The 55,770-nt window shown below is 42.5% G+C and carries 60 protein-coding genes (2 of these 60 running past the window's edge); 27 read left to right on the top strand and 33 right to left on the bottom strand.

All coding sequences use genetic code 11. The features are described 5' to 3' along the window. On the top strand, positions 1 to 942 hold the 3' portion of the coding sequence (tsaD, locus tag ACILP5_RS02515) for a tRNA (adenosine(37)-N6)-threonylcarbamoyltransferase complex transferase subunit TsaD (RefSeq protein WP_395617078.1). The gene continues 57 nt to the left of window position 1, outside the view; 942 of the gene's 999 nt are visible here — the last part of the coding sequence; the start codon falls outside the window, past its left edge; the stop codon is at positions 940 to 942. 99 nt (positions 943 to 1,041) lie between these two features. Here the strand turns inward: tsaD and ACILP5_RS02510 are convergent, their stop codons facing one another. The 6 genes from ACILP5_RS02510 to ACILP5_RS02485 are packed head-to-tail and all read right to left on the bottom strand — an operon-like array spanning position 1,042 to position 7,331. Beyond that, positions 1,042 to 1,530, bottom strand: coding sequence for a hypothetical protein (locus ACILP5_RS02510; RefSeq protein ID WP_395617077.1), 489 nt, complete (start codon positions 1,528 to 1,530; stop codon positions 1,042 to 1,044). Between the two features lie 3 nt (positions 1,531 to 1,533). Continuing rightward, the gene (locus tag ACILP5_RS02505; protein WP_395617076.1) at positions 1,534 to 2,814 is read right to left on the bottom strand and encodes an adenylosuccinate synthase; all 1,281 of its coding nucleotides are present in this window, start codon (positions 2,812 to 2,814) and stop codon (positions 1,534 to 1,536) included. A gap of 9 nt (positions 2,815 to 2,823) precedes the next feature. Continuing rightward, positions 2,824 to 3,309, bottom strand: coding sequence for a Fur family transcriptional regulator (locus ACILP5_RS02500; protein ID WP_395617075.1), 486 nt, complete (start codon positions 3,307 to 3,309; stop codon positions 2,824 to 2,826). A gap of 47 nt (positions 3,310 to 3,356) precedes the next feature. Further along, positions 3,357 to 5,609, bottom strand: coding sequence for a RelA/SpoT family protein (locus ACILP5_RS02495; RefSeq protein WP_395617074.1), 2,253 nt, complete (start codon positions 5,607 to 5,609; stop codon positions 3,357 to 3,359). Between the two features lie 4 nt (positions 5,610 to 5,613). Next, the gene (ispF, locus tag ACILP5_RS02490) at positions 5,614 to 6,093 is read right to left on the bottom strand and encodes a 2-C-methyl-D-erythritol 2,4-cyclodiphosphate synthase (RefSeq protein WP_395617073.1); all 480 of its coding nucleotides are present in this window, start codon (positions 6,091 to 6,093) and stop codon (positions 5,614 to 5,616) included. Then, on the bottom strand, positions 6,090 to 7,331 hold the full coding sequence (locus ACILP5_RS02485) for a M16 family metallopeptidase (RefSeq protein ID WP_395617072.1): 1,242 nt from the start codon (positions 7,329 to 7,331) through the stop codon (positions 6,090 to 6,092). Before ACILP5_RS02485 ends, ispF begins: the two co-directional genes overlap by 4 nt. Positions 7,332 to 7,413: 82 nt before the next feature. On the opposite strand from ACILP5_RS02485, the gene ACILP5_RS02480 reads away from it, so the two are divergent. Beyond that, complete coding sequence (locus ACILP5_RS02480) at positions 7,414 to 8,523, top strand: hypothetical protein (protein ID WP_395617071.1); 1,110 nt, start codon at positions 7,414 to 7,416, stop codon at positions 8,521 to 8,523. Next, positions 8,513 to 9,214 (top strand): class I SAM-dependent methyltransferase, encoded by a 702-nt coding sequence (locus ACILP5_RS02475; protein ID WP_395617070.1) that lies wholly within the window; start codon positions 8,513 to 8,515, stop codon positions 9,212 to 9,214. Before ACILP5_RS02480 ends, ACILP5_RS02475 begins: the two co-directional genes overlap by 11 nt. Here the strand turns inward: ACILP5_RS02475 and ACILP5_RS02470 are convergent. After that, entirely contained in the window at positions 9,201 to 10,127 is a 927-nt protein-coding gene (locus ACILP5_RS02470; protein ID WP_395617069.1) for an NAD-dependent epimerase/dehydratase family protein, read from the bottom strand. The two genes, ACILP5_RS02475 and ACILP5_RS02470, sit on opposite strands and share 14 nt — an antisense overlap. 71 nt (positions 10,128 to 10,198) lie before the next feature. On the opposite strand from ACILP5_RS02470, the gene ACILP5_RS02465 reads away from it, so the two are divergent. The 8 genes from ACILP5_RS02465 (at position 10,199) to ACILP5_RS02430 (ending at position 19,928) form a co-directional block, all read left to right on the top strand. Continuing rightward, positions 10,199 to 11,293 carry a glycosyltransferase gene (locus ACILP5_RS02465; RefSeq protein WP_395617068.1) on the top strand — a complete coding sequence of 365 codons (1,095 nt, stop codon included), beginning with the start codon at positions 10,199 to 10,201 and terminating at the stop codon, positions 11,291 to 11,293. A 49-nt stretch (positions 11,294 to 11,342) separates the two neighbouring features. Continuing rightward, positions 11,343 to 12,839, top strand: coding sequence for a lipopolysaccharide biosynthesis protein (locus ACILP5_RS02460; protein ID WP_395617067.1), 1,497 nt, complete (start codon positions 11,343 to 11,345; stop codon positions 12,837 to 12,839). Then, positions 12,836 to 14,068: a glycosyltransferase family 4 protein gene (locus ACILP5_RS02455; protein WP_395617066.1), complete on the top strand. Its 1,233-nt coding sequence runs from the start codon at positions 12,836 to 12,838 to the stop codon at positions 14,066 to 14,068. The genes ACILP5_RS02460 and ACILP5_RS02455 overlap by 4 nt, the downstream gene beginning before the upstream one ends. Positions 14,069 to 14,186: 118 nt before the next feature. Continuing rightward, complete coding sequence (gene wecB, locus ACILP5_RS02450; RefSeq protein WP_395617065.1) at positions 14,187 to 15,284, top strand: non-hydrolyzing UDP-N-acetylglucosamine 2-epimerase; 1,098 nt, start codon at positions 14,187 to 14,189, stop codon at positions 15,282 to 15,284. Further along, on the top strand, positions 15,284 to 16,489 hold the full coding sequence (locus ACILP5_RS02445) for a glycosyltransferase (protein WP_395617064.1): 1,206 nt from the start codon (positions 15,284 to 15,286) through the stop codon (positions 16,487 to 16,489). The genes wecB and ACILP5_RS02445 overlap by 1 nt, the downstream gene beginning before the upstream one ends. Continuing rightward, positions 16,476 to 17,240: a glycosyltransferase family 2 protein gene (locus tag ACILP5_RS02440; RefSeq protein ID WP_395617063.1), complete on the top strand. Its 765-nt coding sequence runs from the start codon at positions 16,476 to 16,478 to the stop codon at positions 17,238 to 17,240. Before ACILP5_RS02445 ends, ACILP5_RS02440 begins: the two co-directional genes overlap by 14 nt. Positions 17,241 to 17,260: 20 nt before the next feature. Further along, positions 17,261 to 18,028, top strand: a complete 768-nt coding sequence (locus ACILP5_RS02435) for a hypothetical protein (RefSeq protein ID WP_395617062.1) — start codon at positions 17,261 to 17,263, stop codon at positions 18,026 to 18,028. A gap of 1 nt (position 18,029) precedes the next feature. Beyond that, positions 18,030 to 19,928 carry a TonB-dependent receptor gene (locus ACILP5_RS02430; RefSeq protein ID WP_395617061.1) on the top strand — a complete coding sequence of 633 codons (1,899 nt, stop codon included), beginning with the start codon at positions 18,030 to 18,032 and terminating at the stop codon, positions 19,926 to 19,928. On the opposite strand, the gene ACILP5_RS02425 is transcribed toward ACILP5_RS02430, so the two are convergent. Next, complete coding sequence (locus ACILP5_RS02425) at positions 19,912 to 20,619, bottom strand: LytR/AlgR family response regulator transcription factor (protein WP_395617060.1); 708 nt, start codon at positions 20,617 to 20,619, stop codon at positions 19,912 to 19,914. The genes ACILP5_RS02430 and ACILP5_RS02425 overlap by 17 nt on opposite strands. A gap of 10 nt (positions 20,620 to 20,629) precedes the next feature. Further along, a complete protein-coding gene (locus ACILP5_RS02420) occupies positions 20,630 to 21,685 on the bottom strand; it encodes a sensor histidine kinase (RefSeq protein ID WP_395617059.1) in 1,056 nt (351 codons plus the stop codon). Between the two features lie 241 nt (positions 21,686 to 21,926). Between ACILP5_RS02420 and ACILP5_RS02415 the strand changes: the two genes are divergently transcribed. Continuing rightward, positions 21,927 to 22,490 carry a hypothetical protein gene (locus ACILP5_RS02415; protein WP_395617058.1) on the top strand — a complete coding sequence of 188 codons (564 nt, stop codon included), beginning with the start codon at positions 21,927 to 21,929 and terminating at the stop codon, positions 22,488 to 22,490. Positions 22,491 to 22,680: 190 nt separating this feature from the next. Here the strand turns inward: ACILP5_RS02415 and ACILP5_RS02410 are convergent, their stop codons facing one another. The 10 genes from ACILP5_RS02410 to ACILP5_RS02365 are packed head-to-tail and all read right to left on the bottom strand — an operon-like array spanning position 22,681 to position 30,448. Continuing rightward, positions 22,681 to 23,196 (bottom strand): NADH-quinone oxidoreductase subunit J, encoded by a 516-nt coding sequence (locus ACILP5_RS02410; RefSeq protein WP_395617057.1) that lies wholly within the window; start codon positions 23,194 to 23,196, stop codon positions 22,681 to 22,683. A gap of 6 nt (positions 23,197 to 23,202) precedes the next feature. Further along, positions 23,203 to 23,721, bottom strand: coding sequence for a NuoI/complex I 23 kDa subunit family protein (locus tag ACILP5_RS02405; RefSeq protein ID WP_395617056.1), 519 nt, complete (start codon positions 23,719 to 23,721; stop codon positions 23,203 to 23,205). A 4-nt stretch (positions 23,722 to 23,725) separates the two neighbouring features. Beyond that, positions 23,726 to 24,850 carry an NADH-quinone oxidoreductase subunit NuoH gene (gene nuoH / locus ACILP5_RS02400; protein ID WP_395617055.1) on the bottom strand — a complete coding sequence of 375 codons (1,125 nt, stop codon included), beginning with the start codon at positions 24,848 to 24,850 and terminating at the stop codon, positions 23,726 to 23,728. Continuing rightward, positions 24,851 to 25,882 carry a 2Fe-2S iron-sulfur cluster-binding protein gene (locus ACILP5_RS02395; RefSeq protein ID WP_395617054.1) on the bottom strand — a complete coding sequence of 344 codons (1,032 nt, stop codon included), beginning with the start codon at positions 25,880 to 25,882 and terminating at the stop codon, positions 24,851 to 24,853. Positions 25,883 to 25,902: 20 nt separating this feature from the next. Next, the gene (nuoF, locus tag ACILP5_RS02390) at positions 25,903 to 27,243 is read right to left on the bottom strand and encodes an NADH-quinone oxidoreductase subunit NuoF (protein WP_395617053.1); all 1,341 of its coding nucleotides are present in this window, start codon (positions 27,241 to 27,243) and stop codon (positions 25,903 to 25,905) included. An 8-nt stretch (positions 27,244 to 27,251) separates the two neighbouring features. Beyond that, complete coding sequence (nuoE, locus tag ACILP5_RS02385; RefSeq protein ID WP_395617052.1) at positions 27,252 to 27,737, bottom strand: NADH-quinone oxidoreductase subunit NuoE; 486 nt, start codon at positions 27,735 to 27,737, stop codon at positions 27,252 to 27,254. 3 nt (positions 27,738 to 27,740) lie between these two features. Then, entirely contained in the window at positions 27,741 to 28,976 is a 1,236-nt protein-coding gene (locus ACILP5_RS02380; RefSeq protein ID WP_395617051.1) for an NADH-quinone oxidoreductase subunit D, read from the bottom strand. Positions 28,977 to 28,985: 9 nt separating this feature from the next. Next, on the bottom strand, positions 28,986 to 29,489 hold the full coding sequence (locus tag ACILP5_RS02375; protein ID WP_395617087.1) for an NADH-quinone oxidoreductase subunit C: 504 nt from the start codon (positions 29,487 to 29,489) through the stop codon (positions 28,986 to 28,988). After that, positions 29,486 to 30,034: an NADH-quinone oxidoreductase subunit B gene (locus ACILP5_RS02370; RefSeq protein ID WP_395617050.1), complete on the bottom strand. Its 549-nt coding sequence runs from the start codon at positions 30,032 to 30,034 to the stop codon at positions 29,486 to 29,488. Before ACILP5_RS02370 ends, ACILP5_RS02375 begins: the two co-directional genes overlap by 4 nt. Positions 30,035 to 30,079: 45 nt before the next feature. Further along, the gene (locus ACILP5_RS02365; protein WP_395617049.1) at positions 30,080 to 30,448 is read right to left on the bottom strand and encodes an NADH-quinone oxidoreductase subunit A; all 369 of its coding nucleotides are present in this window, start codon (positions 30,446 to 30,448) and stop codon (positions 30,080 to 30,082) included. 151 nt (positions 30,449 to 30,599) lie between these two features. Here ACILP5_RS02365 and guaB point away from each other — a divergent pair, with 151 nt between their 5' ends. Beyond that, on the top strand, positions 30,600 to 32,069 hold the full coding sequence (gene guaB, locus ACILP5_RS02360; protein ID WP_395617048.1) for an IMP dehydrogenase: 1,470 nt from the start codon (positions 30,600 to 30,602) through the stop codon (positions 32,067 to 32,069). 49 nt (positions 32,070 to 32,118) lie between these two features. Here the strand turns inward: guaB and hemE are convergent, their stop codons facing one another. After that, positions 32,119 to 33,147, bottom strand: coding sequence for a uroporphyrinogen decarboxylase (hemE, locus tag ACILP5_RS02355; RefSeq protein WP_395617047.1), 1,029 nt, complete (start codon positions 33,145 to 33,147; stop codon positions 32,119 to 32,121). A 158-nt stretch (positions 33,148 to 33,305) separates the two neighbouring features. Here hemE and ACILP5_RS02350 point away from each other — a divergent pair, with 158 nt between their 5' ends. The 4 genes from ACILP5_RS02350 (at position 33,306) to ACILP5_RS02335 (ending at position 35,439) form a co-directional block, all read left to right on the top strand. Next, positions 33,306 to 33,674, top strand: a complete 369-nt coding sequence (locus ACILP5_RS02350; RefSeq protein WP_395617046.1) for a four helix bundle protein — start codon at positions 33,306 to 33,308, stop codon at positions 33,672 to 33,674. Positions 33,675 to 33,821: 147 nt separating this feature from the next. Continuing rightward, positions 33,822 to 34,436: a ribosome biogenesis GTP-binding protein YihA/YsxC gene (yihA, locus tag ACILP5_RS02345; protein WP_395617045.1), complete on the top strand. Its 615-nt coding sequence runs from the start codon at positions 33,822 to 33,824 to the stop codon at positions 34,434 to 34,436. 32 nt (positions 34,437 to 34,468) lie between these two features. Continuing rightward, a complete protein-coding gene (locus ACILP5_RS02340) occupies positions 34,469 to 34,957 on the top strand; it encodes a DUF5606 domain-containing protein (protein ID WP_395617044.1) in 489 nt (162 codons plus the stop codon). Positions 34,958 to 34,962: 5 nt separating this feature from the next. Continuing rightward, positions 34,963 to 35,439, top strand: coding sequence for a GNAT family N-acetyltransferase (locus ACILP5_RS02335; protein WP_395617043.1), 477 nt, complete (start codon positions 34,963 to 34,965; stop codon positions 35,437 to 35,439). Between the two features lie 50 nt (positions 35,440 to 35,489). On the opposite strand, the gene ACILP5_RS02330 is transcribed toward ACILP5_RS02335, so the two are convergent. The 10 genes from ACILP5_RS02330 to ACILP5_RS02285 form a co-directional block, all read right to left on the bottom strand. Continuing rightward, positions 35,490 to 35,813, bottom strand: a complete 324-nt coding sequence (locus ACILP5_RS02330) for a c-type cytochrome (RefSeq protein ID WP_395617042.1) — start codon at positions 35,811 to 35,813, stop codon at positions 35,490 to 35,492. 58 nt (positions 35,814 to 35,871) lie between these two features. Further along, the gene (gene murQ, locus ACILP5_RS02325) at positions 35,872 to 36,696 is read right to left on the bottom strand and encodes an N-acetylmuramic acid 6-phosphate etherase (RefSeq protein WP_395617041.1); all 825 of its coding nucleotides are present in this window, start codon (positions 36,694 to 36,696) and stop codon (positions 35,872 to 35,874) included. 1 nt (position 36,697) lies between these two features. After that, on the bottom strand, positions 36,698 to 38,068 hold the full coding sequence (locus ACILP5_RS02320) for a dipeptidase (RefSeq protein ID WP_395617040.1): 1,371 nt from the start codon (positions 38,066 to 38,068) through the stop codon (positions 36,698 to 36,700). Positions 38,069 to 38,088: 20 nt separating this feature from the next. Continuing rightward, complete coding sequence (plsY, locus tag ACILP5_RS02315) at positions 38,089 to 38,733, bottom strand: glycerol-3-phosphate 1-O-acyltransferase PlsY (protein WP_395617039.1); 645 nt, start codon at positions 38,731 to 38,733, stop codon at positions 38,089 to 38,091. Between the two features lie 102 nt (positions 38,734 to 38,835). After that, the gene (locus ACILP5_RS02310) at positions 38,836 to 41,355 is read right to left on the bottom strand and encodes a DUF5686 family protein (RefSeq protein ID WP_395617038.1); all 2,520 of its coding nucleotides are present in this window, start codon (positions 41,353 to 41,355) and stop codon (positions 38,836 to 38,838) included. A 55-nt stretch (positions 41,356 to 41,410) separates the two neighbouring features. Then, positions 41,411 to 42,010 (bottom strand): RdgB/HAM1 family non-canonical purine NTP pyrophosphatase, encoded by a 600-nt coding sequence (gene rdgB / locus ACILP5_RS02305; protein WP_395617037.1) that lies wholly within the window; start codon positions 42,008 to 42,010, stop codon positions 41,411 to 41,413. Further along, positions 42,010 to 42,900 carry an FKBP-type peptidyl-prolyl cis-trans isomerase gene (locus ACILP5_RS02300; RefSeq protein WP_395617036.1) on the bottom strand — a complete coding sequence of 297 codons (891 nt, stop codon included), beginning with the start codon at positions 42,898 to 42,900 and terminating at the stop codon, positions 42,010 to 42,012. Before ACILP5_RS02300 ends, rdgB begins: the two co-directional genes overlap by 1 nt. Positions 42,901 to 42,902: 2 nt before the next feature. After that, positions 42,903 to 43,748, bottom strand: a complete 846-nt coding sequence (locus tag ACILP5_RS02295; RefSeq protein WP_395617035.1) for an FKBP-type peptidyl-prolyl cis-trans isomerase — start codon at positions 43,746 to 43,748, stop codon at positions 42,903 to 42,905. Between the two features lie 4 nt (positions 43,749 to 43,752). Further along, positions 43,753 to 44,592 (bottom strand): FKBP-type peptidyl-prolyl cis-trans isomerase, encoded by an 840-nt coding sequence (locus ACILP5_RS02290; RefSeq protein ID WP_395617034.1) that lies wholly within the window; start codon positions 44,590 to 44,592, stop codon positions 43,753 to 43,755. 10 nt (positions 44,593 to 44,602) lie between these two features. Further along, positions 44,603 to 45,631: a bifunctional oligoribonuclease/PAP phosphatase NrnA gene (locus ACILP5_RS02285; protein ID WP_395617033.1), complete on the bottom strand. Its 1,029-nt coding sequence runs from the start codon at positions 45,629 to 45,631 to the stop codon at positions 44,603 to 44,605. A 70-nt stretch (positions 45,632 to 45,701) separates the two neighbouring features. Between ACILP5_RS02285 and ACILP5_RS02280 the strand changes: the two genes are divergently transcribed. Next, positions 45,702 to 46,112: a nucleoside-diphosphate kinase gene (locus tag ACILP5_RS02280; protein WP_395617032.1), complete on the top strand. Its 411-nt coding sequence runs from the start codon at positions 45,702 to 45,704 to the stop codon at positions 46,110 to 46,112. A gap of 3 nt (positions 46,113 to 46,115) precedes the next feature. Here the strand turns inward: ACILP5_RS02280 and ACILP5_RS02275 are convergent, their stop codons facing one another. Then, complete coding sequence (locus ACILP5_RS02275; protein WP_395617031.1) at positions 46,116 to 47,729, bottom strand: ArnT family glycosyltransferase; 1,614 nt, start codon at positions 47,727 to 47,729, stop codon at positions 46,116 to 46,118. After that, positions 47,707 to 48,324 (bottom strand): phosphatase PAP2 family protein, encoded by a 618-nt coding sequence (locus ACILP5_RS02270; RefSeq protein ID WP_395617030.1) that lies wholly within the window; start codon positions 48,322 to 48,324, stop codon positions 47,707 to 47,709. Before ACILP5_RS02270 ends, ACILP5_RS02275 begins: the two co-directional genes overlap by 23 nt. A gap of 88 nt (positions 48,325 to 48,412) precedes the next feature. Here ACILP5_RS02270 and ACILP5_RS02265 point away from each other — a divergent pair, with 88 nt between their 5' ends. From ACILP5_RS02265 to accC, 7 genes are all read left to right on the top strand, one after another. After that, a complete protein-coding gene (locus ACILP5_RS02265; RefSeq protein WP_395617029.1) occupies positions 48,413 to 48,952 on the top strand; it encodes a YceD family protein in 540 nt (179 codons plus the stop codon). A 14-nt stretch (positions 48,953 to 48,966) separates the two neighbouring features. Continuing rightward, a complete protein-coding gene (rpmF, locus tag ACILP5_RS02260) occupies positions 48,967 to 49,158 on the top strand; it encodes a 50S ribosomal protein L32 (protein ID WP_395617028.1) in 192 nt (63 codons plus the stop codon). Between the two features lie 126 nt (positions 49,159 to 49,284). Next, positions 49,285 to 50,229 carry a phosphate acyltransferase PlsX gene (plsX, locus tag ACILP5_RS02255; protein WP_395617027.1) on the top strand — a complete coding sequence of 315 codons (945 nt, stop codon included), beginning with the start codon at positions 49,285 to 49,287 and terminating at the stop codon, positions 50,227 to 50,229. 5 nt (positions 50,230 to 50,234) lie between these two features. After that, positions 50,235 to 51,236 carry a beta-ketoacyl-ACP synthase III gene (locus ACILP5_RS02250; RefSeq protein ID WP_395617026.1) on the top strand — a complete coding sequence of 334 codons (1,002 nt, stop codon included), beginning with the start codon at positions 50,235 to 50,237 and terminating at the stop codon, positions 51,234 to 51,236. A 6-nt stretch (positions 51,237 to 51,242) separates the two neighbouring features. Then, entirely contained in the window at positions 51,243 to 51,806 is a 564-nt protein-coding gene (gene efp, locus ACILP5_RS02245; RefSeq protein WP_395617025.1) for an elongation factor P, read from the top strand. Between the two features lie 35 nt (positions 51,807 to 51,841). Next, positions 51,842 to 52,303 carry an acetyl-CoA carboxylase biotin carboxyl carrier protein gene (gene accB, locus ACILP5_RS02240; RefSeq protein WP_395617024.1) on the top strand — a complete coding sequence of 154 codons (462 nt, stop codon included), beginning with the start codon at positions 51,842 to 51,844 and terminating at the stop codon, positions 52,301 to 52,303. 3 nt (positions 52,304 to 52,306) lie between these two features. Beyond that, a complete protein-coding gene (accC, locus tag ACILP5_RS02235) occupies positions 52,307 to 53,650 on the top strand; it encodes an acetyl-CoA carboxylase biotin carboxylase subunit (protein ID WP_395617023.1) in 1,344 nt (447 codons plus the stop codon). 39 nt (positions 53,651 to 53,689) lie between these two features. Here the strand turns inward: accC and ACILP5_RS02230 are convergent, their stop codons facing one another. Beyond that, complete coding sequence (locus ACILP5_RS02230) at positions 53,690 to 55,051, bottom strand: hypothetical protein (RefSeq protein WP_395617022.1); 1,362 nt, start codon at positions 55,049 to 55,051, stop codon at positions 53,690 to 53,692. Positions 55,052 to 55,278: 227 nt separating this feature from the next. On the opposite strand from ACILP5_RS02230, the gene rplM reads away from it, so the two are divergent. Both rplM and rpsI read left to right on the top strand, forming a co-directional pair. Next, positions 55,279 to 55,722, top strand: coding sequence for a 50S ribosomal protein L13 (gene rplM, locus ACILP5_RS02225; protein ID WP_395617021.1), 444 nt, complete (start codon positions 55,279 to 55,281; stop codon positions 55,720 to 55,722). Positions 55,723 to 55,736: 14 nt separating this feature from the next. Next, positions 55,737 to 55,770: the beginning of a 30S ribosomal protein S9 gene (rpsI, locus tag ACILP5_RS02220; protein ID WP_130895016.1), read on the top strand. It continues 356 nt past the right edge of the window; only the first 34 of its 390 coding nucleotides appear in the window; the start codon lies at positions 55,737 to 55,739; its stop codon lies off the right edge, out of view.

The following is a 55,770-nucleotide window of genomic DNA, read 5'->3' as shown; positions in this document are numbered from 1 at the left end:
GACGGCGTTTTAAAGTCTAACATCATCTCGACACAACTCATTCACACGGAATGGGGTGGCGTCGTTCCCGAATTAGCCAGCAGAGCTCATCAAAAATCGATCATCCCTGTCGTGACAGAGGCCCTTCAAAAAGCAAATATAAACAAAAATGAACTGAATGCCATTGCCTTCACAAGGGGCCCTGGGCTTTTAGGAGCTTTATTAATCGGCACCTCGTTTGCAAAATCGTTAGCTCTCAGCCTGAACATCCCGCTAATCGAGGTGAATCACATGCAGGCGCACGTTTTGGCGCATTTTATTGAGGACCCAAAGCCTTCTTTTCCCTTCCTATGCCTGACAGTTAGTGGCGGACACACCCAGTTGGTTTGGGTGAAATCTGCCCTTGATATGGAAGTCATCGGTGAAACGCAAGATGACGCCGTAGGCGAGGCTTTTGACAAAACAGCAAAACTGATTGGACTTCCCTACCCAGGTGGTCCATTAATTGATAAGTTGGCCAAAGAAGGTAACCCCGATCGCTTCCCCTTTTCACTTGGCGAAATGCCCGGCCTAAACTTTAGCTTCTCCGGCATTAAAACCGCCATCCTTTACTTCCTCCAAAAAGAAGTCAAAAACAACCCGAACTTCATCGAAGAAAACAAAGCAGACATCTGCGCCTCGGTTCAAAAATCCCTTATTGACATGCTCCTTCGCAAAACGAAGAAAGCCATGAAAGAGATGAACTGTACCCAAATCGCCATAGCCGGTGGCGTGTCCGCAAACTCCGGCTTGCGTGCTCACTTAACCGAAATGGGCGCTGAAATGGGCTGGGAGGTTTTCATCCCTGCCTTCAGTTACTGCACTGATAACGCGGGCATGATCGCCATGGCGGGACATTTCAAGGCAGAAGCAGGGGAATTTTGTGGGCAGGATGTGAGTCCGTTGGCGAGGTATTCGCTGTAAAAGAGTATAGATTAGAGAGTGTAGAGTAAAGAGTATAGAGTAGAGATAAAACCATCTTTACTCTTTACTCTCTTATCTCTAATCTCCTCTCTTTGTGCTCTATCCTTTCATCTCCTTCAGCGCATTCCAAAACGCCATCTTCAACGTCTTCTCCGTATCCGTCAAGGATGAAATATAGCGAGGAAAGAAATAGACTAATTTGGATTCGATCTTATCGATCTCCGTAGTAGGTAGTTCGCCTTGCCATGAGGCAGGTTGTTGACCGATGAAAATATAACGCTGCGCGCTGGTCTCTTTCAAGAATTCTGTAAGACTTGGCTCTTCCTCTGATGGGGTGTAAACGGACCATTCGGTGGGTCCTAAAACTAAGGGAGGAGCGGAAAAAATGAGTTTTAATCGAGCAGATTCTGCCTCCGCTATAGTACCTACAACTACCCAAGGAGTGGAAACTTTAGGCTTAACGGCCGCAATAGTTTCCTTTTCAATATTAGCAATAGGGGTTTCTGCTAGCTGCGATTCCGTCTTATCCTGAGGGACCCAGTAGATCTCGTCGAATTTGTACAAATCAGCTAAAGAAACCCCTTCCATTTGTTATGCTAGAGAACCTCTTAACACACATGCCTCGCGGTCTGGACCGGTCGAAATGAAGTTAATTGGTAAGTTCAAGTGCTTTTCTAAGAATTTAATGTAATCTGCAAGCTCAACTGGCAACTCGTTAAAGTCACGCATTCCCTCTAAGCTGCAAGCCCAGCCTTTCAAGGTTTCGTATACCGGCTTGACTTTGATATCCGTGATTTCGAAAGGGATTTGGTCGGTTATTGTACCATCTGGCATTTCATAAGCCGTACACACGAGGATTTCGTCAAAGATATTCAAGACGTCCGCCTTCATCATAATCAATTGAGTCACCCCATTGATCATCATGGCGTATTTTAACGCTGGTAAATCAATCCAACCACAACGGCGCGGACGACCGGTGGTAGATCCGAATTCACGGCCTTCCACACGCATACGTTCGCCTACTTCGTCTTCTAATTCTGTTGGGAATGGACCAGAGCCCACGCGTGTAGCGTATGCTTTGAAGATACCGAAAACTTCGCCGATATTTTTAGGCGCAACGCCTAAACCTGTACAAGCACCTGCGGTGATTGTATTGGATGAAGTAACGAAAGGATAAGAACCGAAGTCCACGTCTAAAAGGGAACCCTGAGCACCTTCTGCTAAAATAGTTTTTCCGGCGTTGATGGCGTGGTTCACGGAGTATTCCGAATCCACTAGGTGAAACTCTTTCATGAAAGCAACCGCCTCGAAAAATTCCTTCTCGGCTGCTGCTAAATCGTATTCGAATTTATATACGTCCAAAATCGCTTTGTGGCGATCGACTAATGCTTTGTATTTGGTAGGGAAATCAGGTGAAATCATATCCCCTACACGTAATCCCTGACGAGAGATTTTGTCCGTATAGGTAGGTCCGATTCCTTTCAAAGTAGAGCCGATCTTCGCGTCGCCTTTTGCCTTTTCGTAGGCCGCGTCTAATAGACGGTGTGTAGGCAAAATGATTGAAGCCTTCTTCGAGATTTCTAAGTTCTTGCGTAGGTCTAAGTTGAAATGCGCTAAACCGTCGATCTCTTTTTTGAAGATGATGGGGTCCAAAACTACGCCGTTACCGATGATGTTTTGAACTTCTTGGCGGAAAATTCCGGATGGAATTTGATGCAAAACGTGCTTGAATCCGTCAAATTCTAAGGTGTGACCTGCGTTAGGTCCGCCTTGAAAACGCGCCACTACTTGATACTTAGGTGCTAGAACGTCCACGATCTTTCCTTTCCCCTCGTCACCCCATTGTAAACCTAATAATACATCAACTGCCATAATATTGTTTTATTCTTGATTTCTTGCTTGGTAATTTGCTCTGTGCTCACAACTCTTGTTCGTACAAGAGCCGTAAAATATTAGGGAATGGTGCATGACATTGAATTGCAGCATTTCGCCTACTAAACTTTGGATAGTTTGAACCCGAGGATCACAAAATTCAGTGACTTTGTGGCAATCGGTACAGATTAAATGATCGTGTTGACGACGTCCATAGGACTTCTCAAATTGTGCTTGATTACGTCCAAACTGGTGTTTCACCACTAAATCGCATTCCACTAACACATCGAGCGTATTGTAAACAGTAGCCCTAGAGACTTGGTATTTCTTGTTTTTCATGGAGATATACAACTCCTCCACATCAAAGTGATCATCCCGTAAATAGATCTCTTCCAGAATCGCAAAGCGCTCAGGAGTCTTCCGCAAACCCTTGTTTTCCAGGTAGGCGGTGAAGATCTTTTTTACTGAATCTAGTTTATCTAATTCTTGGGACATTTATGGGAAAAAAACGACGTAAAATAAGCAAAAATAACCGACAAAAACTAAGAAACTTTCCGCTCCACCTCGATTACACCAGGAACTTGTTCCATTTCAGCACTCAAGCTATCTAAGTGATCAGTATCTTGCACCATGAGTGAAATTTGGCCTTCAAATAATCCATCTTTTACCCCAATATTCAGACCCGTAATATTGACTTGCAACTTCTCTGAAATCAAGCGGGTTACGTCGTTTACCAAACCTACGCGATCGATACCTCGGATGATTAAATCAACCACAAAAGACATGGAAATTTGGGAGGTCCACTGCGCTTTAATCACACGATCGCCGTGACGAGATAGCAATTCCGGAGAGTTAGGGCAAGCTGCGCGGTGGATTTTAATCCCTTCGTTTATGGTTACAAAACCAAACACCTCGTCCCCAGAAATCGGATTACAACATTTTGCTAGGGTGTAATCCACCTTGTCCATGTCCTCCCCGATCAATAAAGTATCCGATTCTTTACGTTCCTTGTGATACTCTTGCATCTCCTTTTTAAAGGATTTGCCATCCACGATAGGGGCTTGAATGGCTTTCTCAGCCTGTTTGCGCTCATGTAATTCTCGATCTAACTTCCAATGTTTTAGTTGATCGATATTGATGTAGGCTTTTCCAAAACGATAGAATAAATCATTGGCGTCTTTGGCATTAAAATAGGCCCGCAACTGATTAGTAATCTCTAAAGTTAATAGGGGGAAACCTAAATGCTTTAAGCGGTGTTCGATCATATCACGTCCCTTAATCAAGTGGGATTTATTTTCCTCCTTGATAAAGTTCTTGATTTGAGCTTTTGCCTTTGTAGTAAATACGATACGCAACCAATCCTCCGAAGGTTTTTGCTTCGAGGAAGTTAAGATTTCGATCTGATCTCCATTCTGCAATTTGTGTGACAAAGGGACTAGCTTACCCCCTACTTTTGCCCCGATACAACGCGCACCCACTTCCGAGTGAATCTCGAAGGCAAAGTCTAAGGTAGTTGCTCCAGATTGCAAGACAATTAGCTTCCCTTTGGGACTAAACACAAAAACCTCCTCGTGGTATAAGGAGTTCTTGATATCCTCCACTAATTCCACGGCGGACTGACTCTTATCATTCGCCTCAATAGCTTCGCGAACTTGGGATAACCAAGATTCAAATGCATCACTCGTCCGCGTATCGGTTCCTTTGTATTTAAAGTGCGCCGCCACCCCTTTTTCGGCAATCTCATCCATTCGTTTCGAACGAATTTGCACCTCTACCCAACGACCTTCTTTATCCTGCCCAAAAGGCTGACTCATCACCGTGGTGTGCAAGGACTCATATCCATTCGATTTAGGTGTCGAAACCCAATCTTTTAAACGACTGGGATTAGGCTGGTAATGATCTGTCACCACCGAATATACCTCCCAGCAATCACTTTTCTCCCGCTCTACTGGCACGTCAAGAACGACACGAACAGCAAAAAGGTCGTATATTTTCTCAAAAGGAACATTCCCTTTTTTGATTTTATTGTAGATGGAAAAAATGGACTTAGGCCGACCTTTGATCGTATAATTCAAGCCTCGCTCATCTAACGTTTTCTTGATGGGCTTGATGAAATTTTCCACAAAGCTTTCCCTGCTTCGTTTATTTTCCGTCAAATTATGGGCAATTTCCTTGTACGCTTCCGGCTCAGTATGCTTTAATCCTAAATCTTCTAATTCGGATTTAAAGGCGTTCAAACCTAGGCGGTGTGCAAGAGGCGCATACAAGTAAATCGTCTCTGAAGCAATCTTCATTTGCTTCTCCTTCGCCATACTCGTCAGCGTCCGCATGTTGTGTAGACGATCCGCAAGCTTAATTAAAATCACTCGAATGTCATCCGAAAGCGTTAACAACATCTTGCGAAAATTCTCCGCCTGTTGAGATGTTCCGTATTCAAACGTGCCTGCAATTTTCGTCAGGCCATCGATGATAGAAGCAATTTTAGGATTGAATTTTTTTTCGATATCTGCCAAAGTCGTGTCCGTATCCTCTACCACATCATGCAATAGCGCTGCTATAATAGAAGTCGTACCTAAACCGATTTCCTCTACACAGATTTGAGCGACGGCTAAAGGATGATAAATGTAGGGTTCACCAGACTTGCGACGCATATCCTTGTGCGCCTCCGCAGAAATCAAAAAGGCTTTTTTGATTTGCTTCGCGTCATCGTCTTTTAAAAAAGGCTTAGCCGTCCGCAACAATTTGCGGTAGCGCTTTAAAATCTCTAAACGTTCCTTTTCTAAATCTATCTGCATCTACTTATGCTTTTGTAATTAAGGCTACTGCCATGGCTGAAATCCCTTCTGCTCTTCCCACAAATCCCAAGCCCTCTGAGGTGGTGGCTTTGACCGAAATTTGGTCTACTTCCACACCCATCACCAGCGCTAAATTATCTTTAATGGCAGGAATAATCGGATTCAACTTTGGTTGATCTAAGATCACGGTCACATCCGCATTCGCTAATTCCCACCCCGCCTCGCGAATCATCTCCATCACTTTCTTTAACAAAAGCGTGGAGGCAACTCCCTTCCACAGGGGGTCTTTATCTGAAAAATGAAACCCTATATTGCGCATATTCGCAGCCCCTAATAAGGCATCGCACAATACGTGGCAAACCACATCCGCATCTGAATGACCTAAAGGTCCCTTCTCTGAAGGAATCTCCACACCACCCAGGATACAAGGACGTCCTTCTACCCAGCGATGCACATCGTAACCTTGTCCTACACGAATTTTCATTTGGCTATTTTTTTATACTTTAAGGTATTTGATTTCCCTTGGATAAACAAGCGCTGGGCCCATTTTTCCAAATCTTGCGTCTGCACTTCTGCGATTTTTTCCGCCTCTGTATTGACTAAATTCGCATCGCCTGCATTCGCGGCCATCGCTAAATTCATAGCCCGATTTAACACTTCTACTTCCCCAAAAACCAAACTCGCCTCTGATTGGTTCTTCACCATCTGTAAATCCTTTTCAGAAATGTGCGATGTGGCAAAATCCTGTATCGCCTTCTCTAATGCTGCCTCCGCTTTTTCTATCTCGACGTCATCACTCACCTGTCCTTGAATAATCAAGAGGCCAGGATCAATGGAACTCGTTTGGTAGGTTCCAATCGTATCAAATAGGCGTTGTTTTTGCACTAAATGTTCATACAAATAAGAAGACTCTCCTCTACCTAATAAGTCCGCCATCAAATCAATCGCGTGGTAGCCGGATTCGTATCGACCGATAACTGGATAAGCCTTGTAAAGGCGATTTGCAGGTACATCTGCCACGATTTCCATGGCTCGGTTTTCTGATTGCGCTGGCTCTTGAGGTAAATTTCGAACAGGTTTCACGCCGGAGGCGATTGGTCCAAACCATTTTTCAGCTAGGCTTTTTACCTCCTGGAGTTTCACTTTTCCCGCTACGACTAGCACCGCATTGCTTGGTACGTAATGTTTCTGGAAAAAAGCTTTTACATCACTCATCTGAGCTTCCTCAATGTGCTGGATTCCTGCACCAATCGTAGGCCAACGGTAGGGGTGCTTTTGGTAAATTAAAGGTCTAAACTTCAGCCAAACATCGCCATAGGGTTGATTCAAATAGCGCTGCTTGAACTCTTCAATCACCACTTTTCGCTGTGTTTCTAGACTTTGTGTATTAAAAGCCAATTGCTTCATCCGATCTGATTCGAGCCAGAAGGCTGTTTCGATGTTTTGAGCCGGAACCGAAATGTAGTAATTCGTTAAATCTGGGGTCGTAAAGGCATTGTTCTCACCGCCTACTTTTTGAAGGGGTGTATCGAAGGAGGGAATATTCTCAGATCCTCCAAACATCAAGTGCTCGAACAAATGTGCAAAACCCGTCAGGTTTTCATCTTCATCTCGAGAGCCTACATTGTAGATCACGTCTACCACCGCCATCGTCGTTGCCGGATCTTCGTGCACAATGACTTTAAGGCCGTTAGCGAGGGTAAATTCTTCGAATGAAATCATGTCTTAGGGTTTATAAACAAAAGTAAAAAAATCGACCCAAAAACCACATAGCTTAACTAAATTTGCACGGTAAACATTTCTCATGATTCGGGCTATTTTCCTCCTACTCCTTTTTGCATCGTCTTTGAAAGCACAGCTTCTGCAGGATCCGGTCTCGAAAGCACAGATTACCCTAGGTCTGACGAATTTATACCAATATAATTTCAAAGAGTCGACGGCTATTTTCAATTCCTTAAAAGCGAAATACCCCCGTCATCCAGCTCCTTATCTCTTATTGGCGATGCAATGGGAGCAACAGTATTTTCCCTTGAAAGATCATCCGGCGCAAAGTCGCCTTTATCTGGCGCAACTAGAAAAGGCCTACGAGTTAGCTCAGCAACAATATGATGAAAATGAGACTGACCTAGAGGCCTCCTTTTTTTGTACAGCCTCCTTGGGTTTTTTAGCAGCTTACGAAGCGGATGAACAGAATTTCATGAAGGTCGTTTCCTATGCCAAGAATGCCTATCGCTTTTTGAAAATTGGTTTGCAAAACACGGAGAAGCAACCCGAATTCCTATTCTCTACCGGGATGTATAATTATTATAGCGTCGCTTATCCCGAATTACACCCGGTTTTAAAACCCTTTTTGTTTTTGTTCCAGCCAGGCAATAAACGTCTAGGATTAACACAGCTTGAGGCAGGAACGCGTAAAACCATTTTCGTCAAGAATGAATCCCTATTTTATATGGGATATGTCCAAAACAAATACGAAGGCAACCCTTTGAGGGCTTTGGCCTACAACCAAATCCTCATTGAAAACTTTCCGAACAATCATTGGTATCTCCTCCAGCGAGCAGAATTACTTACCCTAACTGGCAAATTCGAAGAGGCTGAACCCTTTATCGAAAAAATGGAGTCCCTAAAATCACCCTATTATACAGGAGCGGCCTATACCCTGCGTGGCATGCGGGAAGAAGTAGGACGAAAAGATTGGAGAAAGGCCGAATTTTGGTATGCAAAATCCCTTGCCTTACCTTTCGAAGAGCGGCTCACAAAAGATATTCGTGGCTTAGCTTATTTAGGTTTAGCACGCATTTCGTACCGCGAAAGAAAGATTACTTTATTTAGAAAATACCTTCGCACATCAGCCGATTTTATTGAGTACAAAAACTCCTTGATCGAATATAAACGACTATCGCATGGAAAGTAGAGAGGCCGGAATAGAACGCCTATACCCTAAAATCACGGGCCGCATGTCCGCTCGTTACTACTATTTGATTCAGTTGCGCAAGCAATTAGAACGTGTCATTGCTTTGTATGTGCGCAATTCACCACATCAATTATTGGCCGATTATGGCTGTGGGAATAAGCCCTATGAGCCACTATTTAGCCCTTTTGTGGAACAATACATCGGTCTAGATTTAGCTTATAATACCAAAGCCGACGTAGTTGTAGACCCCGCCGGAATCATCGATATGCCAGAGGAAAGCGTCGGTTTCGTGCTTTCTACGCAGGTTTTAGAACATGTGGAGGATCCCAAAGCCTACCTAATAGAGGCACACCGCATATTAGAAAAAGAAGGTAAATTGATTTTATCTACACATGGTTATTGGATGTTCCATCCGGATCCGACGGATTTTTGGCGCTGGACTTCGACGGGATTGAAGAAAATCGTGACTGAAGCTGGATTTGAGGTTGTCTATTTCGAGGGAATATTAGGCCGTTCGGCGATGGGATTGCAACTGTTTCAAGATGGCTTGTTATTCAAATTGCCCAAGCCATTGCGCTTTATTTTGTCTTTGATCTTACAACCCTTGATTATCTTTTTTGATAAAATCATTACTGCCAAATCACGCAACGAAGATGCCTGTACTTTTGTGTTAGTGGCTAAGAAAGTCTAGCTTTTTCGTAGGTGATTGTCTTTTCAAGAGCCGTTTCGAAGGAGGTGATTTCCCAGTTCATTTTCGCCGATAATTTCGTGGTATCTAAACAGATATGCTGAACATCCGTCAGCATTGCGTCTTTATATTCGACTTGAAAAGCTGGAATTTTCGATTGAATGCGCTTAATAATCTCGTTCAAGGTAAGCGATTCGCCGGAACCTACATTAATCGTTTCATTATTCACGCCTGCCCTTATCAAACCATCGATAGCTTTGCCTATATCAGCAGCGTAAATATAATCTTTAGCCTGTGACCCATTCCCCCAAACCGTCATCACCTCCCCTTTCAATGCTTTGCGAATCGCAATGTTAATCACGCCCTGTTTAGGTGAGCGATGAAATTCGCCAAAGGGATTCGATAAACGCAAAATCAAGTAGTCAATCTGGTATAATTTCGCATATAATTCAATATAATGCTCCACGGCTAATTTGATAATTCCATACGAAGAAATAGGCTTGCAGGGATAATCCTCTTTTACTTTTTCCTGGTTCACATTCCCGTAAACCGCCCCACCCGTAGACAGATAGAGTAATTTCGACACCTGGTGTTTCTTCATCATCTCCATCAAACCGATGGTAGGCAATAAATTCGATTCGATATCCTGGCGAATATTTTCAGAAGAAATCGCGGGAATAATAGAAGAGGCAAAATGAAAGACGCGATCAAAACGGTGTGCAGTGAATAAGTCTTCCAAAGCCTGCGCATCTGAATAATCCCCCACCACAAAAGTCACAAAGGACGGAAATGACACTCCCTCCGGTTTTTCGTGCGCGAAAACAACGACCTCGTTTTCAGAGCCCTGCTGCTGTAAATATTCCAGCCAATTCAAGCCCAAAAAACCACTTCCTCCTACGACTAAATTTTTCTCCATGACGCGTATTTGCTGTAAAAATAGCCGAAAAATTTAGCTAATTTCGGTTTTGCATTAAAAATCAGCCCTGAATGCGTTTAATCATTGCCCGCTCTAATTTCTTTTCTTATTCCGAGACCTTTATCGAGGAACAAATCAACCAATTAGAACCCATTCATGTTCTTTACGAGGGCTGGCAACCGAGCCGATTAAAGGCGGGCGGATCTATCTATCCATTTCCATTTTCGATACTGGCGGTTAGAGGTGTTTTGCGTCGTGCGGCGCCCGCCATTTACCAAAAGATTTATACCCATTATCTTAGGCGCTTTTTACGCGTCCATAAAGTAGATGCTTTCTTAGCAAATTACGGACCTTTAGGTGCCAATATTTATGAAGCATGCGCGGCTGAGGGCATACCTTATTCAGTGGTTTTTTTAGGCTTCGATGCGGCTGAGAAAAAGACTTTGGAAACTTATGGCGCCCGCTATGCACTCAGTTTGCCGCGCGCAAAAGCCATTATCTGTGTGGCAGAATCTATGCGTGCAAACCTGGAAGCCATTGCGGGCCCTTTGCCTAATTTACACGTGATTCCCTGTGGAGTAGATGTGACAAGGTTTACCCCTGGAACTCTCCTTGAAGGATTTAATGTCATTTCGGTGGCTCGTTTTGCAGAAAAGAAAGGTTCCTTAAAAAGTATTCAAGCGTTTGAGATTTTATTACGGGATTTCCCCCATGCTCAATTACGTATGGTGGGTGATGGCCCCTTGTGGGAAGAAGCAAAGGAATATGTTTCCTCTCACGGGCTATCCGCTAACATCCATTTCTTAGGCGCGATGGGACAGTCCGATTATTTGCCTTTATTGCAGGAATCAAATGTATTTATTCAACATTCCGTCTTGACCCCTAGCGGGGATTCTGAGGGAACTCCCGTGGCCATTTTAGAGGCCTCCGCTTGTGGATTAGCCATTTGTTCTACCCGGCATGCAGGCATTCCTGATGCGGTCATCGAGGGGAAAACAGGACTTTTGGTAGACGAACACGATGTGGAGGGAATGGCTTCTACCCTGAAGGACTTTGCAAGAGATCTAGAAAAAACGCGCCTGATGGGTGTCGCGGCTCGCAAACACATGGAAGAGCAGTATGACGTGGTAAAGCTATCGGCGAAAATCAAAGGTCTTCTCGTATAAAGAATGCCCCGCAAAATCGTATTTTTGTAAATTACATTCAAAACAAGGCATGGGGATCGTCATTCGACAAAGTTTAAAGGGTTCAATCGTTACCTATTTGGGTACGGCGATCGGGACTTTCAACGTGATCTTCCTCTACAATAAGTTTCTTTCACAGGAGCAGGTCGGCTTAATTGCAGGAGCCCTGGTAAGTATTCCCCTTATTTTCGCTTCGTTTACCCAGCTAGGAATCCCGCATATTGCCGTACGTTTTTTTCCTCATTTTGATGATCCAGCGAATGGTCACAAGGGCTTTTTTACCTTTTTATTAATAGCCCCTTTATTCGGATTGAGTCTTTTTGTACTAGGCTATCTCGCACTAAAGCCGGTATTTTTCGAGATTTATAATACGAATTCCCCCTTATTACCGACCTATTTTTACTACATTATCCCGCTGACGGCTAGTTATCTATACATGAGCGTGCTCGAGGCCTTTGCCCGGGTGCATCTGCGCATTGTGGTGCCTGCAATCATTCGGGAGTTGTTTTTACGGATCTCAAATGGAGTATTAGTGATCGCATACGCCTTCGAATATCTGACATTTAATGAATTAATATTAGCGATTACCTTGTCGTATGTAGTGGCAGTGGCTGGCTTGTTAGCCTATATTAAACAATTGAAACGCTTTTATACGAAGGTCGATTTTTCATTTTTACGCACCCCCGTATTTAAGGAAATGCTTTCCTATGGTGGCTGGGTGATTTTAGCTGGCGCAAGTTTTACCTTGATTCAACATATTGAAAAAGTGATGTTGCCCGCCTACATGGGTGGCCTGGGAACGACGGCGATTTTTGATATTAATTCCCGGATGGCGATTATGATTTCGATTCCTAGGAATGTGATTGCAGCGATTGCAGCACCTATTTTAGCGCAGGCCTGGAACCGAAATGACCGCGAGAATATTCAGGATATTTACCAAAAATCTTCCCTCAACCTCCTGCTCATCGGCTGTGTACTCTTCTTGTTGATTTGGTGTAATTTGGACTTCATATACACCATTATCCCACGCCATGAAATCTACGAAGCAGGCCGCTGGGTGGTATTGATGGTAGGTCTAAGCAAGATCATCGACATGGGAACGGGCTTGAATTCTGAGGTATTAATCAACTCGAAATACTACCGCTACGACCTGATTTTCTACATTATTTTAGCCATCGGATTAGTCGTAGGAAACCTAATTCTTATCCCACTCTACTCTTATAACGGAGCAGCATTAGCCTCACTGCTTGCGTTAGCGGGTTATAATGCATTGAAATTCGGCTTCATCTGGTGGAAATTAGACCTGCAACCCTTTGATTTAAGATCACTCGGAATCCTGCTTGTCAGCGCTTTGATTTATTTGATAGTTTCTCAAATTCCAGTTATCGAAGCTAGTCCTGTTGTGGCCTGGTTTCTAAACGTAGGAATTCGCAGTTTGTCCATCGGTGGATTATTTATCCTCGCGGTCACGAAGTTCAAACTTTCTCCTGACATCAGCGAGCTAGTTATTAATTGGTTTAAGAAATGAAAATAATGTCACTGGCCGGTGGCCTGCCTCACTATTATAACCTGGTTCTGAACAAATTGCAACGCGATTATGGGGTAGAGGTTTGCGTGGTGGTGCCCACAGAAAAAGGGGCTACCTTGGGCGCTGGGGTCTATACTTCGGACAAAGGCATTGAATTCAAGGTTTTTCGTAGAGAGGAGTATACGACCTATTACGGTAAGAAGTTTTTCCGCGGGCTGAAGGAATTGATTTTGGCAGAAAAACCTGACGTATTAATGGTCAACTGGCCCTACCAAGCCTCTTTTGTTTTCTATCCAGGCTGGTACCGCTTTTTGAGACAAAACAAAGTGGCTCTTATTTCCAAAGAAATCCCCTTTCAAGTACCCCATTACGGAAATGCTATCTCCTACTATTTACAAGGAGGCGGTGTAACGGAAAACAACCAAGTCCACCAATCGAACCCAACCCTTCTCGCCCGTTTGAAATTCTTCATCGTGCGCGAAACCAGAAAGCGTTTTTCGAATTTAGTTGATGCGCATATCAATTATTTAGACGAAGCAGTAGCCTTGCATGGCAGCTATGGCGTTCCCGCTGAAAAGGTATTTATCACGGCGAATTCCCCAGATACAGACGCCTTATTAGCTACAGCAAACGAGTTAAAAGATATTTCAAGTAACCCTTTCCGGCTTTTGCATATTGGGCGTTTAGTCAAATGGAAGCAGGTGGATTTATTGATCGAGGCCGCCATTGCCTTGCGCGCGAAATTCCCACAAACGGAATTAATTATTGTAGGAGATGGCCCAGAACTGGAAACTTTGAAAGCGCAGGCTACAGGCCATGATTTCATCCAGTTTCATGGAGGTATTTATGATCCCAAAGAATTAGGAAAAATCACCTGCGAATCCGGAATCTACGTGCTGGCAGGTATGGGTGGATTGTCCATCAACGAGGCCATGTGTTTCTCGAAACCAGTCGTTTGTTCCGTCGCAGATGGTACCGAAAAACGCCTCGTGCGCGAGGGTTATAATGGACATTACTTCGAATCGGGTTCTTTAGAAAGTCTGCGAAACGTAATTGAGAAATTATTCGAACGTCCAGAAAATATTGCATTAATGGGTCAACGTTCGAGGGAGATTATTGAAAAGGAGATTAATATACATACGGTGCTGGGGAATTATATGGAGGCTTTTCGCGGAGCGACGAGGAGTCCTTTGGACTCCAAAGCACAAAGCACAAAGAATAAAGAATAAAGAGATTTTACGTTTCACGAATTCATCCCCGAAGGGGATTCCTACTTTGTGCTTTATGCTTTGTGCTCTATTCTTTATTAAGTTTCTTCGTAACTTTAAAGCTTAGAAATCTATTCAAATGAAAGTAATTCAAGTTGTGGGCGCACGCCCTAATTTCATGAAAGTAGCACCGCTACATCGGGCGATCCAAAAGTTAGCCGGTTGGACATCGAAGATAGTTCATACGGGTCAGCATTTTGACGCGAAAATGAGCGATGTATTTTTTACGCAACTCGAATTACCTGAACCGGATTTCTTCTTGGGGATTGGGGGCGGAAGCCATACAGAGGTAACGGCAAAGATAATGGTGGCATTTGAGAAAATCGTTGAGGCAGAGAAACCGGACTTGATAATTGTGGTGGGGGATGTTACTTCGACTTTGGCCTGCGCCTTAGTCGCTATTAAAATGGGCATCAAAGTGGCTCACGTGGAAGCCGGATTACGTAGCTTCGACCGTACGATGCCAGAAGAACTTAACCGTATTTTGACGGATAGTGTGGCGGATTATTTATTTGTAACAGAGGAAAGTGGGATGCAGCATTTGAAAAACGAAGGCGTAGCTGATGAACGCGTTTTCTTCGCTGGCAATGTGATGATTGACTCTTTAGTTCGCTACCAAGAGAAAGCAAAAACCACCACCATATTAGAGGACCTTGGACTTTCGACTAGCGACTACATCGTCATGACCATGCACCGCCCTGCGAACGTGGATACAAAAGAAGGACTTGAATCCATTCTTGAATTAATCGAATTAAGTAGCCAAGACACGAAAATCATTTTCCCCATCCACCCGAGAACGCGGGCGCACATGGAGAAATTTGGTTTAGCGAAGCGATTAGATCAGGCCAAAAACTTGATTATGACCGAGCCTTTAGGCTATTTAGAATTCATCCAATTGATGTCAAATGCGACGGCAATCTTAACAGATTCAGGCGGTATTCAAGAGGAAACGACGTATTTAGGAGTTCCTTGCTTGACCTTCCGTGATTCGACAGAAAGACCCATCACGGTAACATTAGGAACAAATCAATTATTATCGGATTTAGATCCAAAGAAAACCTATGCTGCCCTAGTTGAAATTTTGGCAGGCAACGTGAAGAAAGGAAGTATTCCTCCGCTTTGGGATGGAAAAGCAGCCGAGAGAATCGCTACACAACTAGCTGAAATCTTTGCTTAATGACTTTTAAGAAGCTACATATCGTCCTTCTCTCCTACCACGACAGCAATGGCGGGGCTGGGATTGCGGCGGGTCGCTTGAAAGTAGCTTTAGAAAATACCGGGCATCGGGTGGATTATATCGTTAGAGAAAAAGCGAGCACTTCGAACGCCATAAAGTTTGGAAATGGAATCGTTTCCTGGCTTAAATTCATCGCGGAACGCTTGTTTTTCCTTCGATATGAAAAGAATAAAGAGATTCGTTTCTTATTCAATCCGGGAGTTTTTGGGAGTGATATATCGAAGCATCCACTGATTCAAAAAGCAGATATCGTGCATATGCATTGGGTGAATTTTGGCTTTCTGTCTTTGAGCGACATTACGTCTCTGACTCGATTGAACAAACCTGTTTTTTGGACCCTGCACGATATGTGGGCCTTCACGGGTGGGTGTCACCACAGCGGAACTTGTGAGCATTTTCAACAGAGCTGCGGGAATTGCAAATTCCTAAAAAATCCGAATCCCAATGACCTTTCGCATCGGCTATGGGAAAAGAAGAAAAACGGATTTGCAGAGAAAAACCTTCATATTATCACGTGTAGCGACTGGTTAGGTGGCAGGGCGAAGCAGAGCAGCATTTTAGGTGGACATTCGATTAAGACCATTCCTAATGCAATTGACACAGAATTCTTCTCTCCAAATGCAGCTGATTTAGGATTGGATCCGAACAAAAAATACGTCTTATTCGTCGCTATGCGCATGAATGCCCCTGCTAAAGGTTTCCATTTATTGAAAGAGGCATTAGCTTATTTAGACCCTAAAACGACAGAATTACTTATCGTGGGAGGAGAACTGACGGAGGAGCTTCCGTTGAAATCGCATAGTTTTGGTCAGGTTTCAGACCCTGCTAAAATGCGCGACATCTATGCGGCGGCAGATGTATTTGTGACTCCTTCTTTGGAAGAAAATTTACCCAATACAATCATGGAGGCTATGGCCTGCGGAACATCCTGTGTTGGATTCCATGTGGGCGGTATTCCAGAGATGATTGAACATCATATAACTGGTTATGTGGCTCAGGCTTTTGACCCAGCTGATTTGGCAAAAGGCATCAACTGGTGTCTCGCATCAGAAATCGCTGGAACGAAATCCAGAGAACGCGCCCTACAATTATACGATCAAAAAACAGTTGCCCAGCAACACCTTGCCTATTATGCCCAAGCTTAGTATCATCACGATCACCTACCAGGCAGAGGCCTATATCGAACGCACGTTAAAAAGTGTCTTCGAACAAGGTTGTGCGGAGGAAATCGATTATATCGTGGTGGATGGGGCGTCGAAAGACCGTACTCTAGCGATTATTGAGGCAAATAAGATGCAGATAAATCAACTCATTTCTGAACGGGACAAGGGCATTTACGATGCGATGAATAAAGGAATGCAACTCGCAAAAGGGGAATATATCCTGTTTTTAAATGCGGGAGATGCCTTTGCGAGTTCGACAACTTTGAAAAACTTATTGAAAGAACTAAATGGAAATCCAGATGTCCTGTATGGAGAAGCGGTTTTCGTAAATAACGAAGGTCAGTCTTTAGGACTGCGTAGTGAAGTGACTCCACATCGTTTGCCTGATCAATTAAGCTGGAAAGATTTCAAATATGGCATGTTGGTTTGCCACCAAGCCTTCATTGCGAAGCGTAGCATTGCGCCACTTTTTGATTTACAATATAAACTGAGCTCCGATATTGATTGGGAGATTCAAGTATTGAAAAATAGTAGGCACGTGTTGAAATCCGCCGCCCCTATTTGTCATTATTTAATGGGGGGTGCGTCTGTTCAAAATCTGCAACAGTCATGGAAAGAACGGTATCAAGTTTTAAAATTGCATTTTGGACTATTGCCTAATTTGATCAACCATTTGATAATCCTAGCGAGAGGCCTAGTGTTTGCCCTGAAGAAGCAAGGCAAGTATTGGTAAATACCGTTATCTTTGTGGCTATGAGATTTCGCATCATCTGTTTTTTCCTAGCGATTGGTAGCTCAAGTTTTGGCCAAAAAATTCGATTCAATTCCAGCATAGGATCCTCCTTCATCTCCTGGCACGAGCAACAAATGACCGTTGATTTAGGTGCTCAAATTTCCTATCAGAAACCGACAAAAAACAGAAAATACTTTATCGCTCTTCGTTCTCTTGGGAATGTGGCGACTAGCGCCACTGATCGCAGCAAGTATACCACCCTTTTTGAATCTTCCGTACAGAGCCAACCCCTATTGGAATCGACGTTTCTAAATTCGAGCATGCGAGGCGGAGAAGCAGAGGCTGGTGTTGTATGGAATACCCATCCTTCAAAGAAGAATATCCACTTGACACCTGTTGTAAGCTTTTTTAGTCGTTCCATCGCGCGGAGAATAAGTTCCTCCAAAGGTGAATACTTAGAGGAAGAAAAATACAGATTACATGGATTGAGTGCAGGATTAGGAGTGGTTATACCCGGAAAAACTAGCTTAGGCGTGCAAGCCCAATTGATTCAACCCTTTTTTTCGGAAGCGTCCTTGTTTGGGCAATTAATAGGTGTTCCCGTTCAATCACTCTCCCAAGAGAAGACCCTAAATTACAGAGCTAAAGTGCAGGTTTCGAGAGGAAATTTTGGATTAGCCATACACGTCGATGTGGTCAACTTAGGTGCTGCTGTGAATCCGAATTCAAGATCAATTCTTGCTTCACAAGCTGTAATTCCATCCAGTTTATTCACCTATTTCTTCTAAGATGAGAAAATTACTTTTGTTGCTGTTCTGTTTCCCTGTTTTGGCACAAAAAGACACCACTCGTGTTTTAGAGGAAGTCAAAGTCTATGTATTCGAACAAAAGCGAAGCGCATTAAATACGCCGGATGCCTTCGTCAGAAGTGCTGATTTGCAGCGAATGAGTTCAACAAATTTCGTTGCTGCACTCAACACCATGGCAGGAGTCCGGATGGAAGAGCGTTCGCCTGGTAGTTACCGAATTGCGATCAGAGGGAGTTCGTTGCGTGCCCCTTTTGGAGTAAGAAATACCAAAGTCTACTGGAATCAAATTCCCTTCACCGATGCAGGTAACAATACCTATATTTCCCTGTTAGAACCTGCCTTGTATTCATCGCTAACCATCACAAAAGGGCCATCTGCCGGAATTTACGGCGCTGGAACTGGAGGAGTCCTCTTATTTGAAAGTGCGCCGCGTGGAAATTCCCTAAAAGCGGAGACTGTTTACCATACCCTAGGTGGAATCAGAACGGCGGTTGACTTATCCAGCGAAAACCACCGACTTTTCGCCTCCTTTAACCAGCAAGAGGGTTACCGAGCTCAATCCGACTTAAAGAAACAATGGATTTCCTATGAATTCCATCACAGCTTCGCAAAAGAATTAAATCTTGACCTGAGTGCTTATTATGTCGATTTAACCTATCAAACCCCGGGAGGATTAACCAAGGCGCAATTTCTTGCTAATCCAAGACAAGCTAGACCTGCAGCAGGTTTGTTTAAAAGTGCAGAACAGCAAGGCGCCACATTTAAGATAAAAAGTTCTGGACTTAGTGCGCGCGCCTCGCAGGTCATCAATAACCGATGGGCTTGGGATCTGAGTCAAGCTCTTCAGGTGAATAACATTGAAAATCCAACTATTCGGAATTACGAAATTCGACACGAACCCAATTTCTCCACTCGTGGGGTGCTTCACCGAAAAGGCAAATTACAAAGTGATCTCGGTTTTGAATACCAAGCGGGACAGCTGAATAGTTCTACCTATGGGAATTCCCTGGGAGTAAAGGGACCCCTTCAACTTACCCAAAACACGAACGTTCAGCAAGGAAGTCTTTTCTTGCAAAATGAATACGTGGGCCTCCCAAAATGGATTTTTACTTTCTCGGGTAGTTTAAATAGTTATTGGACGGAGTACATCGGAAATGAGGCCATCTTCTCACCTCGCTTTGCCATCCTGCGTAAATTAGGCGATCACCAGAGTATTGTTGCCAAAGTTGCTCACGGATTCTCCCCTCCCAGCATCAGTGAATTACGTCCCTCATCAGGAGAGATTAATCGTACATTAAAGGCTGAAAAAGGCTGGAATCACGAGATCACCTACCGAGGCAAATACCAAAAATTTAATTGGGATCTGAGTATTTATCAATTTAATCTGGACGAAACCATTGTGGTACGAAGAGCTGCGGATGGATCAGACTTTTTCACAAACGCAGGTTCCACCACTCAGCAAGGCTTAGAATTAAGTTCTACTTGGATGATCAGTCCGACCCTCTCATTAGAACAATCTCATACTTGGCAAAATTTTCGATTCTCGAATGGAAATTTCTTAACGGGAACAGCCCCCTACCAACAGGCGACGACCTTGTTTTGGCGACATCCCTCTGGTTTGAGTCTGATACAAAATTTCCAATTTATGGATTATCAATTTCTGAATGATGCGAATACGGAACAAATGGGCTCGTACCGACTTTGGAATACAAAAATCAGCTATGCCAAAAAAAGATGGACTTTTTGGGCTGCAGCAGATAACGTGGGAAATGAGCTCTTTTCTTTAGGGCCGGATTTAAACGCGGCAGGAGGCCGTTTTTACAACACTGCTCCTGGCCGAAATTACCATATAGGTCTGCAACTTAACCTAGCTTACTAGCGTTTAGCCGCTCCATTAATTCACCGATGTGAGAATCGCTAACCGCTATTTCGTAATTCCCAATTTTAATACGTTGCTGCTTTATGGATTCAATTTTCTGTAGATTCACAATAAACGATTTGTGAACCCGCATAAAACCATGAGGCATTATTTTAGCCTCGACACTTTTCATTGTCTGTTTCGTCAAAATGGGATAGCGCTCTCCTTCCACAAAAATCTTCACATAATCTTTCAATCCTTCCACGTGGGTCACACTAGGTACTGAAATTCGAACAAGCGAATACTCCACATTGACGAAAAAGAAATCTTCTAAAGGATTTTTCCCTACCACATTTTTACCTACAAAAATATGGTATGCCTTATTTGCACTTAGCGCAAAACGATCAAGACTTACCGGTTTCATCAGATAATCAACCGCATCTAGATTATAACTTTCTACCGCATAATTCGCATAGGCAGTAACAAAAATGACTAGCGGTTTGACGGCCAAAGAAGACAAAAACGACGTCCCCAATAAGCCCGGCATTTGAATATCCAAGAACACTAAATCAACCTGCTCCTTTTGCATCAATTCCATCGCCTCAAAAGCATTCGAACAGGAACCTACCAGATGTAAAAAAGGAATTTGCTTTACATTTTCCTCCATTAATTTACGGCCCATCACTTCGTCGTCCACGACAATGCAGTTCATTTTTACCATCTTATTTCAAAGTTAGGTTTAGTTCCACGGAAAAATTCACTTCATCCTCTACAATCGTTAACACGTGTTTTTTAGGGTATAATAATTCCAATCGACGTTTAACATTCTTCAACCCAATTCCAGAACTAGGGTCCTTAAATATTTGCTCCTCTTTCCCTTTTTTATTCTTTACTAGAAAATGCAATCCATGCTCTGTCGTCTCAAGAGTCACATAGATAAAGGGTTTATCGATTAAACCCACCCCATGTTTAACCGCATTTTCTACAAATGGGATTAATAACATGGGCTCAATCATATGCCCAGCACCATCCCCCTTTACTTGAAAATTAAAATCAACATTGCCGTCAAATCGCATTTTTTGGAGATCAATATAATTTTCCACATACGCTAATTCATTCGTTAAGGGTACCATTGTTTGGTCTGAATCATACAACATATAGCGCATTAAAGAGGATAAGCGCATTGTGACATCTTCCGCTTTTTCGGAGGCTTTAGTCCGTATCAAATAGACAATACTGTTCAGAATATTAAAGATAAAATGGGGACTAATTTGCGAGCGCAAAAAAGCTAATTCTGATTTCAATTGCTCATTTTTCTGTTCTTCCTTATTCGCATCTTGTTCTAAAAACTCTAACAACAAACCATAAGCAGAAGCAATGGCAGACACCATGATGAGCGGGAATACCCCCAAAATCTCTGGGGCTGTACCGTGCTCATGCTCAAATTCTAAAAAAGTATGGTGAAACAAAGTCTGCAACAAAAAGAATCCCACATTTGTCACAATTAAGGCCGCAAAAAACACCCAAATTCCTTTCTTCTTAAATACAAATGGAATCAACAACAGCGTTATCACATAAAACAATGGCATCACCGTAATCAACTCTACCCAAATATGTTCTGAAAATTCCGGATTATCGTGAGGATGCGGATGTGCGACTTCGTGAGTCTGATGGACAGGGCTTAATAAAGGTAAACCAATCCACATTCCCCAAAGAATCAGGTTAAACAACACCTGAAAGGTGCGCTTGGTTTTCCTATAATTAATTGCCTGCCACATATTTTACAAATCTAGATAAATAAGTGCAATCCACACTATGGCTTCATCGATAGAATTTGACCTTTAATCTCCGAATAATACCCTTCAATCAAAATAATTTTTAAAAAAGAATAAAATTGTATTTTCGTAAAAAATTGAGCCTATGAAAAATTCAATCCTCCTAATAGCCCTACTATTTATTGCATTTACATCCTAAAGTCAAGAGTCGGTAGTAAAAGTCAAAAAAGACACATCCACTCAGATGAAGACTCTTTTCAAACTTAAAAAGCTTAACTCATTCGGACTATCCCTTCAATCCCAAACCCTCTTGGGCAAGGGCGGACCAGAACGAGGATTGACTTTCCAGGTGCACCTAAATAATAAGTTCTCCATTGGACTTACCTCCTTCCATTCTTATCCACGCAAAGATGACCCAAATGGCTATGCGCCTGAACCTCGTAGACGATTCAACGCATTCACCCTAGAGGCAACACCTGTGGCAAACAAAGTTTTCCATTTGAGCTTCCCTGTTTCCATCGGACGTATACAAGAAGATTTTTCCGCAAATATGTACCCTCAACCGCTTTATTCCAGCTACATAATGCCAGAACCCATTTGGCACGATCGCTTTGAATATGGTCCAAAAGCACTAGGTATCCAACCTGGAATCAACCTAGAAGTAAATCTTTTCAAGTATATCAAGGCTTTTGGCGGAATGAATTACCGCTTTGCAGTAGGAGAAGAAAAAACTCCTGGTATGTCGAGAGGTGCTGGAACGCTGGGGGTGAAGGTGGGGGTTTTTGACAAACGCATTCGCGGAAAATAGATTAAAGATAAGAGAGTAGAGAGTATAGATTTAAAGCATAGAGCAAAAAGAATAAAGCATAGAGTTGGAATTAAAAAAGGGAACCTTTCGGGTTCCCTTTTTTAATGAATTCGTGAAATACATTTCACATAAGTTTCCGCGAAGCGGATTCCAACTTTATTCTTTGTGCTTTATGCTTTATTCTTTTAAACTAGAAATTCCTCTCCCCTGCTTCACGCTTCCCTAACAACACCGCACCCACCATCGCCACAAAGAACAAGATAGATACTAGCTCAAATGGCAATAGGTACTCAGAATACAAAACTTTACCTAGGTTCTCCACCATACCCGTTTGGGAAATAAATCCTTCTGATCGTGGTGGTACCATATTGTTTTGACGCACTAAAGCAATTAAAACCACTAAAAGAGAACCTGCGACTACAGAGCCAGCCAGCTTTGTTAGGTTGGATTTTGATTCCGGTTGGTTCTTTCGCAAATCAAACATCATGATCACGAATAGGAATAGAACCATGATGGCACCAGCGTAAACGATGATATTTACGGCCATCAAGAATTGTGCATTCAATAAGACGTAGTGCCCTGAGATGCAGAAAAAGGTAAAGACTAGGTATAAAACCGAGTGAATAGGGTTCTTTGCTAAAACGACCATTAGGGCGCTTAATAACGTTAAACCTGAAAGAAAATACCAAATATTAGAAATCTCCATAAGAATTTATTTCCAGCCCTCACGCAAGTAGCGTTGGTCCATTTTTTCAACTAATTTATCTTTCCCGTAAATCACCTCATCGCGGCTATTGAATACAGGGACCATTTGATCGTGACGTAAGAAGATTGCCTCTTTAGGACAAGCCTCCTCGCAAAGACCGCAGAAGATGCAACGTAACATGTTGATTTCGTATACTTTGGCATACTTCTCTTCTCTGTACAATTTCTCTTCCCCCTTCTTGCGCTCCTCAGCGACCATCGAAATAGCCTCCGCAGGACAGGCTACGGCACAAAGACCGCAAGCCGTACAACGTTCCGCACCTTGCTCATCTTTCTTCAAAATGTGTTGACCACGGTAAATCGGACCCAAATAACGCGTTTGCTCAGGATAACGAATCGTCACAGGCTTCGAGAAAAAGTGCTTCAACGTCGTCGCCATACCCCCTACAATCGCAGGAAGATACATACGCTCTGCTAAAGTCATTTCGCCTTGCTCTACTACCTTCGTTCTATTACTTAATTTCATATCGCTATGCTATTTTTTTCTTCACAAATAATTGATCGTACACCACGATTCCCGCGATAAATACGACTACTCCACCGATTCCAATCAGAATCTGTTGGTCTAGTAAAACCCCTAATCCGGTTACTACGATGTTAAACATGGCTAATGGAATTAAGCCTGACCAGCCTAAGCCCATTAATTGATCATAGCGGAAACGAGGTAATGTCCAGCGCACCCACATAAAGATGAAGACGAAAGCCAAAGCCTTTCCAATCAATGCACCTGCTCCAATCAACGTCGCTGCCGTAGCACCTAATTGTTCTGTCACAAAACCAATACCTGGATAATCATAACCACCAAAATAAAGGGTCGCCATCACGGCTCCAGAAATGAACATATTGATGTATTCGGCGAACAGATAGAAGCCTAATTTCATCGAAGAGTATTCTGTGTGGTATCCACCGATTAATTCCGTCTCACACTCAGGCAAGTCAAAAGGAGTACGATTACACTCGGCAAACGCACAAATCAAGAAGATGATGAAGCCCATCGGTTGGTACAAGATGTTCCAGTGACCGTTTTGTTGAGCCTCCACAATTGCTTTGGTAGAAAGAGAACCAGTCATCATCAAAATCGCGATGATTGAAAGACCCATGGCAAGCTCGTAAGAGATGTTTTGGGAAGCCGCACGAATCGCGCCTAATAAAGAATACTTGTTATTAGATGCCCAACCACCAATTAGGATACCGTAAACACCTAAAGAAACGATACCAAACACCCATAAAATACCAATATTCACATCGATACCTTGTAAGTCAAATGTCACATCACCCATCGTGATGGTATCCCCAAAAGGAACCACCGCCGAGGTCATTAACGCCGTCAACATCGACAAACATGGGCCCATAATGAACAACCATTTGTTCGAGTTAGCTGGAATAAAATCTTCCTTCATGAACATCTTTACCGCATCCGCTAAGGGTTGTAAAATCCCAAAAGGACCAGCGCGATCCGGACCAATACGGTCTTGCATGAAAGCCGCGATCTTACGCTCGAAATACGTTGAATAAGCTGCTACCCCTAAGGTGATCAAGAAGATGACCCCGATGAAAGACGCTTTGGCAAAAAATACTGAATTAAATAAGTCCATCTATTTCTTTTTAGATTTAGGTAAAGCAGGTTGAATGCCTAAAAAACTACGGTCACGATCGTCATTGATTTGCTTGTAATCGCGCGCCGCCTGTAACACTGGGAACGCTGGCTTAATCAAATTCGCACCATATTTATTCGCTGAAATCACTGAATGACGAGACACATTTGTCGGTCCTTCGATCACCCAATCAGCCGTCTTTTTCTTATCAAAACGACATCCATTGCAAATAAAATCCGTTACCTCGCCCCACATATTCTTGCGACCCGTCACGCGAATCACTTCCTCTCCTTTGTACCAGATCGTTGCCTTTCCAGAACATTTGCTACACTCGCAATGTGCATCTACTGGCTTCGAGAACCATACACGGCTCTTGAAACGGTAGGTTTTATCGGTTAAAGCGCCCACTGGACACACATCAATCACGTTACCAGAGAAGTCGTTATCAATCGCTTTCTCAATATAGGTACTGATTTCTGCATGATCTCCGCGGTTCATGACTCCATGAACACGGCCATCTGTGATTTGATCCGCCGTATACACACAACGGTAGCACAAGATGCAACGGTTCATGTGTAACTGGATGTTCGGACCTAAATCAGTCGGTTCGAACGTATTGCGTTCCTCTACCGTACGAGTTGATGATACACCGTGCTCGAACGAGAAGTCTTGCAGGTGACACTCTCCCGCTTGATCACACACGGGGCAATCTAATGGGTGATTTAATAACAAGAATTCTACGATGCCTTTGCGTGTTTCTAACACGTCTTCGTTCACCGTATTTTCTACGATCATCCCGTCTTGAACGGCTGTAATGCAGGCTGGAACTAATTTAGGCATCGGGCGAGGGTCTTTCTCAGATCCCGCTGTCACCTTCACTAAACAAGCACGGCATTTTCCACCTGAACCCTTCAAAGGCTCATAATAGCACATAGCTGGCGGAGCAACCTCAGGCCCGATCATGCGAGCTGCCTGCATGATAGTGGTTCCTGGTTCTACCTCAAGGGTGATATTATCTATCGTAACTTTCATATTCGTTAATTTCTGCCAAATTATTTAGTCCAACTAGCCCCCTTGCGCATAAATACTGCGCCTGGTTTTGTCGCTAATTCTGGGTGTTCAATATGCCATTCGAATTCATCGCGGAAATGGCGAATCGCCGCAGCCACTGGCCAAGCCGCCGCATCCCCTAATGGACAAATCGTATTTCCTTCAATTTTTTTCGCTACATCGACTAACAAATCGATGTCCTCTATTCGGCCTTGCCCGTGCTCGATGCGGTTAATTACTTTGTCCATCCAACCCGTTCCTTCCCGGCAAGGGGAACATTGTCCACATGACTCGTGGTGGTAGAACTTCGCAAATGTCAAGGTATTATGCACTATGCAAGCTGTCTCGTCCATCACCACAAAACCACCAGAACCTAACATCGTACCGGAGACAAAGCCTCCATCCGATAAAGATTCATAGGTCATTAAACGTTTCTCTCCTGCCGCCGTCGTTAAGATTAACTCCGCTGGCAAGATAGGCACAGACGAACCACCGGCTACGACTGCTTTTAATTTATGTCCATCGCGAATACCACCGCACCACTCATCTGAATAGATAAAGTCTTCTACGGTAATACCTAATGGAATTTCATAAACACCTGGTTTCTTGATATGACCTGATGCCGAAATCAATTTTGTTCCTGTACTACGTCCTACACCGATCGCCGCATACGCATCGCCACCGTTGTTCACGATCCACGAAGTGGCTGCGATAGATTCAACGTTATTCACCACCGTAGGGCATTGCCACAATCCTTTCACCGCTGGGAAAGGTGGCTTATTACGTGGATTCCCTCTTTTTCCCTCTAAAGATTCTAACAAGGCTGTTTCCTCTCCGCAGATATAGGCTCCACCACCAGGCTGAACAAATAGGTCTAAATCATAACCAGAACCTAAAATGTTCTTACCTAATAATCCTTTATCGTAAGCCTCTTGAATCGCCTTTTCTAAAATAGCAATCACATACATTAACTCCCCACGTACATAGATGTACGAGGTATTTGCTCCTAGGGCAAACGAAGAAACGATCATCCCTTCGATTAAGGTATGCGGTGATTTCCACATCAAATAGTGGTCCTTGAACGTACCAGGCTCTGATTCGTCTGCATTACACACTAAATAACGAGGTACACCCTCTGGTTTAGCTAAGAATGACCACTTCATGCCCATTGGGAAACCTGCGCCCCCACGACCACGAAGACCTGATTTTTTCACCTCTTCAGTTACTTCATCAGGAGTCATTTTCTTTAACGCTTTTTTGACCGCTGCATACCCTCCATGTTTCATGAACACATCGATAGTATCGATGTTAGGTACGTCTATATGTTCGGTTAATATCTTCATCCTAGGCCTTATTTGCTCAATTCATCAATGATTTCATCCACCTTTTCGTTCGTTAGGTGCATGTAGTATTTTTCGCGGATTTGGAATACAGGACCCCAACCACAAGCGGCTAAACATTCTACTTCTTTAATAGTAAACTTGCCATCCTTCGTCGTTTCGCCTGTTTTAATTTTCAAACGCTTCTTCAAATGATCGTATACTTCCACGCCACCCATTAAGCAACAAGGACCCGTACGGCAATACTCGATCACGTGCTCACCTACCGGCTCCAAATGGAACATCGTGTAGAATGAAGCTACCTCGTACACCTCGATGGGGCTGATGTCCATCAGGGTTGCCACATAGTCCATCACCTCTGGCGAGCACCACTTCCACTGTGCTTGCGCTAAGTGAAGAATCGGTAAAATAGCCGACTTTTGCTTTCCTTCCGGATAGCGGGTGATAATTTTTTTCACTAATTCCAGCGTTTCTGCTGGGAAAACAATCTTGCTCATGTCTTAAGTATCTAACTCTCCTGCAATTACGTTCATCGATGACATCGTTACGATCGCATCTGAAAGGGTGGTTCCCTTGATCATCTCTGGGAAAGCCTGGTAATATATAAATCCGGGACGACGGAATTTCAAACGGTACGGTGTACGACCTCCGTCAGAAACCAAGTGGAAACCTAATTCCCCGTTTCCGCCCTCTACGGAATGATAAACCTCTCCTACCGGTGCATCGATCTCTCCCATCACAATTTTGAAGTGGTAGATCAAAGCCTCCATGTTGTGGTAGACGTCTTGTTTATCGGGTAAATAATAATGCGGTGCATCTGCGTGGTATGGCCCTTCAGGAAGGTTATCCATCGCTTGTTGGATGATGCGCAAACTTTGCCACATCTCCTCTTCACGGACTAAGAAACGATCGTAGGTATCGCCCTTTGTTCCTACTGGCACATCGAATTCGAAATCTTCGTAAGATGAATAGGGATTCAATGAACGTACATCGTAATCTACACCCGCTGCACGTAAGTTCGGACCTGTAAATCCGTAGTTCAATGCACGTTCAGCTGAAATTCCTCCTACGTTTTGGGTACGGTCCATAAAAATACGGTTACGCATTACCAAACCTTCGAATTCCTTCAAGGCCGCTGGAAGTTCTTTTAATAATTTTTGGATTTTTTCGATCGCTACAGGCGTGAAATCACGCTCCATACCACCAAAACGACCCATATTCGTAGTAAGACGTGCACCGCACATCTCTTCGTAAATCTCGTAGATGAACTCCCTCCATTGGTAGACATACAAGAAACCGGTTAAAGCTCCGGTATCTACCGCTAGAATGGAATTACACACAATGTGGTCCGTTAAACGAGCAAGCTCCATCATGATCACACGCATGTATTGCGCACGCTTGGGAACTTCTATACCTAACAATTTTTCTACCGTCATGTGCCAGCCCATATTGTTAATAGGAGCGGAACAATAGTTCATGCGGTCTGTTAAAGTGGTGATTTGGTAGAAAGGACGACGTTCTGCAATCTTTTCAAAAGCGCGGTGAATGTATCCTACTGTTTGCTCCGCATCTACGATCGTTTCGCCGTCCATCGTTAAGATGTTTTGGAAGATACCGTGCGTCGCGGGGTGCGTAGGACCTAAGTTTAACGTAGACAATTCATTCACATAAGGTCCCCCTTTTTGTGTTTTATCTAATCCTACATTAGGGCTGTTTACTAAAGCTATTTCAGACATGTCTTTTTATTATCGTCCAAACAATTCATCAATCTTATCGTGACGCGTCGCATCCTCTAAGGGATATTCTTTACGCATCGGGTGGTAATCCATCTCGTCCATATTCAGGATGCGGGTCAAATTAGGATGACCGTCAAAGATGATACCATAAAAATCAAACGCCTCGCGCTCCATCCAGTTAGCTGTAGCAAAAAGGCCGGTGATAGTCGGGAAATTAGGCGCTTCGATAGGTGCATAGGCCTTAATCCAAAGACGCACGTTGTTTTCCAAAGAGTGCAAGTGGTAAATCACTCCTAGTTCTTGACCTTTAGCATCCGGAAAATGTATCCCAGCCAAATCTGTCAAAAATTGAAACTTAAACACCGGGTGAGCATACAAAAAATGGATCATCGGAACGATATTCTCTACTTCCGTGGTCACCTGCAAAATGCCGTGTGACTCCCCTATTCCATAAACTCCCTCCTCGCCAAACTGCGCTAGAAGCGCTTCGATTATCTTATCGTTCATAGTTATTCGATTCCGTAAGAAGCTAATAAAGCCTTGTATTCTGGTTCGTTACGTCTGCGTGTTGTTTCCTTTTTCGCTAATTCTTGGATCTGCATAAAGCCATCCAAAATTTGCTCCGGACGTGGCGGGCAACCCGGCACATAAACGTCCACCGGAATAATGCGGTCGATGCCTTGAAGCACGGAATAGGTATCAAAAATACCCCCAGAGCAAGCACAAGCGCCTACAGACAATACCCAACGAGGCTCAGCCATTTGTAGATATACTTGCTTCACTACCGGCGCCATCTTCTTAGAGATTGTCCCCATTACCATCAAAACGTCTGCTTGACGGGCGGAAAAACTTAAACGTTCTGCACCAAAACGACCAATATCATAATGAGATGCCATCGTCGACATAAACTCAATACCACAACAAGAGGTGGCGAAAGGTAATGGCCAAAGCGAGTTAGCCCGAGCTAAACCCACTAAATTATCTAATGACGTAGCGAAAAAACCTGCTCCCTCGATTCCAGGAGGCGCTTCTGCAACACTTATAGTTGAATTACTCATATTTTTTTATCTGATGATTGATAAACAAAGGCAAAGCCTGATTGTTTACTTCTCCCACTTTAAAATTCCTTTTTTCAATACGTATAAGAAGCCTACTAGAAGCAAGCCCATGAATACTAACATTTCATAAAATCCATTCCAAGACAATTCTTTGAAATTAACCGCCCATGGGTACATGAAGACGATTTCTATATCGAATAGTACAAAAAGAATGGCCACTAAAAAATACTTAACTGAGATAGGGGTACGGGCATCGCCGATTGATTCGATACCACATTCGAAAGTATCATCTTTCGCTTTAGAATGTCTCTTAGGACCTAATGCGTGAGTGGCTAACATCGTAGCAACGATAAATGCCAAAGCAGCTGCTAGCTGAACAAAAATAGGAAGAAAATCCTGTGGTTGATAGTTCATTACGAAGGCTTAAAATTCAAGCCGCAATTTACAGCTAAAAATCCAAATCCGAGAGAAAAATTCAGAAAAGGATAGAATTATTTCAGAAATTTCGTGTAATTTTGTCCTGCAAATAAGGGTAACACTCATCACCCCATTCAAATTATTTGCTATGCTTGATTCCAGTAAATTTCTTTTCGAAGCTTTAACGTACGACGATGTGCTTTTGCTTCCTGCTTATTCCGAGGTTTTACCCCGTGAAGTAAGTACTTCTTCTCGCCTTACGCGCAACATTTCACTTAATATTCCAATTGTTTCTGCCGCCATGGATACGGTAACAGAAGCAGCTTTAGCGATTGCTTTAGCTCAGGAAGGTGGTATTGGAATTATCCACAAGAACATGACGATTGAGCAACAAGCAGCTCAAGTTCGCAAGGTAAAGCGCTCTGAATCAGGGATGATCATCGACCCGGTGACTTTGAAGGATAACTCCACACTAGGAGATGCCCAACGAATCATGAGGGAATTCAAAATCGGTGGTATTCCGGTCATTGATAATGCAGGACTTTTAGTGGGGATTTTGACGAACCGTGATTTACGTTTCCAAAAGCAAACCGCTCGTCCCGTGAAGGAAATCATGACGAAGGATAATTTGATTACGGCCAAAGAAGGAATCAGCATGGAACAGGCCGAAAGCATTTTGCAAGAACATAAAATCGAAAAATTACCCATTATCGACAAGAATGGAAAATTGATCGGTTTGATTACCTATAAAGATATTTTAAAGCGCAAGTCACACCCTTTGGCATCGAAAGATCTCCTAGGCCGTCTTCGCGTAGGTGCCGCAGTAGGCGTGACACCTGATTTATTAGACCGCGTTCAGGCTTTAGTTCAAGTAGGCGTAGACGTGATCAGCATCGATACCGCACACGGACACTCAAAAGGTGTAATCGATGCCTTGAAATCAGTGAAAAAAGCCTTCCCTACACTAGACGTAATTGTAGGTAACATCGCCACAGGCGAAGCAGCGGTCGCTTTAGCAGAAGCAGGAGCAGATGCCGTAAAAGTAGGTGTGGGTCCAGGAAGTATTTGCACCACGCGTATCATCGCAGGTGTGGGCATGCCACAATTGACTGCTGTCTATGAAGCTGCCAAAGCTTTACAAAAATACGATGTCCCAGTCATTGCTGACGGAGGTATTCGTTATTCAGGCGATGTAGCCAAAGCAATCGCAGGCGGCGCCAGCACCGTCATGATCGGTTCTCTTTTAGCAGGAACAGACGAAGCACCAGGTGAAATGATTATTTTGGAAGGACGTAAATTCAAATCATACCGCGGAATGGGCTCTCTAGAAGCCATGGAAGATGGATCGAAAGACCGCTACTTCCAAGATGCAGAAGATGATATCAAAAAACTAGTTCCAGAAGGAATCGTGGGTCGCGTACCGTTCAAAGGTTCCGTAACCGAGATTTTATACCAAATGGTAGGTGGCTTAAAAGCCGGAATGGGCTATTGCGGCGCCTCTTCTATCGAAGCCATGCAACAAGCCAAGTTCGTGAAAATCACCTCAGCAGGTGTGAAAGAAAGTCACCCACACGATGTGAGCATTTCGAAAGAAGCGCCTAACTATTCGGCAAAATAAGATTTTAGTTTATTCATAAAAAAGGCCTCGCAAATCGCAAGGCCTTTTTTTATTTGTAATTCTGAACCGTATCCACGAAACATTGTACCTTGTCCGGATCAATATCTGGATAAACTCCATGACCTAAGTTCGCAATGTAACGTTGCGTTCCAAACTGATCAATCATCTTTTTCGTTTCTGCTTCCACTGTCTTGAAATCGCCATAAAGCGCACAAGGATCTAAATTTCCTTGTAAGGTTTTATTAGGTCCTACTAACTTTCTAGATTCCGCGATATCCATATTCCAATCCAAACCAATCGTCGCACAATTCAACCCAGCCATCTCTTCGCGTGCGAAAAAAGCACCTTTGGCAAAAAGCGTCACCGGAACCTCCGTTATGGCATCACAAATTTGCTTTAAATAAGGCGTCGAAAACACCGAATATTGCGCTGGCGACAGAATGCCCGCCCAAGAATCAAAGATTTGGACTAAATTAGCTCCAGCCGCTACCTGTGCTTTCAAATACGAAATGGTGGAGTCCGTAATCTTTTGCAATAAAGCATGCGCTAACTCAGGCTCGGCATACAACATCTTTTTGGCCTGCGAAAAAGTCTTCGACCCTTTCCCCTCAACCATATAACAGAAAATCGTGAACGGAGCACCCGCAAATCCGATCAACGGAACCTTGCCAGCCAACTCTTTCTTCACGATCTTAATCGCATCCAACACATATTTCAAATCCTCTTCGGGATTCGCCTCTCTAATTTTCGCTAAATCAGCTTTCGACCGAATCACCTCGGGAAAAACCGGCCCCTTCTGCTCCTCCATCACATATGGCAAACCCATCGCCTCCGGCACGACTAAAATATCCGAAAAGATAATCGCCGCATCCACCCCAAAACGCGTCACCGGCTGAATCGTCACCTCCGCCGCCATCTCCGGATGCGTCGCCAGCCCAATAAAAGACCCCGCCTTAGCACGCACGGCCCTATATTCAGGTAAAATCCTCCCTGCTTGACGCATCACCCAAACCGGGATTCGCTCCACAGGCAGACCCTGCGCGGCACGAAGAAGTAGATCATTTTGTAGTTTTTCCATAAGCGTACAAAGGTAAGGGAAAATAGTCCGAAGGGAAAGAGTCCGGAGGGAAAAAGTCATTAGTCCGGAGGGAAAGAGTCCGGAGGGAGAGAGTCCGAAGGAGATTATCAGGTTACTGATACAATAGATAACCTAAAAATCGTTTTAAAAATAAACTTATGCGAGTTACTAAATTCGAAGACCTTCTTGTATGGCAAAAATCAATTCTACTTAGCATGGAAATCTATCGATTATATATTAATAATCATGATTGGGGATTTAAGAATCAAATACAGCGAGCATCTGTTTCTATAGCAAATAATATCGCAGAAGGTTTCGACAGAAGTTCCGACAAAGAGTTTAAACGATTCTTATTTATCGCTTTAGGTTCAGCAAGTGAAGTTCGATCTATGAATTATTTGGCTGCAAAGCTGATGTATATATCAACAGATGAATATAATGTTTGTAATGATCATTTAATTGAAATTTCAAAAATGCTGAATGGACTATCCAGATCACTAAACAGAAACGAAGTAAAATATCTTTAGACTCTGCAATCTTTCCCTCCAGACTTCGGACTACCCCCCCTTACGGACTACCTACCTCCGGATTTCGGACTACCCCACCCTACGGACTACCTCCCTTCGGACTTCGGACTTATTTCCTTACCTTTGTCCCTCATCATCACCCGCCCTATGGCTCAGATTAACGCTAAATTCGTAACCAGTAACACCGATTTTAAGAATTGCCCGCCGGCGAAGTACCCTGAATTTGCCTTTATTGGCCGTTCGAATGTGGGAAAATCGTCGCTGATTAATTCGTTGACCTTTCACAAGGGTTTGGCGAAAACATCACAGACTCCAGGAAAAACGCAATTGATTAACCACTTTATTATTGATGAGAAGTGGTTTTTGGTGGATTTGCCGGGTTATGGTTTTGCCAAAGTCAGTAAGGAAAAGCGGAAAGAATTTGAAAAGATGATCTTTGATTATCTGATACATCGAGAGAATTTGACTTGTTTGTTTGTGCTTTTGGACATTCGTTTGAAGCCCCAGGCCGTGGATATTGAGTTTATGAGTCGGATGGTCGAGGATGAAATACCCTTTTATATCGTATTTACAAAAGCCGATAAATTGTCCCAAAAGCAGGTAAATGAGAGTGTCGAGCTATACAAAAACTTTCTCTTAGAAATGTGGGATGAACTTCCTCCATTATTCATCACTTCAGCTGAGAAGCATGTGGGGAGGGAAGACATTTTAGCCTCTATCAACGAATTAATTCAAACATCCCCATACAGAATAGGGAAATAGTACTAATTTTGCCCCATAACAAGCGAAAAAACATGGATTTATTGAATGAAGTTGCCCATATCTCGGGAAAAAGTGGATTGTACAAAGTGTTAAAGCCTACGCGCACGGGAGTGATTGTGGAGACTTTGGACGCAGCGAAACAAAAATCAGTCGTAGGTGGTCAAACACGTATTTCGGTACTTAAAGACATCTCTTTGTATCTAAATGATCACCAGGATAGCACTTTACCTTTGGCAGATTTATTCTTACAGATCCATGCGAAGTTCAATGGTGTTTTACCTATCGAGGCGAAGAAAGCAAGTGATGCTGAATTGTTCAGCACATTGGCAACTGTTGTTCCTAACTACGATACGGATCGTGTATTCGCGTCAGACATCAAAAAAATCTTAAGCTGGTACTTAATTTTGGTAGCAAACGCGCCTGAGTTATTTCCTGTAGCAGCGAAAGCCGAGAAGGCTCCGAAAGCAGAGAAAGCTGCACCAGCTGAAAAGAAACCCGCTGCGAAAAAAGCAGCAAAATAATCACCATGCAAATTAGGCCCATTGAACCTGGAGATAACGTGGAATTGGCGAAAGTCATTCGTGGGGCGTTGACGGAATTTGGGGCTAATAAACCAGGCACCGTCTATTTTGATCCGACCACGGATGCTTTGTATGATCTTTTCAGAACTCCTGGGTCCTATTATTTTGTTGCAACTATTGACCTACAAGTGGTGGGCGGTTGTGGGATTTTCCCGACTGATAATTTACCGGAAGGGACTTGCGAACTCGTTAAATTATATTTGGCTAAAGAGGCCAGAGGCACAGGACTGGGCAAGCAACTGATGGAGGAATCAATGAGATGGGCAAAAGCAAACGGATATACTCAGGTGTATTTAGAATCCATGCCTGAACTTGCAAAAGCTGTTTCAATCTATGAAAAAGTAGGATTCAAGTCGCTGGATGGACCATTAGGGAATAGTGGCCATTGTGGTTGCGATATCTGGATGCTAAAAGCCCTATAAATAAAAAAGCCCTCGATAAATCGAGGGCTTTTTTTATGCTATTAGATCAATTATTTCAACGAGTTAATGTACTTCGCTAATTTAACTGCATCCTCTTTAGGCACGGTCATCGGCGCCATTGGAGGATAACCTGGCCAGTTCGAAGGCTGTGGCTTTGCTATTAAAGCAACAATCTTATCCACTGAATATTTTTTCTTAGCTACATCTTTATAAGCAGGACCCACTAAACGTGTGTCTACTTTGTGACAAGCGAAACAAGTATATTTAGTCATTAAAGGCTTGATGTCTGCTGGAAAATCTTCCGCTTTTGCTTGAGAACCGAAAGCCATTGTTCCGAGAACGAACGTTAAAATTAGTTTAGATATGTTTTTCATACGAGGTATTTGATTAATTATATCACAAATAAAGGGATTAAAGCGTTATTATCCCAATTTATTTTGCTTGAATTGCATCGACTGCATTTCGCACGCTTCCGTGTTTTTCTAAAAGTTCTGCCGCCACCTCATCACTCACACCCGTTGCTTCTCGCACCATGCGAATGGCACGCAACACTAATTTGTGATTACTTAACTGCATGTCCACCATTTTATTACCTCTCACGCGACCTAGCTGGATCATGACAGCGGTGGAAAGCATGTTTAAAACCAGTTTTTGGGCAGTTCCAGATTTCATTCGGGTACTTCCCGTCACATATTCTGGACCTACCACCACTTCGATAGGATATTTTGCTTCAGCTGCCACCGAACTACCTGCATTGCAAACGATGCAACCCGTTAGAATTCCTCGTGCATTAGCATCACGCAATCCTCCTACCACATAGGGTGTGCGACCTGATGCCGCAATCCCGATAACCGTATCTAAGGAATCGATACCATAAGCTTCCATATCTAACCAGGCCTGCTTTTCATCATCTTCCGCATTCTCCACTGCTTTCCGAATGGCTGAATCTCCTCCAGCGATTAAGCCAATCACCCAATCATGGGGCACACCGTAGGTAGGTGGACACTCGGAGGCATCGACAACGCCTAAACGTCCAGAAGTTCCCGCACCGATATAAAAAAGACGACCTCCTTGTTTCATGCGCTTCACAATTTCATGCACAAGAGGTTCGATGGCTGGAATGACTTTTTCTACCGCTAAAGGGACCGTTTTATCTTCCGCGTTGATTTGGCGTAAGATGGTGTCGACCGTCTGTTTTTCTAAATCTTGGTAGGTTGAGGATGATTCCGTCGCTAAAGCACTTAAGTTTTCTGCCATCTTATTTCGATAATTCTGCGAAGTTTTGGAAGAAATGAGGAATCGTTTCTATCCCTTTGTAAAAATTAAATAAGCCATAATGCTCGTTAGGCGAGTGAATGGCATCAGAATCTAGACCAAAACCCATCAAAATCGACTTAATCCCTAATTCCTTCTCGAACAAGGCCACAATTGGAATACTTCCACCTCCGCGTGTAGGAACAGGTTCCTTTCCAAATGTCGTGGTCATCGCATCCGATGCCGCTTGAAAAGCAATACTGTCTGTCGGCATTAAATACCCTTCACCACCATGGTGAGCAGTCACTTTGACCTTCACTCCTTTAGGGGCAATCGAAATAAAATGCTCTGTAAAAAGACGAGTGATTTCTGCCGAAGACTGATTAGGCACTAATCGCATGGAAATTTTCGCGAAAGCCTTAGAAGGTAAAACCGTCTTTGCTCCTTCACCTGTATAACCACCCCAAATTCCATTGACATCTAACGTAGGGCGAATAGAGGCACGTTCTAACGTCGTGAAGCCTTTCTCCCCGTAAACGGTGTCGATGCCTAAATCTTTTTGGTAAGCTTCTAAATCAAAAGGCGTCTGAGCCATCGCTGCCCGATCCGCTGCGCTCACTTCCATCACCCCGTCGTAAAATCCAGGAATCGTGATGTGATTGAACTCATCGTGCATGGAGGAGATCATTTGGCATAAAATATTAATCGGATTCGCCACCGCACCACCATATACACCTGAATGTAAATCGCGATTCGGTCCCTGCACTTCTACTTCCATGTAGCTCAAACCACGTAACCCGACATCAATCGATGGAATATCATTCGCAATAATCGCGGTATCAGAGATTAAAATCACATCCGCTTTTAACAATTCCTTATTCGCCGCGACAAAGTTCCCCAGATTATCCGAGCCCACTTCCTCTTCTCCCTCAATCATAAACTTCACATTGCAGGCTAAATTACCCGTAGCACACATAGCCTCAAATGCCTTTACATGCATAAAAACCTGGCCCTTATCATCACAAGCACCCCGTGCATAAATCACCTCGTTTTTAATTACCGGTTCGAAAGGAGGATTATCCCAAAGTTCCAAAGGATCCGCCGGTTGCACATCATAGTGTCCATATACCAGAACCGTAGGAGCAGCGGGATCCACCATTTTCTCTCCATACACAATCGGATAACCTGGCGTTTCTTCTAATCTCACGTGATCTGCACCTGCATTTCGAAGGTTCTCCGCTATCCACTCTGCTGCCTTTCTCACATCCCCCGCATAGGCTGGGTCTGCTGAAATAGAGGGAATACGTAATAGGTCTAATAGCTCCGCCAAAAACCGATCCTTTTGAGCGGCAATAAATTCGTGTGTTGATTGCATAATAAATGAAGATAGAAAGGCTATAAACGTCCTTTTCGAGGAATAAGATACATCCGATTTTCCGTTCCTGAAATGATTCGTCCAATATTTTTACGGTGCGTAAATATCACTAAAAAGGAAATGATGAATCCAAAATAAATCAAAATCGGCAATTCCTTCCCAAATACGCCAAATTGAAGTAATAAAGGAAAGACTAGCGAAGTTATCATCGAACCTAAAGAAACATAATGTGAAATCGCAAAGACCACCAAGAAAACAAGGCTGCTTGCAAATGCAGCTTGAGGGTGTAAAGCAATTACCATCCCTAAGGTTGTTGCCACACCTTTTCCTCCTTTAAAGTCACAAAAAACAGGTAACAAATGGCCGATGATTGCTAAAAAGCCAAATAGGATCTTCAAAGACACACACGACTCCCAATCAACTAATCCAAAAGAATATAAAACCGACGCTAAGCTAGCTGCCGTAAATCCTTTTAATGCGTCTACAAACAAAACGATTGAACCCGCTTTTTTTCCTAAAACACGAAACGTATTGGTTGCCCCTGCGTTACCACTTCCATGCTGACGAATATCAATGCCATGGTAGCGATCTCCATACCAAATCGCTGTAGGAATAGATCCCAACAGGTAGCTTAGTAAAGATAGGCCCACAAGTATAAATAGCATATTTGAATAGTTGTAACCGTGTAAATATAGGGCGACGAGTTTATGAAATCAAATACATCAAAAATATTCTTGAAATGTTTAAACTTTCTTCTTTGTAATGTTCTAAAAAGAAAAATTAACTGATGCCATTACTCTAAATCGTTGCGGTTTTCCATGATCCAAATAGGATAAGCGATGAAAAGCCTGAATACGTAAAATCTTGAAAATATTATCGATACCATAACCTACTTCAGCAAACGGCTTATTGGGATCTAATGAATCAAAAGTGTATTGATCTAAAAATTTAGAACGTAAAGGGTTATTTACGTCCTTCATTATTTCACGATTTTCAGTACGTTGACTACCCATCAAGATATTTCCTGAAGCAATCAAACGCCACTTTAATTTCTTAATTAAAGGAATACGGTTAAACAATAATCCTTCAAAATTATGATTATATTGAAAAGAGGCATAGCGATCACTTACAAACTCAAAATAGCTCATCGTGGAATAGGCCGAGCGAACGAAAAAGAAGGTTTCATTTCCTAAATGAGGAAATAATAAAGGAGCAGGTAAATTTGAAGGGGTATAACCAGCTGTAAAGGTATAATCTGAACGACCTATAGAACCTAAACGTAAGGTTTGAAATGCTTTTATGGTGAAGCGATCGTAGGTAAAGTCGCCTCCAAGGAAACCCTTGAATCCGCGTTGGTATTTTAAGGTAATCATAGGAAAGCGTTTCGTTGCTAACGCGATTCGCTCATTGCCATTCATCAGAAAGGTGACATTTTTAGCAATACGTAATTCCACGGTTGCGAACGCTTCTTGGTAGTGATCTTGCACTGCAGAGGCAGGTCCCAGCTCTGGATTTAGGCGAAACTGAAAACGAAACAAAGGGTCAAATGACCGGGTGTTTAAAGAAGTAGTTAGGGTAATTCCTTTAGCTAATTCCGAGGTGAAAAATGCTTCAGATTCCCGTCTAAAAAAAGCACCTGAAAAGGCACCCCAACGCGTAAATGCGTAGAATAATTTATTATCGCCAATTAAATCTGGGGTTAAACCTACTCGCTCTAAATCATAAGAATGTCGAATACCGGCCATCGTCCATTTTTTCTTTGAAAAAAGGTAATTGACTTCTGCTGAATATTTAGGCACCAGATCCTTTGTTCCAAAACCCACATTACCCCGTAAAATCCAATGCTTATCAAAATTAGCATTTGTTCTAAAACCTAATCGAAAACGTGCCCCCTCTACTTTATTAATAGCAAAACTTGAGATATAGGGTCCTACCTCTAGACCATTAAAACTCCTGTGGCCACTTAAAACAAGCTCAGCAATTTCAACATAGGTTCGTACGATAGGTAAGTTTTGGACAGAATCAATCAGCGCTGAGGCCAGAAGGTCTGGTGTAGTCAAGGGTTCATGCCGTGCATATTTCCAAAAAACTGAATCAGGCTTCATAGCATCCTCCGCCACTTCTGATGCTACATCATAGAAGCCTAATGGATGGGGTTGATTCACGACAAAATCTTTGTTGGAGATGTACATCTTCAATAACATCCCGGCGCTCCCTTTCGAAATTTCCTCTAAATCAATTAAAAAACGCGTTCGCGCAGGTAACCAGACTCCATTACTGGTTTGTTCTAATTCCTGCGAGATTTTAATCTTTTCAATAAAATTCAAATTAGCGGCTTTATCTACTACTGCGTCAATTTGAACTAGGGCAAAAGAGGTAGTGTCTATCCACATTTGGCCTCTAAAAACGAGGTCAATCGCATTCTTTGGATCAAAATCAAGCTTATAGCAAATGCGACCATCTACGTTTACTGTATCGCCTAAGAAGTAAGTATACTTACCTTTCCAATTATCACCAATGGGACTGGCAAAATCCTTCCCAAAAAAGCCGACAAAATTTTGATAGAAATTATAATTAGCCACTAAATTCCCCCCTACCAGCTGTGAAACAACAGAACCATCTTTTACTCCGACACCTTTAATATTAGTCTTGGTTATTGTCTCCTTTTTCCGTTGTGGATTTTCTAGATAATAGAACTTCCCTATCGACTCAGATATGTAGGTAGGGATAACTAACTTTCCATCCTCACCAGCTATTTTTTCAAATTTCTGAATAGATTGTGCGATGTCTTTCATCACTTTCTTTTCCTTGAATTTCTCTGATATATTATCTACATCGAGTTCCATCTTCGTATAAGAATCATATTCGTAGGCGGTCAACTTAGAGCGATCATTTTTTTCTCGATTGCGAACAACGCCACGCAGAACTTTAAAGGCCGGATTTTCTCCTGAATAGACCTTTACTTCAGCCATTACTTGATCTGTTGGCTCTAACTGAAAGTTAACTTCTTGTAGTTTAGATTCCCGCGTTATTTTCTTGAAGCGCTTTTTGTATCCTACAAATGAGGCAAAAAGACTATCTGCTGAATACTTTGAATTTAAAAAAAACTCACCTTGAAAATTAGTGGTAACACCTTGGTTTACACCCACCAAACCCACGGAAGCAAATGGAATAGGATCCCCATTCTTCGCATCTGAAACGCGCCCTTTAATCACAAATTGGCTAAAAGTTGGGAAAACCGCAAAGTAAAAGATACATGTCAGCAATAAGCTGATTTTCAATTTCATGATGGAATTTTAGAAAGCAAACACTACAAAAATAGCAAGCTAGGCCAGTATTTTGCTATTCGTCGGCACATTTCTGTGTTTCGTCTAAGTATTTTATGAATTTCTCCAAAGCACGAGCTCTGTGTGCAATAAGGTTTTTTTCGGCTAAGCTCATTTCGGCGAAAGTACGTGTCTCGTTCTCAGGCTGAAAAATAGGATCATAACCAAAACCCTGAGTTCCCCTGGGTACTTCTACGATACTGCCTTGAATCTCCCCTTCGAAAGAAGTGTAAGTGCCAGTAGAATAATAGGTTAATACAGTCACAAATCGTGCTCGCCGATTCGTTATTCCAGCAAGGTTACCTAGGAGTAAGTGAAGGTTTTTTTGATCGTTCTTCGGTTCTCCCGCATAGCGCGCAGAAAAGACCCCAGGTGCTCCTCCTAATGCTTCTACCTCTAATCCAGAGTCATCTGCAAGACAAGTAACTTGAAATTTTTCCGCAATATAGCGGGCTTTTTGAAGGGAGTTTTCAGCAAGCGTTTTCCCAGTTTCAGGAATCTCTTCCGAAAGCGATAGGGAGCTTACATCACGAATATCGAAATGATGTTTCAACAATGCGGTTAGTTCTTCTACCTTGTGCTTGTTTTGGGTAGCTAAATAAAGAACAGGGCGCATTATCTTACGAATACTACTTCAATTTCAAAGTACAATGGGGAATAGCCCGGTATGGTTGTATTACCATTCGCACCATAGGCTAGGCTACTTGGTAAAATAATTTTTGCCTTCTCATTTAATTTCAATTTCAATACAGCCTCTTCAAAACCTTTAATCACCTGACTTGTACCCGTGATAAAAGTAAATTCTCCCTCACCGAATTTAGAATCAAAAACTAGTCTATTCGTGCTAGCATCCAGTTTTACAGCTCCATAGCCTAGTCTACCCAGGTATCTTACAGTCACCGTTTTAGCTGTACCTATCGTCGTTTCAGTAGTAGATGTTGATTCAGTGAGTTTCTGAAAGACCATACCTGAGCTAGTTGTTTCTGGGTTTGTAAACCCATAAAGGGTTTTCATATCTGTAATCTGTTCTGTTTCCGTGCGAATAGAGATCACTTCAACTTCTGCTCTCAAAACTGAGTAGGCAGGAACATTTCCAAATGAACTAGCTCCATAAGCTAAACTAGATGGCAATAAAAAAGTCCCCTTATCTCCCTCCTTCATCAATTTAATGATGGGATTAAAAACGCTTGAGGAAACTTCATAAACAATGGATTTAAACTGTTTATTAACGGAATTAGTCGAATCAATTAAGGTACCATCAAGCAGATAAAGCTTGTAGTTTAACGTAACTAAATCACTAGTAACAGCTTTTTTAGTGACTCCAGATGGCTTAATGGAATAATACATCCCATCTGCCGTCTTCAACATGTTCACTAATTTATTTTGAGTGATATAATTTTGAATTTCTGCTTCGTCATTAGCTTGCTCATTTTCGGCAACATTTTCAACGGAGCAACTAGATAAAACCACGAAAAAAGAAAAAATGAAAAAGATATACTTAAACATAATTATTGAATTTTAGCTATGTAAACTTCGAAAAGTAAAGGAGTGTTTCCGGGAATATTGGTATTACCCTTAGCACCGTATCCTAAAGAAGACGGAAAAATAAGCACTGCTTTTTCTCCTAAACGCATTTTCTCAATACCTTTCTGAAAACCTTGGACTGTTTCTTTCCCACCGACGGTTACACTTAAACTGTCAGAACGAGACATATTTCCATCAAAAGCTTTGGTATTTAAAAAGCGTCCAATGTATTTGACTTTTACTATTTTGCCAGTCGTGGGAATTTCGCCTGTGCCGGCTTTTAAACGTATGAAGCGTAAGCCATCTGGTTGAGCCTCCGTAACGGTATACTTGTACTGGGCGATGAATTCACGAATCAAATCATCTTGCGTACGAACAACATATGACTTAACCTTCACCATTAGAGGAGTGTATGCAGGTAAATCAGGAAAGGCTTGCGCCGTTCCGGGTATTACGAGTGTAGCTTGTTCCCCCTCGCGCAGAGCTGACATTAAATTAACAAACACAGGATTACTAAATCCATAGCGAAAGAAATAAGGAGAATTAGTCGACCTGTTTGTACTATCTAGTACCTTACCTGTGGTCAGGTTCGAGAACTCATAGTGAACAAAAAGCGAATCGCCTGTGGTTGCTAATTCTCCTGTTGGATTCGACTTAGTTACAAAATAATAGCCTCCTTTAGCCAATGCCGTTGGATTTTGATTTTTTGAAGCAAAATAAGCTAAGATCTGTTTTTCATTTTCTTCCGCCTTCACCTCATCTTCTAATGCAATATCAGATAAACAGGAAAACGTAAAAAAGGCAACAAATAGGAATCCGAAAACTTTCATTCAATTATTTCTTAGACAATACTTCTAATTCAAACACTAAGATAGCATTTGCAGGGATACGTGGAGCAGCTCCTTGTGCACCATATCCTAAAGAGGATGGGATCACAAATGTACCTTTTCCTCCTTTTTTCAAAAGCATCATAGCCTCATTAAACCCTGGAACTAATTGACCCACTGGAGGTAATGTAACAGCAGCCCCTTTGTCAAATTCTTTACCATCTAAGAAAGAACCTATATAATTCACTTCCCATGATTCTCCCATCTTAGGACTTTCTCCAGCACCTGGATTAGAAATGGACACATAAAGACCAGTTGCAGTTTTAGTAAATTTCTTTCCTAAACCAGCGACATAAGCATCAATTGTTTTAGAATCTTTACCTAATTGCTGATCTGCTAACTTTTTCATTTCTTTCTCAAATTCTGCACGTGTTTGAGATTTTTTGATTTTAACAATGAAACGAACATCTGTTCCACGCTTCAAGAAAGGAGGAATCTGTTGTTGCGCGTCTTTAAATAAACTATCAACAGGAACAAAAATGGTTGCACTATCACCCACAGATAATAAACGTAAACCATTCTCAAAAGTACCTTTAAATGCGCCTGGAATGGGTGCTGCGGGAACTAAATCTTGTATCGCATTACCTTCTTTACGAGAATCTTTTATGATTGAATCAGCTGCATTTTTGATCACTAAATCAAAAGTGATGACATCACCCTCTTTTAATTTAGGGGCAGAATCATCATGTTCGTGTTTTTGAATTTTAACACCCTCTACTACTTCGACCTTGTTACACGAAGCTAGTGCAAGTGCCGCTACAAAAATTACTGCTAGTTGTTTACGCATGAGATAGATTTTAAATATTTTTAACTCGATTTATTTCAGAAAGGTACAAAGGTAACACTTCCATTAGTTTTTTCTTTGCATCTGACAAAGTTCCCGCAGAAAAACGTCCACCGGACGCATTTTTGTGTCCACCACCTTCAAAATATTTTGAAGCAAATTCATTGACTGCAAATGGTTCGATCGACCTAAAAGACAGCTTTACACCATCTGGACGCTCAATCATTAGGATAGACCACACACAACCTGCAATCTGTAAACCATAGTTTACGATGCCCTCTGTATCTCCAGCTTGAGAATTAAATTTTGTTAAATCATCCGCTGTAATCCACAAAAATGCGAGATGATACTCCGGGAGGTATTCCATTCTTTGGCCTAGAACGTGACCAATAAATTTCAAACGATCGATACTTGACGAATCAAAAACCTTGCGATGTACTTCATTCGTATTCACCCCTAAACTGATAAGTGCAGCCACGATTGTGTGTACATGTGCGGTCGTATTAGGATGTCGAAATGACCCCGTATCCGTCATAATGCCTGAATAAAGGCAAGACCCTATCGATGGATCCAGCAAACTTTCATCTCCCCACTCAAGAATTAAATCATAGATTAATTCACATGTTGAGGCTGCAATGGTACGGTGATAATAATAATCGCCAAAGTCTTCCGGATCCAAATGATGATCAATCACCACCTTTTTTGCCCTCGACTTACGAACCGCAGGTGCCAAATTATGTAACCTTTGAATACCTGAGAAATCCAGACAGAAAATAAAATCAGCTTGTTCTACTAATGCATCAATTTGCACTTTATGTACTAGCTCATCATACGCTAAAATATCCTCTGCACCGGGCATCCATTTTAAGTTAGCAGATACCGCAGAGGGTACCGCTACCGTTGCCTGAATACCTTTTTTGGCTAAATATCCCTGAAAAGCAAGAGTAGAACCAATTGCATCCGAATCCGGATTGTAATGGGCAGTGATTACGGCTTTCGTACCAGGAATAAGTTGGGCTTTTAACTCAGAGATAGAGGTCATAAATTGGGGTTACCAGAAATAAATTTGGGCGAACGCAAAGTTAGAGATAAATTTGTAGAAAATTATACCAATGTCGACAAACAGAACTTTCACTATGATCAAGCCAGATGCCGTTGCAGAAGGCAATACTGGTCCCATTATTCAACATATTGAAAAAGCAGGATTTAAAATTCTTGCGATGACAAAATTGAAAATGACCCCTGAGCAGGCTGGTCAATTTTATGCCGTTCACAGCGAGCGTCCTTTCTACCAAAGCCTATGCGATTACATGTCGCAAAGCGAAATCATCCCGATGATTTTAGAAAAGGAAAATGCGGTGGAGGATTTCCGTACATTAATAGGAGCCACAAACCCAGCTCAAGCTGCTGAGGGCACCATTCGTCGCTTGTTTGCTAAATCGATTGAAGCAAATGCGATCCACGGATCCGACTCAGATGAGAATGCAGCCATTGAAGGTGCGTTCTTCTTCCCAGGAGTTTAAAATTTAGCGGTGTTTGTAGAAGAGGAATCCATTCTCTTCTTTCTGGAAAATTAAGTTCGGATGGTATTTGAACTTATCCTCCACATCAGCTTTCATAATAAAATAGGCTGGTCTATCCAGCTTTTTTGCAGCCAATAATACATCGCCCGCGGGAGAACCTGCGGGCTTTTGAAAATACAGGAGCTGCGCATAGGACTTGAATCCGACTGGCTCGATATAGACTTTTTGGCCCACTTTTGCGCTATAAAAATCAATCACAGTCGCCTGCGTATATCCCTCTATTTTAGGAACCACAATCGCCATATAGGCCATAATGGTCACCAGCGAAGCAGCAAACAACGTGTGCAACTTTCCCGTAAATAAGTAGTAAATCACGGCGAAGGCGAAAACAACGCCAATTAAAAACTCCCAGCCAGCCCAGTAAACCGGTGCCTGTAAATTGCCTTGTACGAATACATCTTTAATAAAAGGAGCAATGGCGCCCGCGTTTTGGCCTATCAAAGGAACAGCCGTCAATACCGCTGCTAAAAGTAAACCAACGAATCCAATCGCCGTCTTGTATTTCCAATGAAAACGAAATTCTCCGCACTGCCACTCCTGCAACACTACCGCCGAGAAATACGTCAACGGTATCCAGCACATCGATGAATAATGCACGATCTTCGTCTTCACGATACTAAATAGAATCAAGACCACCCAAAACAAGACCTTCATCCAGTTCGAAAAATCGTGTTCTTCCTTTTTAAGCCTAAACAAACGAGCCCCTGCCCAAATGGACACAGGAAAGCATCCAATCAATAGGACGACAAAATGGTAATAAAATGGCTGCCCATGTCCTGCATCCCCGGTGGTCATTAAGCGAACTTGGTAACTAAAGAAATCTTCTATGATCTGCCAGCCATACTTGTAGGCAATCAAGCCGTACCAAGCCACAAAAAAGAATACAGAGATCAAACCTGCCACAACCGCTCCCGTAAACAATCGGCCATTCACTCTCGAACGGTACAGTATTCCCACGAACAAGAGAGTCAAAGCCCAGAGGAGCAAAGCCGCGGGACCTTTGGTCAACAAGGCTAAACCAATGGCAATTCCGGCAAAAACAACCTTTCTATACCTTATCGAATCCTGGAAAAATTCCGAAAAGAAATAGACCCCCAGAAAAATTAACAGATTAAAAAGGGGATCAATAATCCCTGAACTCGCATATACGTGCGGTGTGACGGCTACCAAATAAGAGAAGGCCCATAGATTCCCAAAATTCGCACTCCATTGTTTTTTACCGATTGCATATAGCGTCCATAAGGTCATTATCCCGATGATCGCATTCGGAAAACGCGCGGCAAACTCCATCGAAATATCGGATTGACCCGAAAAGGAATCAAAGGCCATAAAACTCAAGGCCTGCAACCACAAAAACAAAGGAGGTTTCTCCCAAAAGGGTTGAAAATTAATTTGGACGCTCAAAAAATCACCTGTCACAATCATCTCCCGCGCCGATTCCGCAAAGTTCACCTCATCCCAGTCGAATAAATGGGTCGATCCTAAAAAAGGAATGTACACTGCCGCACCTATCAGCGCCCAGAATAGATATGGTTTACTTTGTGCGAATCTTAGCATAGTTTAAAAAATAAAATAAGGCGGATGCACCTACCCCGATAAAAGCTCCCACTAGGGTATCCACCGGAAAATGTTGAAACAAATAAACTCTAGAATAGGCAACTCCCACAGCTAAAATTCCCGCAATAATACCCCAGTAAAAACGCTGAAAAAGCACAGCTACCCAAAAGAACATGAAAAAAGCTGCTCCCGTATGGCCAGATGGCATTGAATTATAGGAATGTATGGATAAGCCTTCTACTAAATGCCACTTGACACCGCTCGAAGCAAAGTAAGCAAGGGGCCGTAAAGAGGAAGTGAAAACGAAATGCTTCAATAATTGTATCGACCCAGTAGACAAGGCATAGGAATAGGCATATGGCAAAGCGTATTCCCTTCGAAAGCGAAACAAATAAACCAACAACAAAACAGGCAAAACGACTTCAGCAATAGAAGTAAGGCCTTGAAAAACGATATCTGCGAAAGCATTATGTGCACCGTTAATCAATAGCAGCTGATCCAGGCGCTCAGTGGAGCCTACAAAAAACCAGCCCACCACTTCGAATAAAATAAAAATCCCTAAAAAAGCTTTAAGGGAAGGACTCCAATGCTTCATGCCTCGAAATTACGAATTTGTTCAGCGCAACTATTGCTGTTTTCGAATATTTTCGTAATTTCGCATTCTTTTTTACCCAAGAGTGAAAATGAACGTCCTAGAAGCATACCAGATACCGATACTATCTCTAGAGGATAAAGTATACCAGTATTCCTTCACCGGAAACGACGAGTTTTTCGCTGCTTTCGAGCAGGAATGGGTTCAAAAGGGCGAATTTAACGCAAAAGCGACGTTAGATAAAACGGCCACCATGATTCAGGTAAGACTGATTATAGATGGTCATTTGAAATTAATTTGCGATCGGTCGAATGAGGAATTTGAATTCCCTATTCATATTGATGAGAAGATTATTTATAAATATTCGGATCATAATGAAGATATGGGGGACAATTTGTTCTTATTAGACAGAAAGTCGCCTAAGCTAGATTTATCGCAGGATTTATTTGATTTCATTGCCTTACAGGTGCCCATGAAAAAGTTGCACCCGCGGTTTGTGAAGCCTTTAGAAGAGCATGTTGATGGCGAGTTGATTTATACAACAGAACCGGAAGACGATAAAAATGCCGATCAGGAGCCAGAAATGGATCCCAGATGGGCAGCATTAAAAAAATTAACAGACAATAATTAATAAATAACAATACCATGGCACATCCTAAAAGAAAAATCTCTACTACTCGTCGTGATACAAGAAGAGCGCATGATTTCGGAACTCCTAAGCATTTAGGTGTAGATCCACAAACAGGCGAAACTCACCTTTACCACCGTGCACACGTACATGAGGGTAACTTGTTCTACAAAGGAAAAATGATCGTAGAAGGATTCTCGGTTAAGTAATTCCCTGATAGACTGCAGCTTTTCTCTGTTTTTTCAGTAAACCTGAAAAAATCCCGTTAAAATGCTATTTTTTGACTAAATTTAATGCTATTTTTGCCAAAAGCTTTAGTAATTAAACATAATTAAATGAAAATAGCCGTTGATGTGATGGGTGGGGATTATGCTCCAGAAGCTGTAATCGAAGGAATAATTTTAGCTTTACCAAGTCTTTCAAACGACGAAACCATATTAGCTGTAGGTCCTAAGGACACCATAGAACAATTAGTAGCGAAACACGGGTATACTGGCAATCAAATTGTCATTATTCATGCGGACCAAGTAATTGAAATGGGTGAACATCCAACCAAGGCACTATCTCAAAAACCCAATTCCAGCATCGGAGTTGGGTTTCATCTTTTAAAAGAGGGCAAAGCAGATGTATTTGCCTCCGCAGGAAATACCGGCGCAATGATGGTCGGATCTTTGTTTTCTGTGAAAACCATCGAAGGAATTTCTCGCCCAGCGATTGCCGGTTTCGTTCCACAAGAGGACGGAACTTATGCTTTAATGTTGGATATTGGTGCAAATGCAGACTGCAAGCCAGAGATGTTAGATCAGTTTGCGCTACTAGGTTCTGTGTATTTTGAGGCAACCACAGGAAAGAAATCTCCGCGTGTGGGTTTGATGAACATAGGAGAGGAAGAGCAAAAAGGGAATATCCTTTCGCTTGCGACCCATGCCCTTTTGAAAGAGAACAAGAAGATTAACTTCATCGGAAACTTAGAAGGAAAAGACTTCTTTAAGAATAAAGCAGACGTGATTGTGACGGATGGATTTACGGGAAACATTATCTTGAAAATGGGGGAATCCTTGTACAAGATCATGAAGGACCAGGGAATCATGAATGAATTTATTGAGAATACGAATTACGAAAAATACGGCGGTAGCCCGATCATCGGGATTAATGGGAATGTGATTATTGCACATGGGTCTTCGAGTCCTTTGGCCATAAAAAACATGATCAAATTGTGTAGATCCGTCGTAGCATCAGATGTTTGCGGAAAGATTAAGGCCGCCATCGAGAACCAATAATTAATATGAGCCAAAAAATAAGTGCAGCCATCACCGGAGTCGCAGGATATGTACCGGATTATGTGCTGACAAATCAAGAATTAGAAAAAATCATTGACACGAACGACGAGTGGATTACCACCCGCACCGGTATCAAGGAGCGACGTATTTTGAAGGGTGAAGGCTTAGGAACGTCATTCATGGGAGCGAAAGCGGTGGAGGATCTCTTGAAGAAAACCAACACGAAACCGGAAGAGGTAGATATGGTTATCTGCGCGACGGTGACTCCCGATTACTTTTTCCCCTCCGCATCGAACTTGATTTGCAAGGCAGTAGGCATCCGCGAGACGGCTTCCTTTGACTTAGCAGCCGCTTGTTCTGGTTTCTTAAACGCTTTAGGTGCAGGTACTGCCTTCATCGAATCAGGTCGTTACAAGAAAATAGTGGTGGTGGGAGCTGATAAAATGTCTTCGATTGTGGACTATACGGATCGTACGACGTGCATTCTTTTTGGGGATGGAGCCGGTGCTGTGATGTTAGAGCCTAATTATGAAGGTTTAGGAGTTCAAGACTTTATCTTGAAATCGGATGGAGAAGGATGTGAGTCCTTAATGCAAAAAGGGGGCGGAAGCGCTTACCCTCCTACGGTAGAATCAGTAGAAGCAAAATGGCATTATATTCGCCAAGAAGGTCAATCCGTATTTAAATTTGCAGTAACTCGCATGGCAGATGTTTCGGCAGAAATCATGGAGCGCAATCATTTAACTGGTGACGATATTAAATACTTAGTTCCGCATCAAGCGAACAAGCGTATTATCGATGCGACAGCAAGTCGTATGGGTGTGAGCGATGATAAAGTGATGTTGAATATCCAGAATTATGGAAATACGACGGCGGCGACGATTCCGCTTTGTCTTTGGGATTACGAAAACAAACTAAATAAAGGAGATAATCTGATCTTAGCAGCCTTCGGTGGAGGATTCACGTGGGGATCAGCTTACGTTAAATGGGCATACGACCCTAAATAATCAGAAATGGCAACTACAGCAGACATTAAAAATGGTATGGTGATTAAATACAACGACGACTTATACTCGATCATTGAATTCCTTCACGTAAAACCAGGAAAAGGCCCGGCTTTCGTTCGGACTAAATTGCGTTCTTTAACTTCGGGTAAAGTAATCGATAATACCTTCAACTCAGGCGTGAACATTTATCCTGTTCGTGTGGAACGTAGAAAATACCAGTTCATTTACAAAGATGAGTTTGGCTATAACTTCATGGACCAAGAATCATTCGAGCAAATCCTATTAGGCGATAACCTTTGTGTGATGGCTGATTTGATGAAAGAAGGTCAAGAGGTAGAGATTTTGATCAATACCGAAAATGATGCGGCGCTATCTTGCGAATTGCCTCCATTCGTAGAATTAAAGGTTACGTACACAGAACCAGGTGTTCGCGGCGATACGGCTAACTCCCCTAAGAAACCAGCTACTGTAGAAACAGGAGCTACGATTACGGTGCCTATTTTCATTGAACAAGATGAAGTAATTAAAGTAGATACAAGAACCTATTCATACGCTGAGCGTGTAAAATAATTAGCTACCTTTGTAGCGTTTAATTAACAAAAAGAATGGATACTAAAGAAATTCAACGATTACTCGATTATATCGCTAAATCTCCATTAGCTGAGGTTAGCATCGAAACAGAAGGATTAAAGGTTTCTGTTAAGAAATTTGGAGAGGCAGCTCCAGTCGTTTCAGTTGTGGCGGCAGCACCAGCGGCGGCTCCAGTAGCAGCGACTCCTGCGGCAGCACCAGCGGCTCCAGCAGCACCTGCACCCGTAGCTGATAACTTATATACGGTTAAATCACCCATGATCGGTACATTCTACCGTGCAGCAGGTCCAGATAAAGATAATTTCGTGGAAGTAGGATCAGAAATCGCTCCAGGCAAAACCTTGTGTGTAATCGAAGCCATGAAATTATTTAACGAAATCGATTCAGAGATCTCTGGAAAGATCGTTAAAATCTTAGTTGATAATGCAAGTCCAGTAGAATTTGATCAACCTTTATTCGTGGTTGAAAAAGCGTAATCTATGTTTAAAAAGATATTAATAGCGAATCGCGGGGAAATTGCCTTGCGTATTATTCGGACTTGTAAGGAGATGGGCATCAAAACGGTGGCCGTTTTCTCTACCGCCGATCGCGATAGTTTACATGTTCGCTTTGCGGATGAGGCCGTTTGTATCGGACCTCCGCCCAGCAGACAATCTTATTTGAGTATTCCGGCGATCATTTCGGCTGCAGAAGTAACTGGAGCTGATGCGATCCACCCAGGATACGGTTTCCTTTCAGAAAACGCGGAATTCTCGCGTATTTGTTCAGAACATGGCATTAAGTTCATCGGTGCTTCGGCGGAGATGATTAATTCGATGGGGGACAAAGCGACAGCGAAAGACACGATGAAAAAGGCAGGAGTTCCGGTTATTCCAGGATCTGACGGCTTAATCGACACAGTGGAGGAAGCAAAAGAATTAGCGAAATCCATTAAATACCCGGTCATCATCAAGGCTACGGCAGGTGGTGGCGGACGTGGTATGCGCATCATCCGCGAGGAGTCGGAATTCGACAAATTATGGGAAGATGCGAAAATGGAATCAGCGGCGGCTTTTGGAAACGATGCGATGTACATGGAGAAATTCGTAGAGGAGCCTCGTCACATTGAGATCCAGATTGTGGGAGATAAGTTCGGCAAAGCATGTCACTTGTCAGAACGTGATTGTTCGATTCAACGTCGTCACCAGAAATTATGTGAAGAAACCCCTTCCCCTGCCCTTTCAGACGAATTACGTAAGAAAATGGGGGACGCTGCGATCGCAGGTGCGACAGCCATAGGTTACGAGGGCGCGGGTACCATCGAGTTCTTAGTGGACAAAAATGGGGATTTCTACTTCATGGAGATGAACACGCGTATCCAAGTAGAGCACCCAATCACAGAAGAGGTTACAGATTTCGATTTAATTAAGGAGCAAATTAAGGTAGCAGCAGGCATTCCGATTTCGGGCCAAAACTACTTCCCTAAATTATTCGCTCTAGAATGCCGTATTAACGCGGAAGATCCAGCGAACGGTTTCCGTCCGTCTCCAGGTAAGATCACGAATCTTCACCTTCCAGGCGGCCACGGAGTTCGTATCGACTCTCACGTCTATTCTGGCTACACGATTCCACCGAATTACGATTCGATGATCGCTAAAGTAATCGTTTCAGGCCAAAGCCGCGAAGAAGTTTTACTTCGCATGAAGCGTGCCTTACAAGAATTCGTCATCGAGGGGATTAAAACAACGATTCCTTTCCACATCAAGTTAATGGATGATCCTACTTTCAAGTCGGGTCAATTCACCACAGCATTTATGGAAACGTTCGATTTAAGTGACTTATAATAAATAGATAAGGGAGGCTCGAAAGGCCTCCCTTTTTTATTAGAAACCGATTTGATAGCCGGTAAAGACATCCATTTGTTTACTGTTGCTCTGCAATGCCGTGATAATAGAACCTGAACCCAGGTAAAAACCAGCCACTCGAATTCCCAATCCACCATTAATGCCCGTCACCTCATGGTTAGACCAGGGTGAATAAATTTCAAAGTACTTTGTTTGAAAACGCGGAATGACCGTTATTGTATTGGGACTAGTGATCTCCTTATTCCCTTCTCCTTGCCTAATATTGTATTGTGCGTTTACATCTAGATTCAATCGATTAAGCGCCCTTATAGAGACATAAGCCTGTACAGTTGTAGGCAATTTTATCTGTACATCTGAATTGGATTGGCCCTCTTTAGTCATATAGCCACTTGAAATCAAAAGCCCCTCCAGCTGGGTTAAGCTGGAAAGAGTGGCCAAACTGAATAAATTAAATCCAGGTTTAGTCGCAGTGGGAGCTGGAATGTTAACATTGTAATCAACCACATTGATTTTTTTTGCCTGATAGCTTAAACTACCCAGATTTTTTACTGACATTCCAGCGTGTATTACAGGTATTTTTTTATCATTTATATATTGATAAGTAAGACCTAAGTCCACAGCAGCTCCACCAAATTCTCCCCAAATCGCACTGGTAAAATCACTTGGATTGGCAAAGCTTTTGGCAAAATTACTCGTGTAAGCTAAATTCAATTTAGTGGACGTATTAATCAAATTAGCCTGTGGTGGAAATAAATTGTATTTAATGGTTCCTGAAAACTTAGTCAGCCCGATGTTTGCATACGAAGCAGGGAAGAGAATCGAAACGGCCATGCCTGCACTTAACTGGTGATTTACTTTGTCGACAATCTTTCTAGAAGCGGCAAAACTAACTTGTCCCCAACTCGATGAGTTAATGCGCTGATTATATGGATTAGATAAAGGTAATGACCCTAAGGTTAAGAGTGCATTACTATAAATTGAGTTCATTAAATTCACATCTAAATCGTCAATATTGGCTTTAAGGAATGCTTTAGTAAGTATTCCAAAACCCCATTTTTTATATCTAAATCCAACACTAGGACCTAAAAATTCAACGTTAACATCTAAATCTAAGGGTGTACCAGAGGAAAACAAGGCACTTTGTGGTGACTTTCCACTTCTGATATCCATAATCGACATCTTATTATTTCCAAAGGATAGAGATGTTCCAATCAGATTGAATTCTACTTTATTTGTCAAATTCGTTAATTCAGCGGGATTGTACGCCGCATTAAACATTCCTACCCGTTTCGTTGACATCATTCCCGCGAAATGAACCTGTGCTACCAACGCTGGGCAGGACAAAAGAAAAAGGAATAGGTAGACCGAAATTTTTTTCATGAGTAATGGAACAGTAGTAGCTCATAAAGTTCGTTATTTTTCATTTAATTCTTTCTCGCAAAACATTTTAAATTAGACACTTGCATATCAAATCAAGATTTTATAAATTTGCACTCCCATTTTTCGATTGAATGCCCGTTTGAAAGATAAAATAGGTCATAATCAATTCCTTTAGACAAATTCCGTGGTCTAGGTGGAAACGATTCAAACAGTTAAATTATAAACAAGTGGATACTTTAAGTTACAAGACCATCTCCGCAAACAAAGCTACTGTACAGAAAGCTTGGTTTGTTGTAGATGCTGAAAATCAAGTTTTGGGACGTGTTTGTTCTGAAATTGCGAAAATTATTCGTGGAAAGCACAAGCCTTCTTACACTCCACACGTTGATTGTGGCGATCAAGTTATCGTTATCAACGCGGACAAAATTCGCTTAACTGGTAAGAAAATGACAGACAAGGTGTACATCCGTCACACGGGTTACCCAGGTGGTCAACGTTTCGCAACTCCACGTGAGGTTTTAATTAAGAACCCAAGAGGTGTTGTAGAATCAGCGGTTAAAGGTATGTTACCTAAAAATCGTTTAGGTCGTGTTTTATTCAACAACCTATTCGTTTATGCAGGACCAGAACATCCTCACGCAGCTCAACAACCTAAAGAACTTACCTTTTAACGGACATTAAGAAAATGGCAGAAATAACAAGTAAAATCGGTAGAAGAA

This window comes from Aquirufa sp. (genome assembly GCF_044239315.1).
GTDB lineage: Bacteria > Bacteroidota > Bacteroidia > Cytophagales > Spirosomataceae > Aquirufa.
The sequence above is the reverse complement of the archived record's forward strand: the minus strand, read 5'-3'. Positions and strand labels throughout refer to the sequence as shown.

What these genes read in the sequence shown, in the direction of transcription:
- ACILP5_RS02510 (WP_395617077.1), bottom strand. Translation starts at nt 1,530, where the DNA reads ATGGAAGGGGTTTCTTTAGCTGATTTGTACAAATTCGACGAGATCTAC.
- ACILP5_RS02505 (WP_395617076.1), bottom strand. Translation starts at nt 2,814, where the DNA reads ATGGCAGTTGATGTATTATTAGGTTTACAATGGGGTGACGAGGGGAAA.
- ACILP5_RS02500 (WP_395617075.1), bottom strand. Translation starts at nt 3,309, where the DNA reads ATGTCCCAAGAATTAGATAAACTAGATTCAGTAAAAAAGATCTTCACC.
- ACILP5_RS02495 (WP_395617074.1), bottom strand. Translation starts at nt 5,609, where the DNA reads ATGCAGATAGATTTAGAAAAGGAACGTTTAGAGATTTTAAAGCGCTAC.
- ispF (WP_395617073.1), bottom strand. Translation starts at nt 6,093, where the DNA reads ATGAAAATTCGTGTAGGACAAGGTTACGATGTGCATCGCTGGGTAGAA.
- ACILP5_RS02485 (WP_395617072.1), bottom strand. Translation starts at nt 7,331, where the DNA reads ATGATTTCATTCGAAGAATTTACCCTCGCTAACGGCCTTAAAGTCATT.
- ACILP5_RS02480 (WP_395617071.1), top strand. Translation starts at nt 7,414, where the DNA reads ATGATTCGGGCTATTTTCCTCCTACTCCTTTTTGCATCGTCTTTGAAA.
- ACILP5_RS02475 (WP_395617070.1), top strand. Translation starts at nt 8,513, where the DNA reads ATGGAAAGTAGAGAGGCCGGAATAGAACGCCTATACCCTAAAATCACG.
- ACILP5_RS02470 (WP_395617069.1), bottom strand. Translation starts at nt 10,127, where the DNA reads ATGGAGAAAAATTTAGTCGTAGGAGGAAGTGGTTTTTTGGGCTTGAAT.
- ACILP5_RS02465 (WP_395617068.1), top strand. Translation starts at nt 10,199, where the DNA reads ATGCGTTTAATCATTGCCCGCTCTAATTTCTTTTCTTATTCCGAGACC.
- ACILP5_RS02460 (WP_395617067.1), top strand. Translation starts at nt 11,343, where the DNA reads ATGGGGATCGTCATTCGACAAAGTTTAAAGGGTTCAATCGTTACCTAT.
- ACILP5_RS02455 (WP_395617066.1), top strand. Translation starts at nt 12,836, where the DNA reads ATGAAAATAATGTCACTGGCCGGTGGCCTGCCTCACTATTATAACCTG.
- wecB (WP_395617065.1), top strand. Translation starts at nt 14,187, where the DNA reads ATGAAAGTAATTCAAGTTGTGGGCGCACGCCCTAATTTCATGAAAGTA.
- ACILP5_RS02445 (WP_395617064.1), top strand. Translation starts at nt 15,284, where the DNA reads ATGACTTTTAAGAAGCTACATATCGTCCTTCTCTCCTACCACGACAGC.
- ACILP5_RS02440 (WP_395617063.1), top strand. Translation starts at nt 16,476, where the DNA reads ATGCCCAAGCTTAGTATCATCACGATCACCTACCAGGCAGAGGCCTAT.
- ACILP5_RS02435 (WP_395617062.1), top strand. Translation starts at nt 17,261, where the DNA reads ATGAGATTTCGCATCATCTGTTTTTTCCTAGCGATTGGTAGCTCAAGT.
- ACILP5_RS02430 (WP_395617061.1), top strand. Translation starts at nt 18,030, where the DNA reads ATGAGAAAATTACTTTTGTTGCTGTTCTGTTTCCCTGTTTTGGCACAA.
- ACILP5_RS02425 (WP_395617060.1), bottom strand. Translation starts at nt 20,619, where the DNA reads ATGAACTGCATTGTCGTGGACGACGAAGTGATGGGCCGTAAATTAATG.
- ACILP5_RS02420 (WP_395617059.1), bottom strand. Translation starts at nt 21,685, where the DNA reads ATGTGGCAGGCAATTAATTATAGGAAAACCAAGCGCACCTTTCAGGTG.
- ACILP5_RS02415 (WP_395617058.1), top strand. Translation starts at nt 21,927, where the DNA reads ATGAAGACTCTTTTCAAACTTAAAAAGCTTAACTCATTCGGACTATCC.
- ACILP5_RS02410 (WP_395617057.1), bottom strand. Translation starts at nt 23,196, where the DNA reads ATGGAGATTTCTAATATTTGGTATTTTCTTTCAGGTTTAACGTTATTA.
- ACILP5_RS02405 (WP_395617056.1), bottom strand. Translation starts at nt 23,721, where the DNA reads ATGAAATTAAGTAATAGAACGAAGGTAGTAGAGCAAGGCGAAATGACT.
- nuoH (WP_395617055.1), bottom strand. Translation starts at nt 24,850, where the DNA reads ATGGACTTATTTAATTCAGTATTTTTTGCCAAAGCGTCTTTCATCGGG.
- ACILP5_RS02395 (WP_395617054.1), bottom strand. Translation starts at nt 25,882, where the DNA reads ATGAAAGTTACGATAGATAATATCACCCTTGAGGTAGAACCAGGAACC.
- nuoF (WP_395617053.1), bottom strand. Translation starts at nt 27,243, where the DNA reads ATGAAGATATTAACCGAACATATAGACGTACCTAACATCGATACTATC.
- nuoE (WP_395617052.1), bottom strand. Translation starts at nt 27,737, where the DNA reads ATGAGCAAGATTGTTTTCCCAGCAGAAACGCTGGAATTAGTGAAAAAA.
- ACILP5_RS02380 (WP_395617051.1), bottom strand. Translation starts at nt 28,976, where the DNA reads ATGTCTGAAATAGCTTTAGTAAACAGCCCTAATGTAGGATTAGATAAA.
- ACILP5_RS02370 (WP_395617050.1), bottom strand. Translation starts at nt 30,034, where the DNA reads ATGAGTAATTCAACTATAAGTGTTGCAGAAGCGCCTCCTGGAATCGAG.
- ACILP5_RS02365 (WP_395617049.1), bottom strand. Translation starts at nt 30,448, where the DNA reads ATGAACTATCAACCACAGGATTTTCTTCCTATTTTTGTTCAGCTAGCA.
- guaB (WP_395617048.1), top strand. Translation starts at nt 30,600, where the DNA reads ATGCTTGATTCCAGTAAATTTCTTTTCGAAGCTTTAACGTACGACGAT.
- hemE (WP_395617047.1), bottom strand. Translation starts at nt 33,147, where the DNA reads ATGGAAAAACTACAAAATGATCTACTTCTTCGTGCCGCGCAGGGTCTG.
- ACILP5_RS02350 (WP_395617046.1), top strand. Translation starts at nt 33,306, where the DNA reads ATGCGAGTTACTAAATTCGAAGACCTTCTTGTATGGCAAAAATCAATT.
- yihA (WP_395617045.1), top strand. Translation starts at nt 33,822, where the DNA reads ATGGCTCAGATTAACGCTAAATTCGTAACCAGTAACACCGATTTTAAG.
- ACILP5_RS02340 (WP_395617044.1), top strand. Translation starts at nt 34,469, where the DNA reads ATGGATTTATTGAATGAAGTTGCCCATATCTCGGGAAAAAGTGGATTG.
- ACILP5_RS02335 (WP_395617043.1), top strand. Translation starts at nt 34,963, where the DNA reads ATGCAAATTAGGCCCATTGAACCTGGAGATAACGTGGAATTGGCGAAA.
- ACILP5_RS02330 (WP_395617042.1), bottom strand. Translation starts at nt 35,813, where the DNA reads ATGAAAAACATATCTAAACTAATTTTAACGTTCGTTCTCGGAACAATG.
- murQ (WP_395617041.1), bottom strand. Translation starts at nt 36,696, where the DNA reads ATGGCAGAAAACTTAAGTGCTTTAGCGACGGAATCATCCTCAACCTAC.
- ACILP5_RS02320 (WP_395617040.1), bottom strand. Translation starts at nt 38,068, where the DNA reads ATGCAATCAACACACGAATTTATTGCCGCTCAAAAGGATCGGTTTTTG.
- plsY (WP_395617039.1), bottom strand. Translation starts at nt 38,733, where the DNA reads ATGCTATTTATACTTGTGGGCCTATCTTTACTAAGCTACCTGTTGGGA.
- ACILP5_RS02310 (WP_395617038.1), bottom strand. Translation starts at nt 41,355, where the DNA reads ATGAAATTGAAAATCAGCTTATTGCTGACATGTATCTTTTACTTTGCG.
- rdgB (WP_395617037.1), bottom strand. Translation starts at nt 42,010, where the DNA reads ATGCGCCCTGTTCTTTATTTAGCTACCCAAAACAAGCACAAGGTAGAA.
- ACILP5_RS02300 (WP_395617036.1), bottom strand. Translation starts at nt 42,900, where the DNA reads ATGTTTAAGTATATCTTTTTCATTTTTTCTTTTTTCGTGGTTTTATCT.
- ACILP5_RS02295 (WP_395617035.1), bottom strand. Translation starts at nt 43,748, where the DNA reads ATGAAAGTTTTCGGATTCCTATTTGTTGCCTTTTTTACGTTTTCCTGT.
- ACILP5_RS02290 (WP_395617034.1), bottom strand. Translation starts at nt 44,592, where the DNA reads ATGCGTAAACAACTAGCAGTAATTTTTGTAGCGGCACTTGCACTAGCT.
- ACILP5_RS02285 (WP_395617033.1), bottom strand. Translation starts at nt 45,631, where the DNA reads ATGACCTCTATCTCTGAGTTAAAAGCCCAACTTATTCCTGGTACGAAA.
- ACILP5_RS02280 (WP_395617032.1), top strand. Translation starts at nt 45,702, where the DNA reads ATGTCGACAAACAGAACTTTCACTATGATCAAGCCAGATGCCGTTGCA.
- ACILP5_RS02275 (WP_395617031.1), bottom strand. Translation starts at nt 47,729, where the DNA reads ATGCTAAGATTCGCACAAAGTAAACCATATCTATTCTGGGCGCTGATA.
- ACILP5_RS02270 (WP_395617030.1), bottom strand. Translation starts at nt 48,324, where the DNA reads ATGAAGCATTGGAGTCCTTCCCTTAAAGCTTTTTTAGGGATTTTTATT.
- ACILP5_RS02265 (WP_395617029.1), top strand. Translation starts at nt 48,413, where the DNA reads ATGAACGTCCTAGAAGCATACCAGATACCGATACTATCTCTAGAGGAT.
- rpmF (WP_395617028.1), top strand. Translation starts at nt 48,967, where the DNA reads ATGGCACATCCTAAAAGAAAAATCTCTACTACTCGTCGTGATACAAGA.
- plsX (WP_395617027.1), top strand. Translation starts at nt 49,285, where the DNA reads ATGAAAATAGCCGTTGATGTGATGGGTGGGGATTATGCTCCAGAAGCT.
- ACILP5_RS02250 (WP_395617026.1), top strand. Translation starts at nt 50,235, where the DNA reads ATGAGCCAAAAAATAAGTGCAGCCATCACCGGAGTCGCAGGATATGTA.
- efp (WP_395617025.1), top strand. Translation starts at nt 51,243, where the DNA reads ATGGCAACTACAGCAGACATTAAAAATGGTATGGTGATTAAATACAAC.
- accB (WP_395617024.1), top strand. Translation starts at nt 51,842, where the DNA reads ATGGATACTAAAGAAATTCAACGATTACTCGATTATATCGCTAAATCT.
- accC (WP_395617023.1), top strand. Translation starts at nt 52,307, where the DNA reads ATGTTTAAAAAGATATTAATAGCGAATCGCGGGGAAATTGCCTTGCGT.
- ACILP5_RS02230 (WP_395617022.1), bottom strand. Translation starts at nt 55,051, where the DNA reads ATGAAAAAAATTTCGGTCTACCTATTCCTTTTTCTTTTGTCCTGCCCA.